Here is a 57,671-nt window from a genome sequence, read left to right as displayed (position 1 = left end):
AGGCGGCCTCTACGTGGGCGTCTTTTAAAATTTGTAAAACCTGCGGAGTCCCGTCGGGTACCGGGCCATCGTCAAAAGTGATGGCTATTATTTTATCGGTTGTTTTTGCAGCGCAATACATCGGCATAAAAAAACCGGAGTTTACAAAATAACAACCATAGGCAACAATAAGCGAGTACGCAAATATAATTGCCCCATAGGCCAGCCAGCTTACCCCATATATCTTATCGGCCCAAATGGTAAAACCCAACAGGATAATGAACGCGATATTGGTGTTTCTGAATGTTAGCACGCTGATAGCAACATTAACGAATGACAGGTGTTTTGGTAATGGTTATAAACCAATATTTTTTTAACTGGGGTAATAGGTTCTGTTCCCGGAATAGTGTTTGTTTTGATGATTTGGGTAGCGTACCATAACGCAAAAGCAGCTGATGTGGGGTACTCGCCGCATAGGTGTTTATACCTGGTAACATTGCAATAGTTAAATAGCGAATCCTCCAGGTAATCGTATACCGCGTCATTTTTGGCATCACCGTTATTGCCTGCTACTACCAGGCTAATATCGTACATGCTTAGGTTTTGTGCAGATAGAAATGTTTCAATTTGTTGTTCAACAGCTGCATGGCTGCCCGGTTTATAAAATGTGGTGACGGCATCCAGCTTAGCCACGTCATTTCCGGATGCTTCATTGGTCAGCAAAAAAAATGCCGAGCCTTCGCCTGCAATGGTGCCTTTTGAATTGGCATTATACAGATCAATGTTGGCGACCGGGCTTTGCTTGTATAAGCCAAACCGGCTTAGTATGCCGTGGCTGATGTCGGTAATCTCGTCGATGCCGCCTACCAGTACGTTTTTGGCTTCGCCCTCCAGCAGCAGCATCTGCGCATCAAGCAATGAGCATTCAAACGACGAGCCGCCGCTTACAAACGTGTTGTTGTAGTTATTGCAGTGCAGCAGCAAGGCTACCTGTGCGCCAATAGTATTATGGGTTGATTGGATGAACGATGTCGGGGTAAGCAATTCCTCGCCGCGCTCCACCATTTTACTTAAAAAAACACCGGTATCGTCCAGGCAGCCATAGGCGGTGCCGGCAATAATAGCGTCGGGGTTGGTTACGCCGGCATCCTGCAAACAGGCCATGGCCGATGCCACGCCCATTTTAATAACCCTGCTCATGCGCCGGATGAGTTTAGGGTCGATGATGTCTTTATAATCGGGCGTAATGCAGGCAAGGCGGTTACCTTCATGAACTACTACCTCATCCAGGAACGGAACGTTTCCGAATGTTTTTTGGGGCGATATGTTTCCTGTTGAACGTATATACATATCAGGCCTGCAATTTTGAAAATATTAATGACGAACAGTTACCCCCAAAACCAAAGGAGTTGGAAAGCACGTGGTTTAAATCTGCCTGTTGTGTAAAACTTGTTTCGGGTGTGAACGGATGATCGGCAATCTGGGTTTCAAATCGCAGGTTGGGGTAAATAAATCCTTGTTGCGCAGACAGCGCCGAAAACACAGCTTCGATACCCGCGCTTGCGCCCAGCGTATGCCCGGTGAATGATTTGGTCGAGCTCATTTTAGGGAAGTACGGATCAAACAATCGTTTAATCGCTGTCCCTTCGGAGTTATCATTGTTTTGGGTACCGGTACCGTGCAGGTTAACGTAGCCGATATCCTCCGGCTTTAACCCTGCCATTTTTAAAGCGCCCTCCATCGCCATAAAAGAGCCAGTGCCATCGGGCGATGAAGCGGTTTGATGGTAGGCGTCGTTGGCGTTACAGTAACCGCTCAAAGTACAATAAGGCGCTTTTTGCATCCCTGCCGCAACCCGTTCAGATACCAGGGTAATATACCCGGCACCCTCGCCAAGGTTTAAGCCACGGCGGTTGGCATCAAAGGGCTGGCAATACTGGTTGTCCAATATCATGAGCGTATTAAAGCCATTTAGCGTAAAGCGGGTAAGCGCATCAGTGCCGCCGGCTATAACTACATCAAGTATGTTGTTTTTAATAAGCCTTGCACCATACATAATGGCATTGGCCGATGATGAGCATGCCGTGCTGATAGTACTTATATAATTTTTTATGCCCAATTCATCGGCTACCAATTCGGTTACCTTGCCGCACTCGTGGTTAACTACATTGCGCAATTTACCTTTTGCAGGGTTGGACATAAATTGCACAAAAAAATCTTCGGTTTTATCCATTCCACCAACGGTGTTGGCCGATATTAAACCCGTGCGTAATGAGGCGAAATTTTGGATGCCCGCATCTTTTTTTGCTTCCCTGGCAGCGATGAGGCTTAGCATGGCTGTGCGGCTTATCCCTGGCCCAAAGCCTGATAATTGGGCCAATTCATCATTGCTCAATTTAACTTCGGCAACCGGGAAGGTGTCTTGATGAACGGTTTGCAGGTATTTAATTTTATCAATACCCGCGCGGTTGTTTTCAAGCGCGTTCAGGCATTCGGCGGTATTGTTGCCAATACCCGAAATTACACCTACACCAGCTACAAAAACAGTTTTGCTCATTACTATGTCATTTGCCGACTATTTAGCCGACAGGTAAATGTTATTTAAGTTTTCGGCACTAAACGGCGCCGATGTTGGGCTTGTATCCTTTTCTACCAGGTATAAAACTGCTTTGTAATCTTCCTGCAGCGCATCAACCCAGCCGCAAATGCAGGCCTGCAATATATTATTATTTAATAAATATGCCACGTACTGCTGTATAAACGCAGCATCAAAAGCCTCAAAAATAAAAAAAGCGTTTTCGCCCTTAAACTTGTTTTTAATGCTGATTTCGCCAATAACAATATTGGGTAAAGTATACACAAACAATGCCGGGCTGGCAATGGTTTTGGCCTGGTCGTAATATTTGATGTCGGCATCCAGGCTGGAATTGGAGTTTGCTAAAACGATACCAACTTCCTGCTCTTTATATTTTTCACTGATGCCGCTATCCTTCAACAATACTTCCGATGCCAGCAAACCCAATTTGGACAGGTTGTCCATTTTATAAAACTTAGGATATTTTACCTCTAAAAACTGGTAGGCTGAAAGTACAAATGCGCCAACATCTGCCCCCTTGTTTTCAAACACAGGTTTGCCAGTGCTGTAAACAACATTATTGCTGATGATGCAGTTGGATGTAATATGTAGTGTATCTGTCAATCCTTTTCTTTTTAATGCTTTTAGCTTTCTGCCTTAGGCTTTCAGCTCTTTCTCAGTACAATTGCCGCGTTGCAGCCCCCAAAACCCGATGCTGTTTTAAGGCATGCGGTTAGCGGTGTTTGTTGTAAAGCTTTAGCCACGTTGAGTGGCTGGGTAACCCCCAACTCATTAAATCCCCTGGTGGGAATAATGGTGTTGTGCTTTAAGGAATGGGCTGCTATTATCGCCTCGATAAGCCCCGAAGCGCCAAGCGTATGCCCGTAATATCCTTTTAAGCTATTCACAGGAATATCCTGCATGCCGGCCAGGTTTATGGCTTTGGCCTCCATCTCATCGTTATAAATGGTAGCCGTGCCATGGGCCGATATAAAACCGATGGCTTCCGGTTCAACCCCTGCGCTTTTTAACGCTGAGTTAATGGCGTCAAAAAGTTCTTCGCCGGTTTTTGACGGTCCCGAAATATGGTTGGCATCGTTACTAACCGAGCCGCCCGCCAGTTGAATGTTTCCTTTTTTTTGTTGATTTGATGATAGGATAACCGTAGCCGCGCCCTCGCCTAAATTAATACCATCTCGATTTAAATCAAAGGGCTTGCAAGGTTGAGAGCTAATAGCCTGAAACGATTGGAAACCCGATAGCACAAACCTGGTGATCACATCGCCGCCAACCACAACTGCATTATCATACTGTCCGGCCTGGATCAAACGCATCCCGGTGATCATGGCCATTAAGCCCGAGATACAGGCATGCGAAACTATCAGCGGCTTATTTACGAAACCAAACCTTTCGGCAACTAATTTGGCCGATGTTGGCAGCGCAATGCGATGGTTTAGGTCCAGGTTCCCGGCATCCGTTTCCAGCATGCTGATATTGCCCTTGGTGGTGGATATAATAAGCGCTGTTTTTTTATCTGTACTATCTACCCCGCTATCTTTTAAGGCGTCGGTGATGGATGCTATCAGCAATTGTTCAAATTTGGTGTATATACCCGGGTCTGTTAAAAACTCACGGTCATCGCTAAACAATGAAGCGTAAAAGGGAACCGCCGATTTATCGCCTGCCGGATGCTCTTTAATTCCTGAAATATTCCGGGTAAGCCCATCAAAATTTTCGGCAGAGGTATTGCCTATGGGCGACAGGATATTATCGGCTACGATAAAAACGGGCTTCATCACTTACAAACGCTTCCTCTCATTACTTGTTTTATTGCCAAAAGTTATAGTAGTTGTACCATTGCTCGGGATACTTTTTCACATGTTTTTCCATCTCGCCCACAAAATCGTTGGTCATTTGCTCCATCCCGGCTTCTTTGCCCAAATGTAAATATTCCTTAATTGTGCTGGCATAAAAATGATAATGAAACTTAGTTTCCTTCATGGCAAAAACGTAGGTCACCGGCACTTTAAACCGGGCGGCCATTATAAATGGTCCTATGGGAAACTTAGCATCCTGGCCCAGGAATTTTTTGGTGATGGTTTTATTACCCTCCAGGTACCGGTCGGCATGCATGCACACCAGCTCGTTATTCTGAAAAGCTTCGTTGATTTTGAAAATGTGCGAGATATCGTCTTTAATTACAATGATATTAACGCTCAGCTTGCCGGTAACCCGTTCCATAAAGGCTTTTATCTGCTGGTCTTCACCATCGTACATCACTATATTAATGCGGGTATTAATTTGCTTCAGCAAATCGCCGGCAATTTCCCAGCTGCCAATGTGCGCGCTTAAAAGCAGGCCGCCCTTGCCCATTGCCGCAATTTGGTTCAGGTTACTGCGGCCATCAAACTCAAAGGTGAATTTGTTGCGGATGCCCGACATGACCACTACCTTATCAATAATGCTTTGGCCAAAAATGAAATAGTTTTGGTAAACTTTAAACAGCGCTTTAACACGCCCGTAATCCAGGCGCTTATGGAAGTAGTAGTAAATACTTTTTGACGACTGGTACGAGAAAACTACATAGTAAAACGATACAAACCGTAACAAAAAATAAGCGGGACTAACCCCGCCATATTTTAAAATAGCCAGAAATACCGAATATCCCCAGGGTTTCCCTTTTGATTTTCCTTTCCAGGACGACATTTAAACAAGCTCCTTCGGCTGTACTTTAGTTGCTACGTAATCGTAAAAATCCTGGAAGGTAACAATGCCGGTAAAATCTTCGGGCTGCACCTTAAACGCGAAATTGGTTTCAATAACAACCACCAGGTCAATATAGTCAAGGCTATCTAAACCAAGTGTATCTTTTAAAACAGCATCGGGTGTAATGGTATCAACATCTACCTCAAATTCTTCAGACAGGAAGGAATTTATTTTTGCAATGATCTCTTCAGTTTGCATAATGGTTTAAATTAATTAGCTAACATTTTGGATGAATCAGGGCGACACCCAAGTGTTGTGTAATAGGTTGTAAAAGTTTTTAAATATGTTATTTATTTAGTGTACACGGATATGCCTGTTAAAGGGCATTTCAAAAATAAAATAATTGTTGGTGTTTATAAAGAACGATTTAGGTTGTTACATTCATTGTTACGTTGGCTTAACCGGCGGCCTTAAACTTATTCCTGCACTGTATGCACTCCCCTTCTCCGCCAATCCCTACATTTAGGAAAAAATAATAACGCTTAATTAATAAAATTAATTAAAGAATTTCACAAAAATACAAAATAATAAAAACATTTACCCATCTTTTGTGTATCGGAACAATAAAATATTTTAAATGCCGAATCCGTTGACCATCCACGCTATACATCGTAAATCCATAAATTTCATCAATTTTAAAGCGATTGCCCGGGCCTTCTTAAATATATCGCCCAAATCACAAACCAAATATTATTTTTGTAGATGACGAGCGAACCTGCAAAAAGGTTACGGCGTTTAAAAACAACTTAAACTTATAAAAACTGATTGATGGTTGCCGGTGTTGGGATAGATATGATAGAGATTGACCGCGTGGCCGTCAAGATGGAAAAGGGCAGCGGCTTTCGCGAGCTGGTGTTTTCGGAAAATGAAATAGCTTATTGCGAACATAAAGCCGATAAGTACCAGCACTATGCAGCACGCTTTGCCGCCAAAGAAGCCTTTTTTAAGGCATTGGGCACAGGCTGGTTAAACGGCACGGCTTTTAATGAAGTGGAGATTAGTAACAATGCCGATGGAAAACCCGAACTTACACTGATTGGCAAAACCGGCGAATTATTAAATGGTGAAGGCCCAATGAAAATTTCCGTATCATTAACCCATCTTAAAACCATCGCATCGGCTATTGTAATTATCGAAAAGTGACAGATCAACCCACATTTATATCGCAGGAACAAATAGTGACCATGCAGGAACAAAAACTGCAGGAATTGCTGGCCTATCTTAACATTCATTCGCCTTTTTATAAGGAGTTGTTTGATGCAAACAACATCAACATTGATGATATTAAAACGCTGGATGACCTTAAACTGATCCCTACAACGGTAAAAGAAGACCTGCAAAAGCGCAATGACGATTTTTTTTGTGTTAACCGCGGCCAGATCATCGAATACAGCTCAACATCGGGCACATTGGGCAGCCCGGTTACGGTTGCCCTTACCGAGAATGACCTTTTACGGCTAACCTATAACGAATATAGCTCCTTTACCTGTGCCGATGGCAGGCCCGATGACGTATACCAGTTGATGCTCACGCTCGACAGGCAGTTTATGGCCGGGCTGGCTTACTATTCAGGCATCCGCAAAATAGGGGCGGGCATTATTCGCCTGGGCCCCGGGGTGCCATCATTACAGTGGGAAACCATTTTGCGGTTGAAACCTACAGCTATTGTTGCCGTGCCATCGTTTATTTACAAGCTTATTCAATACGCGCAGGAGCATGGCATCGATATCAATTCAAGTTCGGTAAAAAAGGCGGTTTGCATTGGCGAGAATATCCGCAATACTGATTTTTCGCTCAATATTCTTGGCAAAAAAATTACCGATGCCTGGGATATCAAGCTATACTCTACCTATGCATCAACCGAAATGCAAACGGCGTTCACCGAATGCGGGTACGGTAAAGGTGGCCATCATCAGCCCGAATTACTGATAGTGGAGCTGCTTGATGAAAATAACCAGCAGGTAGCCCCCGGCGAACCCGGTGAAGTAACCATTACCACACTGGGCGTTGAAGGTATGCCGTTGCTGCGCTATAAAACCGGCGATATTTGCTTGTATGATGATAAACCGTGTGAATGTGGACGAACCACCTTACGTTTATCGCCGGTTATTGGCCGCAAAAAGCAGATGATTAAATTCAAGGGCACCACACTTTACCCGCCTTCGCTTTTTGATTTGCTGAATGGGATGGAAGAGATATTGGATTTTGTAGCCGAAGTTTACTCCAACGAGATTGGTATGGACGAAGTGCTGCTGCATATCCTGCCGGTAAACTATACCGACGAATGCGACCGGAAGATCCGCGCCAATTTACAGGCAAGGTTAAGGGTAAGCCCGCATGTTACCTATGTGCAATATGATGAGATCCAGAAAATGCAGTACAAGGAATCGGGCCGCAAACCGTTTAAATTTATCGATCGCCGGAAATAAAAGCGTCTTCGGGCAGTTCATCCGGCAACTCTTCTTCCGATGGCGATTTACCAAAGATCTTGTCCAGCAGGTTTAATATAGGCACAGTCATGAACGTGGTTATCAGCGCCATGATTACTAATATGGCAAATATCTCTTTGTTTAGCACACCAAGGTCGTAACCAATATTCAGTACAATCAACTCAACCAGGCCGCGGGTGTTCATTAAGGCCCCTATGGATAGGCTGTCTTTCCAGCTTTGGCCCACAAATTTGGCTGCCGATGCGCTGCCCACAAATTTGCCGGTAACGGCAACCAGTATGGTTACGGCGCACACGCCCCAGAGGTATGCATCATTTAGTAAGCCAATCTGCGTACGCAGCCCGGTAAAAACAAAAAACAAAGGCAGTAATAAAAACAAGGCTACATCTTTTATGCGCTCCACAAACACTCCCCGGAAGGTAATGTTATCGGGCATTACAATACCGGCCATAAATGCGCCAAACAGCGCGTGGATGCCTATACTTTCGGTGGCGTATGAGGAAATAATCAAGGTTAAAAAAAACAGGGCTACCGGCATACCCACGTAACCCGGCCTGATGTTGCGGCTGTAGATGTATTTTAAAAGCGGTTTTACGCCCTTCAGCATAATTATTACATAGGCTATGGCCATGAGGGCCGTATAAACAAAACTCATTACAGAGCCCGCCTTAACCACTGCTATTACAATCGTAAGCAAGCACCACGCGGTAATATCATCGGCAGCGGCGCAGGTAATTACCAAAGCGCCAAGGCGTGTTTTGTTAATGCCCCGTTCCTGGCAAATGCGTGCCAAAACCGGGAACGCAGTAATACTCATGGAAATACCCATAAACAAACCAAACGAAAAAAATGGCACCCCGGCAGGGGCCAGCGACCGATAGATAAAATAAGCCAGCCCGATGCCCAATGTAAACGGGATTATAATACTGGCATGGCTAATGACAATGGCATCCTTGCTTTTGCTTTTAATGGCCCGCAAATCAAGTTCCATGCCTATCACAAACATGAATATGATTAAACCAATCTGGCTTAAAAATTGTAACGATCCTAATGATTGGGCCGGGAAAATAGCATGCGAAAATGCCGGAAAAAACCGGCCTACAAGTGACGGGCCTAAAGCTATACCTGCAAAAATTTCGCCTATTACGCGTGGCTGACCCATTTTTTTGCACAGCCATCCTGCTATATTGCCCGCTATAATAATAACCGCTATCTGCGACAGTAACGTAGCCAGCGGCCCGGTTAAGTTTTTTATCAATCCATCGGCAAACTGATGTGCCGAACTTTTGCTGCTTGCCGCCAGTTTTATTATGTGGCGGCCTTTTTCAAGTTCGCTGCCGGCTGTTAATGCCAGGTAAATTAAAAAGGAAAACCCGCCAATAAGGAGGATATAAAAAAATATGTTCCTGAATTTCTTCATTTTTTAAATACGCCTTTAAATTTAAAAAAAACGGAGGCCTCATGCTGAATCAGGGCATCTACCTTTAACGTGCCATCATCGGCAGTGGTATACGTTACCTGCATATCGGCGGTGCTATTTGCCTGTGGGTTTAATATGGCCAAAAACTTCATATCGCCGGCTTTAAGCAGTTTTGTTTTGGTGCCAACGATGTTTTCCAGCACCTCTTTTACCATTTGCATCATACAAACCCCCGGCACAACCGGCTGGCCAGGAAAATGGCCTTCAAAAATCTGGTGGCCCGCGTTAAGGGTAATAGTAGTTTTTGACGTATTACCATCGGTTTGCGGCGGGGTAAACTGAAAAAAAGATTCCTGGAGCATACGTTTTTAGCTTAAAGCTGAAGGCCTAAAGCTCAAAGCTTTTTTGCTTTAAGCCCTGGGCTTTGTGCTTTTTATATTATCAATATTTTAACTCAAGCATACAGCTTTGGGCTTTCCGCCTTCGGCTTTCAGCTTATCGTTCTATTTTTTTTAAACCGATGGTAAATTTAAAATTTTTATGGTCGATACCTATAGTATCGGGAATGCCATTTTTGTAATTGGCCATGGTGGCAACGGCAACCGGTTTTATTTTGGATGATTTTTCCATCCGCAAAAGCGTGTCGCCGGCGATGTTGGTGATATAATAGTTGGCGCCTTTTTCCTGCGGAAGCACGTAATACAAATGAGTACTATCCTTAAGCATATAATGCTCACGGCTGCCCTCCTGCCTCATAAGTATCAAGTCAAAATCCTTTCTTAACGTTTTAATTACAGCGCCTCTATCCATTTGCGGAATGATGGAGTATACCTTAAAGCTGCCATCATTCAAAAACGCGAAATCGAAGAATTTTACGCCCATCTCGTTGGAAAACACAATGCGCGTGCTACTATCCGGCATTACCTTCATCAGCAGCAGGCCGCTTAAGTGATGGGTTGTTACATTGATTTCGGCATTATAAAGCACAACCGAAAATTGGGGGCGAAACCGGTAGATATGATCAAAATTACCTGTAGCCGGCTTCAGGTTTTTGTAAACCGAAGTACAGCCGGCCAGTGTAGCCAGGCAACTACTTAGCAGCAAAAAGCGCGTCAGGCAGGTTTGCATTGATCTCTTTATTTATAAAGTGAATGGTGGTATTATCGCCCGATGGCTCCTGCATATCAATATTGCTTACCGAGTTGTCTTTTTTATCAACCGAGATATTGATCGATTTAAAAAAATCTTTTATCCCTTTTGATAACGGTGATAGTTCTACCAGGTAGCTTCCCTTGTTTTCAAACACCTTTACTTTAAAATCGGGGTTGCTTAGGATAGATCCCTGCACACAATCGATAATAATCTTATTAATTTGCCGGAAGAGTTTGTTGGATTTGGTATTGATTTTATTTTCCTTCTGCTCATCCTTTACCAAAATATTGTCTTTGTTGATGATCATCAGGTATTTAGATGGTTGTGTATATTCCATCCGCACCATATTGTCCTTTTTAAACCAGAATTTTCCTTTGGATGTGATCTTTTCTGACAGCATGCTCAGGTTTTTCTCCTGCACAAAATCACTTTTAATGCTGGTTGTTTTTTGAGCGGTAGCCATAAACTGCTCTTTAAATTTCGAAAGATCGGCAAGCGGGGTGTAGCCGGCATGCTGCGCTTTGGCAGCGAAAACAGCGGCAAGCAGGGAGATTGTAAGTATTATTTTATGGCGTTTCACAGTTGGAATCGATTTATTTAGATAGACGTGGATCAGGTGAAAAGGTTTGATCAAAGGCATTCCTTTGTGTCATTGCGAGGAACGAAGCAATCGCGAACTATGTATGGCTGATCTGAACAGTCCGCGATTGCCACGCTATCGCTCGCAATGACATGTTGGATTCCAGACTTACGAAGTTTTTAAAACTTCGTAAGTCTTCGGTCAACTCCCTGTCATCCAGAGGAATGAAGGATCTGCCCGCCGTGCATACCGATAGAAAAGTTTGCGAATAGATGCTTCGTACCTCAGCATGACAGGATTATATATAGCTGTCTTAATTCTTGACTCTAACCTCTTGACTCTACTCCCTAAGCTGCTTGGTTGGCTGTAATATACTCGGCCATGGTACGTACTGATTGAAACACTTTGGGGCCGTCCTCGGCTTTTGAAAGTTTAATTTTATAGATAGTTTGCATTAAAACTATCAGTTCCAGGGCGTCTATCGAATCCAGCCCCAATCCATCGGCAAACAACGATTCATCGTCGCCGATATCGGCAGGTTTAAGGTCTTGCAGGTTTAACTGATCTATGATCTGTTCTTTCAGATCATTCATTAATTTGTCCATTTTTTATAACTATACAGATGAGTTAATTTGCTCACCTAACTTAATAATTCGTGCTAATTTTTTAATAGCCGTATCATGATTTTTAACATACGGGTTGTCTTGGTCCCACACATACCCGGCCAAAACAGAACAGATCTGGTTTTTAATCTCGGGAACAAAAGTGCCCGAAAAAAAGATGGTATCAAGCGTACCCTCGTACCAGGCATTTACATACGACCGGAAAACATCCACGCCCTGCATTACCTTTTCGGTATATTCGGTTTCCCAGTCAATGTCTTCGCCGTTAAGCTTGCGAATAACCAATTTGGCTGCATTTTGGCTTGATACCGTCGCCAGGGTAACGCCCGATGAGAAGATAGGATCTAAAAACTCGGTTACATTACCTGTAAGCACAAAGCCTTCGCCATGAAAAGTATCGGTGGTGCTGCTCCAGGCTTGCAATATTTTAGGGTCGAAAACAAATTCAACATCCTTAAACCTTTCGCTCAGGTACGGCTCGCTGGCAATAAGGCTGCGGAGTTTGGCTTCATCATCTGCCCCTTCGTATCCGGCAAAAAAGTCGGGATTACCAACAAAGCCCAATGAAGTAACACCGCTTGAAAAAGGGATTATCCAAACCCAAACCCCAGGCTTGTGCACTACAATGGTGATGCGGTTAGGCTCTTCAAACAAATCGCGTTTTACATCTTTTGTGTGTGCAAATAAAGCCTTGCGCTGCGGCATATTTGATGGTTTATCCAGGTTAAATAGTTTTGGAATAACCCGGCCGTAGCCGCTGCCATCAATAATAAAACGGGCCTCGATTTGTGTTTGGTTACCTTCAACATCTTCAACAGTTGTCACCGAATCAGATCCCTTAAATTTGATATCGGTAACCGTAGTTTCATAGTGTACCGGGATACCCATGGTTTCGCAGGTATCGGCCAGGGTTTTATCAAACTCAGCGCGGGGTACCTGCCATGTCCAGTTCCAGCCGTCAGTAAACTGATCTGAAAAGAAGTAATCGCAGACAACGCCGTTTTTTACAAACTTGGCGCCATACTTTTGCTGAAATCCTTTTGCTGCCACAGCTTCAACAAAACCGGCATCGGTTAATGCCTCCATACAACGGGGCAGCAGGCTCTCGCCAATTACAAAACGCGGAAATTTTTGCTTTTCGACAATTTTAACTTTAAACCCTGCTTTATTCACAATAGAAGCAGCCACCGTACCCGCCGGGCCGGCGCCAATAACCAACACATCAACTTTTTCTGTATTCATCAATTTAACTCTTTTGTGTCTTTTTAAGTTCTGAGTCTTGAGTTCTGAGTTCTGAGCCGGTTTGCCAAATTTATGACTTAGAACTCAAGACTCAGAACTCAATACTACTCCATCGAATATTTCTTCTTCCATTCTTCAAAAAACACCGGATTGGTTAATTGAAGCATAAAATTATCGCGCTGTAAAAATACCTGTACGGTTGAGCCTGTAACCACAACCTCGCCGGTTGCCGCGTTTAACAGGCGATAGTTAAAGTTTAACCGTGCTGCTTCGCTGGGCACGTACTCGGTTTCAATAATTACATTGTCGCCGTAACGCAAAACCTGTTTGTATTTGCAATCAATGCTTACAATAGGGGTTACGTATTGGTTATTATAAACTGTCAGGTAGTCAATACCGTATGCTTTCCCAAAAGCCTCCCTGCCATCTTCAAAATAGCGTACATAGTGCCCGTGCCACACAATGCCCAGCGAATCAACTTCGCTAAACTTCACACTTATCTCGGTGGCATGTATCAGTGTTTTTTGCAAATTCCTGTTTTTTTCACCGGCAAAAATTCACCGGCAATATTTCTAAAAAGACCAATTTGTGCCTTGCTAAGTCAATAGTCTTAAGTTCTAAGTCGAAAAAGAAAAAATTCAACTTTCGACTTAGAACTTTGGACTATATCGTTCACACCAATTTGTCTGGTCTATAATTTATTTCCAACTGTTATAGTCAGATTTTACATCTTTCATCACGTTTAAAAACGCTTTTGCCCAATAGTTTTTAAGGCCGAAACCGCCTGGCTTGCCTTCGTAATATTTGGTAAGCAACACTGTTTTTGTTTTCATATCAACAAAGGTTATCCAAACACCGGCTTTATCAAGGCCTTTGTTCATGCCGCTAACAAAAAATATATAGCCAATGCCTTCCTTGTTCTGGAAATCATAACCTTTTACAATAGCCGTGATTTTTGCCTCATCTAACAATTTAAAGTCGCTTGGGTTGTCTGTGTAAAGTTTATCAAACTTTGCTTTGGCGTTTGATGACTTAGCTACATCAAGCGCATAATCAACAGAGCTGTGGTGGATTGATTCGGCTACATCATATTTTTTTTGCTCGGTAACAAACAGGCGGTTCCATCCTACGGTATAGTCGTCTCTGAATTCCTCCGGCGTTATATCGTCTTTTTTTCCGATGCCCATTACCTTGGCTTCGGCCGTGCCAATAAACCTTGTTTGTGTAAAATCAAGGCCCAGCCAGGTAATTTTAGCACTGCCCGAAAAAATATCGGCTTTGGTACTTTGGGCTACAGCGGGTAAGCTGCTTACAACTGTTAGTAAAAAGGCTATCAGCCAGGTGTTTTTTGTAGGTTTCATTTTGTAGATTTAATTTATTTATTGTTGAATTATAAATACTTTCATCTGGCACTGCGCCAATGTTTCTTCCCCACGTTTTACTTTTCCCGATATCAGTGTTACATCAAATATTTGATTATCAATGATAATTTCCGTTTCTAAGATATCATTTATTTTAGGCAAAGAAAACACTTCGAGGTTTTTAATAGCGCCGATATAACCTATGGCGTCGGCTTTATCACTGTTTTGGGCCAAGTATCCGGCACGGGCGGCGGCGGTTTGCGCTATGTTTTCAACAAGTCCTCCCGCACTAAATTCGCCATCCTCAACCAGCACGTTATCTGCTTTTATACAAAATTGAGTGCGGCTGCTTTTCTCATCCGTCCAGGTCAAATGATCTATCATCACAAAAGGAAATTTTTGCGGGATAAGGTCGGGTGTATTGGCTGGTGGAGTAAACATATCTGCAGGTTTAATAGGTTTTAACGGTAGTTCAGGTAAAATTAGTAAAAGGTTTCGCGGGTTTGGATCTCCGGTACGGCCCAATTATTATACCAATTCCCCGGCGTTCACCTTGGTACTAACATATTCGTAAAAATCCTGGAAAGTTACTATGCCAACAAAATCTTCTGGCTGTACCTTAAAATTGAAATTGCTTTCAATTACAACAACCAGATCGATATAATCCAGGCTGTCCAGCTCAAGGGTGTCTTTCAGGATGGCTTCCGGCGATATTTTCGCCACGTCGATTTCAAATTCTTCTGCTAAAAAAGCATTGGTTTTTTCTATAATTTCTGAGAACTGCATAAGGGGTAGGTTAATCAATATTTTTTAATAATCAGTGACGAATTTGTTCCGCCAAAGCCAAAAGAGTTCGACAAAAATACGTCAAAATCTTTCTCGATGGTGGTAGTAGCGATGTTTAACTTAGCCGAATCCTCGTCGGGAGTTTCGAAGTTAATATTTGGTGCAATAAACGAGTTTTGCATCATCAGCATAGAGTATACAATCTCGCTTGCACCGGCCATCCAGCACTCATGGCCTGTCATGGATTTGGTTGAGCTTACCAGCGGCTTGCTCGATCCAAAAACCTCGTGAATAGCTTTAGCCTCGCTGGCATCACCCGCAGGGGTTGATGTAGCATGGGCGTTTATGTAATCAATATCGGCGGCATTCATGCCCGCATCCCTCAAGGCCATGGCCAATGAGCGTACCGGGCCGCCAACGGTAGGGTTGGATATGTGGCCGCCATTTGAGGAAAACCCGTAGCCAATAACCTCGCCCAAAATGGTTGCGCCGCGGCGTTGCGCCGATTCTAAACTTTCTAAAATTACGGTAGCCGCGCCGCCGCTTGGTACCAGGCCATCCCGGCTTTTATCAAAGGGGCGAGATGCTTTTGTTGGCGTACTTTCTAATGTGGAGAATGCCGAAAGCGCATCGAAACTGCCCATTGAAAAATGGTTAAGCTCCTGGGCGCCGCCACAGATAATACCTTCCTGTAAGCCGCTTTTGATAAGGTGATACCCTAAGCCAATAGCGTGTGAGCCGCTTGCGCAGGCCGCGCTAACAGTAAGATTGATGCCTTTTAATTTGAATATGGTAGCCAGGTTCATGCTCACGGTGGAGTTCATGGTTTGAAAAACCGCTCCTGAGCCTACCAGCATAGTGTCTTTTTTTACGCGGATGATATCGGTACAATCAATAACCGGCTTGGCCGAACTATCGTTGCCGTAAAGGATGCCAATTTCGTTCTGATCAAGGTAATCCATATCAATGCCAGCCTGGGCCAATGCCTCAATGGTGGCCATATAGGCATACTCGCCTTGTTCGGGCAGCATGATGCGTGAGCGCCTGTCGAGTTTTTCTTTCAGGTTAGGCCTGTCAACAAAGCCGGTTAAGCCCGAGCGGTAGCCAAACTCTTTACGCATAGAATCGAGCAAAATACCCGATTTGCCGTGGAAAAGCGAGTCTCTCACCTCATCCTGGGTTTTCCCAATGCACGAGTAAATCCCCATCCCTGTAATCACAACTCTATTCATAACGCAATACCGGCTTAGTCATTTAACAATTCCCTTAAAACTAAATAAAATTATTTAATCCCGAAATATTAATGTGTTTGTTTATGTGAACAAATGGTTAATTATGAATAAAGGCCGCCGTTAACAGAAATTACCTCGGCAGTAATGTATGATGCCTCGGGCGACGCCAAAAAGCCAACTACGCTGGCCACTTCTTCGGGGGTGCCAAAGCGTTTAATAGGTATCATGGATTTAAGCTCTTTTTCATCCAGGCCTTCGGTCATGTCGGTTTTAATAAAGCCGGGGGCAACTGCATTAACGGTGACCCCGCGGCGGGCAATTTCCTGCGCCAGGGCCTTGGTTGCCCCAATTACACCAGCCTTTGCAGCCGAGTAATTTACCTGGCCGGGCAAGCCTTTTAAGCCCGATAAAGATACCACGTTGATAATGCGGCCATATTTTTTAACCAGCATGCCGTTTAAAATAGCCTGGGTTACGTAAAAGAAACCTCCTAAACTGGTATTTAATACACTGTCCCACTGCTCGTCTTTCATCCACATCATCAGGGTATCATCCTTAATGCCGGCATTATTTACCAACACTTCAATATATTTTTCGGTATTAGCTTCAACCCAGCCGCCCAATACGGCGCGAATATCTTCCTTGCTGGCTACGTCAAATTTCATAACCTCGCCATCACCGCCGTTTTCTTTAATTGCGGCTAATGTGTTGTTGGCCTCGGTTTCATTGCTTTTATAATTAATAAGCACGTAGTAGCCCATAGTGGCCAGTTTATAGCAAATGGCCCGGCCTATGCCTCTTGATCCGCCTGTTACTAATGCACATTTCATTATCCAGATGTGTTAAATTGTTACGTAAAGAATATGCTTTGCAATTATAAAATGTGGGAGTTTCTCTTTTTAATCAGGTGTACGTGCTCGGCTTTTTCAAAGTATTGCTTTACGTTCACCATATCCTTATACTTTGGCTTATCCTCAATAAACTTAGGGAATATAGCCCGCAGGTCGGTATAAACGGTATGGGTTGTTGGCGAGAGTTTTTCGCTGCAATCCAGGTGATCGATTGCCTGTAAAATAGCCATCATTTGTATGGCCAGCACTTCAAAAGTATTATCGATAACGCGCTTGGTCATTAATGCCGCGTTGCAGCCCATGCTTACAATATCCTGGTTATCGTTATTATTAGGGATGCTGTGCAGGTACATTGGGTACGATAGGGTCTGGTTTTCGGCAGTGGTTGATGTAGCTGTAAACTGCATACCCTGCATCCCAAAGTTAAAGCCCAATACGCCCAGGTTAACAAAAGGCGGGAATTTGTGGTTCAGCTTCTCGTTCAGCAGGTAGTTTAACTGTCTTTCGGAAAGCATGCACAGTTTAGTAATAGCTATTTTCAGCTTATCCATAGCCAGAGAAACATAATCGCCATGGAAGTTGCCACCATGGAAAATGTTTTTGGCTTCGTGGTCAATAACCGGGTTATCATTTACCGAGTTCAGTTCGTCGGTAACTACACGCTCAACCTCAAAAATGGTATCGTAAACCGGGCCTAAAACCTGGGTTACGCAGCGCAGGGAATAGTATTCCTGAACCTTATCCAAAAATACTTCCTGGTTTAAGTTATCGGGATTATACAAGTGCTCCGAACGATCGCGGATCATTTTGCTGCCGGTAAGCACATCGCGCATAATAGCAGCCACTTCGTTTTGGCCGCGGTGGTGTTTTACCACGTTAAGCTCGTAAGAGTAATGATCATCAAAAGCCTGCACCACCTCGTTTATCATAGATGATAGTACGATTGACCATTCCAACAGTTTTTTGGCCTGGATGATGTTTACCATACCAATACCCGTCATGGCCGATGTGCCATTGATAATGGCTAAACCTTCGCGAATTTTTATAGATAGCGGCTCGATGCCCAACTCTTTAAACAATTCAGCTGTATCGTGTTGTTCGCCTTTATAGCCCGATTCCCCTTCACCTATTAAAACCAGTGCCAGGTGGGCCAGTTGCACCAAATCGCCGGATGCGCCTACGCCACCATGTTCAAATACATTGGGGGCAACATCTTTATTAATCAATTCGGTAAGCAGCTCGGGCAAATCGGTGTGTACGCCCGAACGGGCCTGCATAAAGCTGTTGAGGCGGGCAATCATTAGGGCCTTAACCAGCAGGGGTTGCATTAAATTACCGCCACCCGAAGCATGGCTGCGGATGAGGTTATATTGTAGCTGCAGCAGGTTTTCTTCGCTTACCTTATATTGGGCCATTGGGCCGAAGCCGGTGTTGATGCCGTATATGAGCTTGTTGGACGAGAAACCCTGCAAAAACTGGTAATTAACCTCAACATTCTTAACAACCGATGCATCCAAGCCAACTTCCTCACCATCAAACAGAATCTTAGAAAAATCATCGGCAGTAAGGTACCGCCCCCCGATATGTATCATGAACTAAAATTATTTTATTATTAAAAAGAGAAATTCATTAAAAATTCACACAAAAAACGTCCGAAAATAGGATAATTATTTCAAATATGATACTATTTGGCGTCTTTATTCCCGGTTTACCACAAGCAAATAATGCAGGGATAAGTTATTGAGTCGCCCGTTTAAAATACGCAGACGCATAACCATTAAAAAAAGTTACAGGAATATTGATTTGGAATATTCAGGCACGAAAAGTAACTGCCGAAATGAGCGTAAAACCTCCCCGGATACCTGTTACCGGTTTAAAACATAAAACATTTCAAACATTTTAAGGTTTAAAAAACGAACCCTGGGTTTAAGGGTTGATGCAAATAGTTGGAATTTAAACATTTATTATTATACTGATAGTGCAGCAAAGGAATAGAAGTAGCCGGTTTTATATATTAGTAAATATTTTATTATTGCCTGTATTTGTAGCTATCCAAAGCTACGCTTACGGGCAGGAGGTGGTACCTCATGATACCCTTAAAACAGATTCGGCAAAACACCACGCCGATTCGGTAAAGTTTCAGAAAAAAGCCAACGATGTTTCAAAACAGTATGATTTTGGCAACCTGGTAACAGATATTCTTCACCCCAAAAAGAAACCCGATTCTGTTTTCAAAAAACCCTCTGGCATAACCGTTATCCCCAATATTGCATCTAACCCCAGTATCGGGTTTCAACTGGGCATTAAGGCCGTAGCTGGCCGCAAATTGGGTAACGATCCCAATACATTACTATCGGTTGCTGCAACTTCGGTATCCTATACCACAAAGGGCATCCTTTATTTTTATATCAACCATAATGTTTACACGCCAGGCAACAAGTGGAATTTTCAGGGTAATATAGTAGCAGCCAAAAGTGTTACACCCGATTTTGGTTTAGGAATAGGTTTGCCGGATCCCGGCGGCAGCGCGGCCGACCAGGCGCTTGTTAACGCCAGCCGCAAAGGCCGGGCGTATCATTCCATATATTTAAACCTGAGGGAAAAGGTGTATAAGGAAGTAGAAAAAAACCTGTTTGTGGGTGCAGGGGTCTCGTTTGATATCCGTACCAAAATTCAGGATAAGGCAGATACCACCAACCATTTAACCCCCTATAATATTTACAGCGACGAGCACGGTTTTAAGCGGGATAGCTACAGAGCCGATGGTTTGCTTTTTAACGTACAATACACCACCCGCGATAACCAGAACCGCGCCTATAAGGGAATTTATGCGGATGCTGGTTTCCGGGTTAACCAAACCTGGATGGGCAGTACCAAAAGCGCGGTACAGTTTACTACCGATTTCAGGAAGTATTTCAGTTTATCATCAGAAAACCCGGAGCACGTTATTGCCTTTTGGAACTGGGGATCGTACCTGGTTACGGGCGATATTCCGTACCTGGAACTGCCGGGCACAGCTAAAGATGGCAGTTTCCGCAGTGGCAGGGGCTATACCACCGGTTATTTTAAGGGTACCAGGTTTAACTACAGCGAAGTTGAGTACCGTTTCCCTATCCTCAAAAATAAATTTATCAGCGGGGTAGCTTTTTTTAGCGAACAAACCGCAAATGACGAAGCCGGTACTAAACTGTTCCAAAAATTTCAGCCCGGTGGCGGTGGCGGGTTACGGGTGCTGTTTAACAAAGCTACCCGCACCAATTTATGCCTTGATTATGCTTTTGGCAAATTTGGTTCAAAGGGTTTCTTTTTGGGATTGAATGAAGCTTTTTAAAAGAGTATGGCGTTTGATTAAAATGGGGTGTTTTGTCGCGCAAAGACGCTAAGAAGCAAAGAAAAAGGTCGTTATTACTTCGTGCCTACACATTCGCTTGAACGCTGGCTACGACTCACCCGGCCGACGCTGCGCTGGGCCACCCTCTCTCCGGCTGCGCCGCAAAGAGGGTGGAGGAAATAAAAAAAATATTTTTCTTCGCCCCTCTATGCGGCGCAGTCGGAGAGAGGGGCAGACGGGCGAAGCCTCGTCGGGGTGAGTCGTTGCCGCCATGAAATTGCTTTTCCCGTTTTTCCGTCTTTGTGCGAAATGGCTATTTTTTAATTTGAATTAAAAACATTAACTGCAGGTAGTGTACCACCCCGTACCAGGGTGTATCCCATACCGGTACACACACTTTGTTGGTTATACGTAGTACCTAAAAATATATAAAGCCCGGTTTTATTATGCTGCCTTCTTTACCAAAAAACGTTTCCTGAGCCACTCGCGAACGGGCTCGTCATACAATTTAAGGCAGGCATAAGCAATGGCAATACTGCTAACCAACACCAGCGACCCAATGCAGAGGCTGTAACCCATGGGTACTTTGTTATCAACCACCCAGGCGGTATACCAATAAATTAGCGGATAGTGGGTGATATAGATGGGATATGATATATCGCCAAAGAACTTACACACTTTGTTTGCTGTTTTGCCGGTTAGCTCGCCGCCTGCCCCAATGGCCACAATCAGCGGGAACATAATAATAATAACAAAGGCTTCATACAAACCGTTCATCCAAAGATGCTCGGGGCCGCCAATCCTGGGGATGGCCAATACCACAAAAACAAGGATGCTGCATACCGCGAAAGCTCCTTTAATATGAATCAGCTTTCCTAAACGCGAAAGCAACACCCCCGCAAAAAACGGATATAGCAACCGCGTAAAACCTATGCTCAGCTGTTGTTTATTAATGCTCCAACCACCTATAACATCCCCTTGCGGCTTTGTTATTTGGAAATTAATTACCAGGTAGTTGATAAGCAAGCCGGCAAATATGGCCACAAACATGGCCAGCACTGTTTTTGAAAACCTGCGGACAATAACCGCGTACAGAATATTGGCTATATATTCAAAAAACAGCGACCAGGCAGGGCCATCCAGGGGGTGCATTTCCTGCCAGCCACGTATATCCATAGATATAGGTATCGGGATAAGTGTACAGCCAATCACCATAACCAGTAGCATTTTCCAAACCGGCGTAGCGCTTATCAGCGGGAACATGGTAGGCGATGCCTGCAAATAAAAAAATATTGCCCCAATAATACTACCCATAATAACCATGGGCTGTAAACGGATAAGCCTGCGTTTGTAAAACTCCCATTGGCCCATTTTTCCCCAGCGATCATCATAAGCATAGGCCACCACAAAACCCGAAAGCAGGAAAAAGAAATCGACAGCCAGGTAGCCGTGATTAATGATCTGGGCGAAGCGGCTGCCGCCGTTATTAGCCTCCAAAACGTGGAAGGCCACCACCAGCAGGGCGGCTACGCCACGCAGTCCGTCTAAAATTTTATAATGGCTTTTGGATTCAAGGTACGCAGGAGTTTGGGTCATTGGTTTAAATTGGCTAAAGGTTTTGTTGTGTGAGCTATAAAAATGCCTTATTTTATTGAAAAAACAAGAAATGAAATATAATAATCGGTTTTATTACATAACTAAGGCCGTTTACGTTGTACTACCCTAAACTGCCGGCCTTATTTTACCCGGCCGTCAGCCAACATTTATTACTTTATTTGCATTTTACAAAATGCCGGTATTGGTAAGCACAAAAAATGAACAATCTGAAAAAGGAACTATATGACTTGTGTGTAGCCCACGTTCGCAGGAGTATGGATGCCGCCGAACTGGCAATCAGCGAAGCGCAAAAATCATCAAACGACGATACCAAAAGCAGCGCCGGCGATAAATACGAAACCGGGCGCGAAATGGCGCAGCAGGAAACCAACCGCAACCTGGCCCAGCTTAACGAAGCCAATAAATTACTGGTCGCCTTAAACCGTATAGGTACTACAGGCAAGTCGGCAACTGCCGAGGCGGGCAGCGTGATCATTACCAATAACGGCAATTTTTACCTGGCTATAAGCGCCGGGGCTTTATCGCTTCATGGCAAAAACTATTTCGCGGTATCGCCGGGCTCGCCCGTGGGCATAAAGCTTACAGGTACAAAAGCAGGCGATAGCTTTACGCTGAATGGCAAAACGTATGTAATTGAATCTGTATACTGATTTAAGTCTTAAGTCAGAAGCACAAAGTTGGGAGTCGAAAGTGGGGCTAAGACTATCCGTCAATTTATCATTGACACGACATTGGCTTAACCGCTGACTGCGTCGTATCAATGTAACCGGGCGTTTATGCCATCTGTATTAAACCCAATAACTAATAAGCAATGTTGAATCCGGAACTTTGTAAGCTATCCCGGTAAGGCACTATCGGATGCCTATCTAATATCTCTGCCCCACGCTTTGAGAAAAATATATAAAACAAAATAATCTACCGCTGTTTCGTATATTAAATATACATACAGGTTATTTCCAGGATATTGAAAATTATTTGGCTCGAATTTGCCACATCTAATCAGTGCGGTCCTTTTTTAATAATAAACGATATTACTTTTATAAACTATGCCATATAAATAAGGGTGCTTTTGGTAACCAGCCAAAGCAAATTATATTTTAATAGTTAAAAAGGCTTGTTTTTAACCTAAAATCAATAAAAATCAACTTTTTTTTAAAATAAAACCATCCATTCATAAAATCATGCAGTAATCATCAAATATCTATTACTATATTTGATGTTAACAAAACTGGGCAAATAAAACAACCTTGCCTTTTATAAATTAAAGATTGATGAACATATTTGTAGGAAGCCTTCCTTTTCAATTAGAGGAAGCCGATTTAAAAGAGCTTTTTGAAGCGTACGGTGAAGTAAGCACTGTAAAGATTATTATTGACCGTGAATCTGGCAGAAGCAAGGGTTTCGGATTTGTTGAAATGCCTGATGACGAAGCTGCACAATTAGCTATCACTGGTTTAAACGGATCAGATGTAAAAGGAAGATCGATTGCTGTTAGCCAGGCCGAAGACAAAAAACCACGTGACAACCGTGGTGGCGGTGGTTATGGCGGCAACCGTGGCGGCGGTGGCGGCTATGGCGGCGGCGGCAACCGTGGCGGTGGCGGCGGTGGTTATTCAAAAGATAGCCGTGGCGGCGGCGGTGGCAGCCGTTGGTAAATTATAAATAAACAAAGTGCCGGGTATTGGTACCCGGCACTTTGCTGTTAATAATACATCTACTTACTATTACTTTTTTGGGATTGGTTTAGCGGGTTTTTACCTGCTGTGATAGTACTATATCAAAAAACCAGGCTTATGTTATTTTTCCGGCGATGATGCCTGCGGTAGTTTAACCTCAAATGTGGCGCCCTGTCCCGGAACCGAAAATATATTAAACGTTCCATTAAGGCTTTCAACCAGGTGCTTTACAAGCGCCAGGCCAAACCCATATCCATTTTCGCCACCGGTACCATTGGTTGATGTGGCGTTGCCCCGCAATATGGTGGCTATTCCATCGGCATCCAGCCCAACGCCGGTGTCGGTTACTTTTATCTGTAGTACGTTTTCGTTTCTTTTTTCAATCAAATCCAGGTCAACAGTAACTAAGCCATTATTCGGGGTGAATTTGATGGCGTTCGAGATCAGGTTGCCGGTTATCTGTAGTAATTTATTTTTTGAAAATGGAATGGTTTCTGATGCCGACGACGTATTTACCGTGAACGTTATATGCTTGTTCATAGCCTGTGGCACATAAAGTTTTTCCAGCTTGTCTTTAAATACCACCTGGTTAAACTCATTTCCCTTCAATTCGGGTACTTTCTTATCTTTTTTATCCGCGCTTAAAATTTCATCTGCAAGCTCCAGTATCGAACGGCCGCTTTTATGGATCAGGTTCATAAACTCCAGTATCTCATCCATCTGGTTTTCATCGCCCTGTTCACGTATCAGTTGCGCCAGGCCAATAATGCCACTTAAAGGTCCGCGAATATCGTGCGCTACTTTTTTCTGTGTTTGTTTAGCTTCAGATAAATTGTTCCGCAGGTCATCAATTACTTTAATGTATTTAAGCCTGTTCACAATTTCGCCGGCAATGATCTTCAACAACTCCACCTTTTCGGGGTTAAGTGTTTTTGATGAGTGCGCGTCAACTACGCATAAAGCACCTATGTTATGGTTATCTACATTAAGGGGGATACCATAATAATAGCGCAGATGTGGCCCGCCGGTAACGTATGGCCTGTCTTTAAACCGCTCGTCGGCACTCAGGTCGGCAACTTCCATATTGTCATCACTCATTAACAGGTACTGACAAACAGATTCCTCGCGCGGCATTTGCTCCAGGTCCATGTTATGGGTAGATATGGTCCATTGGGTATAAGAATCGATAAGGTTAACCAACGACATTTCGGTGCCGGCAACTTTTGCAGCAAGCTTGGTTAAATCTTTAAAACTATCGGCATGGGCGCCATAGTCCAAATCAAATTCCGACAGGGTCATTACCCTGTCCATTTCATTTTCGGGGATTGGGGGAGTAAACATACAATCAATTAGTTACGGCCTTATACGTGAGTTTACGATCAATAGTTTATAAGAATTTTGCACAACAGCGGTACAAAACACCTGTATTGTAAAACATTGGTTGCTGTTGCTGCATTTTACTAAAAATACGTAATTTAACATTTCCAAAAGCCTACTATTTATGGAAAGTAAAAAATCTTGTACCGGGCCGGATGATGGCCTGGATGTGAAGGATAGTTCACGCAGAAATTTCCTGAAGCAATCAACCCTGCTAACCGCTGTGGCCCTTACTCCAGGAACAGCCATGAAGGCCGCCGCCGGCCATGTAGATGAGCAGATTGCCTCCGTTTTTGAAAAAATGCCGTTAAAAATGCAGGTAAACGGAAAACAGCAAAACCTATCCGTTGAGCCACGATCAACCCTGCTGGATATTTTACGCGAACAACTCGACCTGACCGGCACCAAAAAGGGCTGCGATCATGGCCAATGCGGAGCCTGTACCGTTCATGTTGACGGGCACCGCGTGAACTCCTGCCTTACACTGGGCATTATGATGAATGGTAAAAAAATTACCACTATTGAGGGGCTTGCCAAAGGCGATAAGCTACACCCCATGCAGGAGGCCTTTATAAAACATGATGGTTTTCAGTGCGGATATTGCACTCCTGGGCAAATCATGTCGGCGGTGGCCTGTATCCGTGAAGGGCACGCCAACTCCGAACGCGAGATCAGGGAATATATGAGCGGTAATATTTGCCGCTGCGGCGCTTACCCCAATATAGTAAATGCTATACAGGAAGTAAAAGATGGGGGGATGGCCGTATGAAACAGTTTCAATATGTAAAGCCCACCACATTACAGGCAACATTGGATGTAATTGGCAAACCCGGCTCAAAAATTATTGCTGGCGGTACCAATCTGGTCGACCTCATGAAACGAGGCGTAATAGCGCCTGATAAACTAGTTGATATCAATCAGTTGCCGTTAAGGAACATAGGCGAAACTATGGGAAACGTCATGACGCTATCTATAAGTGCTTTAGCATTGAATAGTGAAGTAGCCGAAAATGAACGGATAAAGAAACTATTCCCTTTGTTGTCAATGGCACTTAATGCCGGCGCTTCGCCACAGTTGCGTAATATGGCAACGGTTGGTGGTAATATGATGCAACGTACGCGTTGTGGCTATTTTTATGATACCACAATGCCTTGTAATAAGCGCCTGCCCGGAAGCGGCTGTGGGGCAATGGAAGGCGTTAACCGGATGCATGCCATTTTTGGCGCGAGCGATCAATGCATAGCCGTGCACCCCAGCGATATGTGCGTGGCCCTTGCGGCCTTGGATGCCACGGTTAAAGTGGCTAGCCGTAAAGGCATTCGTTATATTTCGTTCACCGATTTTCATCGCCTGCCGGGTAAGACGCCACATTTAGATAATAATCTGGCCTTTGACGAATTGATAGTAGACATTAATATTCCGATTAACAACTTTGCCAAAAACAGCTACTATTTAAAAATTCGCGACAGGCAATCATATGCCTTCGCACTGGTTTCGGTGGCGGCGGCCCTTGAAATAGATAACGGGCTGATAAAAAATGCCCGGCTGGCCATGGGCGGCGTTGCCCACAAACCCTGGCGGCTTTTTGATGCCGAAAAATCGCTTGTTGGCAAACCTGCAACGGAAGAAAACTTTGCACATGCAGCACAACTGGCTATGCAGGGGGCTATAGGCCATGGCGGTAATTCATTTAAATTAAAATTGGCGCCGGCCACCATTACCGAGGCTTTAAAACATGCAGCAGGCTTAGTTTAACATCACCATGAAAACAGCGATAGACAAAACGATGCCCTCATCGTCAGAAGGCATGAGCCGCGTAGACGGGCGGTTAAAAGTAACCGGCGCAGCAAAATACTCGGCCGAATACACACCTGCAGGCCTAACCTACGGCGTTTTGGTTGGCAGTACCATAACCAAAGGCCGCATTATAGCTATAGATACCAAAGCGGCTTTGAAAGCCCCGGGGGTATTAGCGGTACTCACCCATTTAAACGCACCCAAAGTGCCAGGCGACCAGCCTGAAAAGGATAAAAAGGCAGCGGCTAAAGGCGCGTTTAAGGTTTTTTATGACGATAAAATATATTACAACGGGCAGCCTGTTGCCATAGTAATAGCCGATACTTTTGAGCGTGCGCTATTTGCGGCATCACTGATAAAGGTAGAATACAAGGCCGAAAAGCATATCACCAGTTTGTCCGATAATATGGACAAAGGTTTCCCTCCACATGGCGATGGTACTTATAAACGAGGTGCCGAAAACGCCTGGAAAACAGCCCCATTTAAACTGGAGCAGGAATATATTGTGCCTACGGTAACGCACAACCCAATGGAGCTGCATGCCATTATTGCCCGTTGGGACGCGGATGACAAATTGAGCGTTTGGGATAAAACCCAGGGTGTAAAAGATACCCAGCAGGATTTGGCCAACCTGTTTAAACTCCCAAAAGAAAATGTGCAGGTACACTCGGAGTTTGTTGGCGGCGCATTTGGCAGCGCTTTGCGTACCTGGCCGCATGAGGTAGCCGCTATTATTGCAGCCAAAGTTGTAAAAAGGCCGGTAAAGGTGGTTTTAAGCCGTGCCGATATGTTTACATCGGTAGGTTACCGCCCGTTTACCTGGCAAAAAATTGGCATTGGCGCCACTGCCGATGGCAAGCTTACCGGTATTACCCATGAAGCAGCCGGGCAAACTTCATCGTACGAAAATTTTACCGAAGGGCCAACCCGGGTAAGCCAGGATTTGTACGCCTGCCCTAATGTAAACACCAAATACCATATTGTGGCATTGGATATTGCTACCCCTACCTGGATGCGCGGCCCAGGCGAGGCAACGGGCGCATTCGCGCTGGAATCGGCCTTGGATGAGCTATCCTATCAATTAAAAATAGACCCTGTTGAACTACGGATCCGTAACTATGCCGAAAAGGACCCGGGTAGCGGCAAGCCATTCTCGAGTAAGTTTTTGAAAGATGCATACGAGCTGGGGGCCGATCACATAGGATGGAAAAACCGTAAACAGGAACCCGGCACGGTAAAAGAGCATGGCTGGTATGTTGGCTACGGCATGGGGGGCGGCATGTTTGGCGCCTATCGGGATAGGGCAACAATAAAAGCTACAATGAAGGCCGATGGAACCTTATTGCTACAAAGCGCGGTAAGCGATATTGGCCCCGGTACCGGTACGGCCATGGTGCTCATAGCAGCAGAGCAAATGAACATGCCGGCAGAAAAAATAAGGTTTGAATTGGGCGATTCTTCATTACCCAATGCCCCAACGCAGGGAGGTTCTGCTACTACAGCAAGCGTTGGCTCGGCGGTATATAAGGCCTGTGCCGATTTGAAGGAGAAGTTTCAAAAGCTGATTGGCAACGGCGGAGCCGATAATCCCGATTATGTAAAAATATTAAAAGAGCATAACCTGGCTTCGCTGGACGTTACTACGGAGACTGACGGCGGAAACGGAATGCATACGTATGCCATGAACTCCTGGTCGGTACATTTTGTAAAAGTTTTGGTGAACGCTGCAACCGGTGTTGTTAAAATTGACAAGGTTGCCTGCGTATCCGATTGCGGCCGCATTATTAGCCCTAAAACGGCGCGTAGCCAGGTAATAGGCGGTGCTATTGGAGGGATTGGGATGGCTTTGATGGAGGAGTCGGTTATTGATCACCGGTATGGCCGGTATATCAACAATAACTTTGCCGATTATCACGTACCGGTAAATGCCGATATCCCGCAGATAGATGCCCTGTTTGTAAACAAGCCCGACCCCATCATTAACCCGATGGGCGCCAAAGGCATGGCCGAAATAGCCCTCATTGGCATGGCCGCCGCCGTAGCGAACGCGGTATACAATGCAAGCGGAAAGCGGGTACGGGAGCTGCCGATAACACCGGACAAGGTGATGGGGTAGTGAGTCCGACTTAACATGCTATAGAGTTAAGGAAGCAAGGACGATTAAATATCGAACACTGAACGTCCAATATCGAATGATGAAAGAAAAACTTCGGTGTTGGGCATTCAAAATTCAGTGTTCGATATTATTTTTGATTCTGTTGGATATTAACTTAATGACCTGGAATCTTTCCCGAACCTTAATAGCCAATTTCTGCTCTATAGGGATATCTGAAAACGAGTTAGTTGGCAACACAAATCAATTAGCCAACGTAATTGCTATTGAAAATAACTCAAAACTCAACCCATGAAAAAATTAGCCGTATTAACGTTACTAATCGCTTTTGGCTCATTCACCTTTGCACAAAGCAAAAAGGTGGTTTGCTGTGCCAACCCTTCATCAACCCAGCGTTTTGCCATGCTGGCCTCAAACCCAATGTTCCGGATGGCACATTTAAAACCGCTGCCTGTTCGTTTCCAAAGCAGCATCGGGACAAACATCACCTATAAAACACCCGATGGCAAAACAGCTACCGCTTATTTGTTGAAAGCTAAAAAGCCCACCAATAACTATATCCTGGTGATCCATGAATGGTGGGGGCTGAATGATTACGTAAAACGCGAATCGGAGAAAATTTATAACGACCTGGGCAACGTAAACATTATCGACCTTGACCTGTACGATGGTAAAGTAGCTACCGACCCTAAAGATGCCGGCAAATTAATACAGGCCCTTGTTGAAGACAGGGCCAAAGCCATCATCAATGGAGCCATAGCTTATACCGGCCCCCGTGCACATATCGCAACTATCGGCTGGTGCTTTGGTGGCGGCTGGAGCCTGCAAACAGGCTTGCTTGCCGGCAAACAACTGGTTGGCAGCGTTATGTACTATGGCATGCCCGAGCAGGATGTAACCCGCCTTAAAACATTGCACGGCGATGTATTGGGCAACTTTGCCAACAAAGATCAATGGATTAACCCCAAAGTGGTGGGCAAGTTTAACGACGATATGAAAGCCGCTGGCAAAAAACTGTACCTGCACCAATATGATGCCGATCACGGCTTTGCCAACCCCAGCAACCCGGCCTATAACAGCGATGCTACCAGGGATGCCTATGCCAATACCTTGGCGTTTTTTAAAGCAAGGTTAAAATAAACAAAAATGCTAAAGTTGCGTTATTGGGAGGCAAGTTAATCCTTGCCTCATTTTTTCGTAACATTGCATAAATTTTTAACTGCTTGACCACCTCTACCAAGAAAATAGTTTCCTACCTACTTAAAGCCGGTATAGTAATAGTAGCTGCGTTGTTTATTTACAGGCAGTTTTCTAAAAAAAACAATGACCTGAAGGAGTTTGAGCTATTGATTTCAAACATTAGTGCCACCAGGGTGATCGTAACCATGTCTGTAGTGGTGTTATTGATGTTTGTTAACTGGTTCCTGGAAGCCTTAAAGTGGCGCTATGTGAGCAAAACACTAATCAATATTACCTTTTGGGAGGCTGTTGAAGCCGTTTTTTGCGGCCTTACCTGGGCCGTTACCACGCCAAACCGCATTGGCGAGTATGGTGGCCGCGTTATGTTTTTGCCAAACCGCAAACGTATCCCCGGTATTTTTGCCATGGCGGTGGGCTCTTTTAGCCAGGCGCTTATAACCAATGTGCTGGGCATTGTCTCGATAGCATGGTTTATTGCAAGCTTTATTCATGAAAAAATTTGGGGCTATGCCGGGGTGGCGGTTGTTTTAGGCATCCTTGTAGTAGTGCAGCTCATCATTTACTTTCATATCAAATGGGTAGTTAATGTGCTCGACAGAATTTCATTTATCAGGAAATTCCATCGATTTTTTGAGGTTTTGGGCCGGTATAAAACACATGAGCTGATCAGGATCATGGGCTTTAGTTTGTTAAGGTATATTACTTTCACTACGCAGTATTACCTTATTTTTCAAATGGTGGTGCCGCAAATGCAGGTTGGGCCCATGCTGCTGGTGCTGATGTTGTTTTTCTTTGTAACATCCGCCTTACCATCGCTTGATCTTTTTGATATCGGCGTACGCGGGTTTACAGCCGCCCATCTTTTTGTGTATATAACCGATCAAAAGCTGGCCGTTATATCGTGTGTTTCATCAATATGGCTTATTAATTTATTTATTCCTGCTATTTTAGGTTCTTTATTTGTTTTTAAACTCAAATTCTTTGATCGCAACGCTTAGTATAATCTCGTTATTGTTTACAGCCTTTTACCTGCTGTTTGTAGTTTACATCATAAAAGGGTGGTTCAACATAAAAACTACAACGGCGGTAAACAAAACATCTTTTAATACCAGGGTAACTATACTTATAGCGGCCCGCAACGAAGCCGAAAGTATCCATTTAACCATCGGCGACATACTGGCCCAGGATTACCCCAAACATTTGCTTGAGGTTATTATTGTCGACGATCACTCTACAGACAACACCGCTGCTATTATCGGGAGTTTTGCAGACCAGGGCATTACCCTGCTAAAGCTCAATGAAAACGAGCCATTAAATTCCTATAAAAAAAAGGCCATAACCGAGGCAATCCAATTATCAACCGGCGAACTAATGGTAGCCACAGATGCCGATTGCCGGATGGGCAGCAAATGGATATCAACCATTGTAACTTACTACGAAACCGAAAATCCGGTGCTGATCTCGTCGCCGGTGACATTTTTCCAGGAGAAATCGGTATTTGAGCTGATGCAGACATTGGAGTTTTCGTTTTTAATAGGCATTGGGGCTGCGTTTATTGGTAATGGCAGGGCATCAACCTGTAACGGCGCCAACATGGCCTATCGTAAAGATGTATTTAACGAAGTCGGGGGCTTTAAAGGCATTGATCAGCTGGCATCGGGCGATGATGAATTGCTATTGCAAAAGGTGGCGGTACGCTACCCCGGGCGCATTGGTTTTATCAAGCAAACAGATGCCATTGTGTACACCCACGCAAAGCCTAATTTAAAGGAGTTTATGCAGCAACGTAAGCGATGGGCATCAAAATTTACCATGTATAAGGATAAAAAGATCGTTATTATCGCGCTTATCTTCTGGCTTTTTAATATCTCTATACTGCTGAATTTTTTCCTGGGGTTGTTTTTTGCCGATATTTTTAAGCTTTTTTTGGCGCAGTTTTTACTGAAATATTTTTTTGAAGCTATTTACCTGATACCTGTTACCTCATTTTTTAAGCGCAGCTACCTGGTTAGCCTGCTTATAATTACCATACCGGTACACGTTGTTTACCTGGCCTATATGGGCTTAATAGGCAGCAATAAAAAGTACCAATGGAAAGGCCGCGAGGTTAGGTAGCCCCGGTGATTTTTAATGTCAATGTAATTTGTAGCCCGGCCGATTGCTTATTGTGCCTATTTAAGCGATATTTAGCCAAACACAACTATTAACTATTGGTCCAGCTTACCCCCTCCAAACGTACCTGGAACGCATTTAAGCGTAATAAAATTGCCATGGCCGGGCTTGTTTTCATAGCGATAACCTTATTGGTGGCCATATTGGGGTATTTGATAATGCCCGATAACACCCCGCAAGCCAATAACATGACTATACAGCTGAGCATTAAAAAGCCCGGCGCAAAATTCATGATGCTGCTTATACGCAAAGGCGAGCAAGTAGATACGATGGGGTTTTTTAACAGGATGCTTTTTGGGCAGCCGTCATTTTACAGGGAAGTACCAATTACAGGGTATTACTTTAAACAGGATTCCATTCATGTAAGCGAATATATTGGTAATGAGGATAAACCCGACCAAAAAGCCTATAATATTTTTGAAGTGGTAACAGGTATTAAACCACGATATCATTTTAACAAGGTATTGTTAAACCCAACGCTCACCTGCGAAAAAACCGCGGAGATATATAAAAACTTTAGCGATAAAATTAAAAGCGAACAGGTAATCACCAAAACCTTTTGGCTGGGCACCGATGTTTACGGCCGCGATTTATTGAGCCGCCTGTTACTGGGCACCCGCATTTCATTGGCAGTTGGCTTGATGTCGGTGATAATCAGTATGTTTTTAGGAGTAACCATTGGATCGGTAGCCGGCTATTTTGGCGGATGGATTGACGCCGCTTTAAGCTGGGTAATGAACATATTATGGTCGTTACCGGCATTGTTGCTGGTTATTGCCATATCGTTTGCATTGGGCAAAGGGCTTTGGCAAATATTTATTGCGGTGGGCTTATCCATGTGGGTTGAAGTAGCCCGCCTGGTACGCGGCCAGGTAATGAGCCTGAAGCAGGTTGAATATGTAGAAGCTGCCCGCGCCCTTGGCTTCAACAACAGGCGCATTATTACCAAACATATTTTGCCTAATATAACCGGGCCTATTTTGGTGCTGGCATCGTCAAATTTCGCATCGGCTATTTTGTTAGAGGCAGGGCTTAGCTTCCTGGGCTTTGGTGCACAGCCGCCAATGCCTACCTGGGGTGGCATGATTAAGGAACATTATGGCTATATCGTAATGGATTCGGCTTTCCTGGCCATTACGCCGGGGCTGGCAATTATGCTGCTTGTGTATGCTTTTAACCTGGTTACCGTTGGTTTACGCGATGCATTCGATATAAAATCACAAAGTACGCGCATTTGAAAATATTTTTTTTACTTTAGTCAGGCGACTAAAAACAAATGCAATACAAAGACGACAGTTCTGGCGAAGACGAATTAATAAGGCTGTTGCTGAAACGGCAATCTGAGTTGAATTCCTTATTGGAGATCACCAGGGCTATTAATAAGAATACTTCTACCCCAATCCTGATACAAATGCTGGAGGTTATTCTGCAAAATTACCTGCAGGTTGGCAAGCTTCGTTTCCTTATAGAAAAGGAAAATAAGTTTGTATGCATCTCTAAATATGGCGGCGAAACAGAATCGGCCATGGCTTTGGGCAGGGCTTGTGATAAATTAAGCAAAGTTAAATCGCCGGTCGCTATATCCGATCACCAGGATATTATCTTGCGCAAGTACAATTATTTTATTCCGATATATCATAAAAGCAAGGCCCTGGCCTATGCGCTTATCGGCGATTTTGATACATCGGGCGAGATGCTAAGCAACGATCTTAACTTCATCCAAACCCTGATGAACGTGATCATAGTAGCGCTGGAGAATAAAAAACTATTTAAAGAGCGTTTGCAATCAGAACGTTTTCAGCGCGAAATGGAGCTTGCCGTTGAAGTGCAGAATATGCTGATACCGCTCAGGATCCATAAGGATGATGCCGTTGAAGTTGGCGCTAAGTACCTGCCCCATCAAAACATCGGCGGCGATTATTTTGATTTTATCCGTCTTAACGAGCATGAGTTTTTATGGTGTATTGCCGATGTATCCGGCAAAGGAATATCGGCGGCATTGTTAATGGCAAACTTTCAGGCCAGCCTGCACGCCTGGGCAGCGGTGGAAGATGACCTGACCAACATTATTGACCGCCTTAATAAAATAGTGCTCAACAATACCAAGGGCGAGCGGTTTATTACCCTGTTCCTGGCACGTTACAATCAAAAGAAACGGAAACTCAATTATATAAACTGCGGCCATAATCCTACTATTCTGTATGCCGATGGCGAGGCTATCCCTTTAAAGCTGGGCACTACAATGATTGGCGTTTTTGAAGAACTGCCTTTTTTAAACGAAGGAGAGGTTGATATTGAACCAGGCAGCCTTATTGTAAATTATACCGATGGTTTAATGGATTTTGAATCAACCAGCAGCAAGGTTTGGAATGAAGAAAAATTGCTTTCGTTTGTAAAAGCCCATGGCAATTTACCGCCCGATAATTTTAACGATCTTTTGTTAGATCACCTAAGCCTCGGGCATAAAAGTAAACCTATAGACGATATTACCCTGCTTACGCTGAAGATATTTTAGAGACGCAAATTTCACGAATTGAAGCGAATTTAACCACACGAATAGGCGCGAATTGAATCGAATTTCACGAATTCCGATCTAATGGTGTTAATGAATTTTTCTTCGGTCTTGATACTTGATACTAACTACTCGATACTAAAAACTCTATCTTTGCCATAACATGTTAACAGCAAGGTACCAGTATGAATTGATTGAGGCGGGATGTGATGAGGCTGGCCGTGGTTGCCTTGCCGGGCCTGTGTTTGCAGCAGCTGTTATTCTGCCCCATGATTTTGATCACGATTTACTGAACGACTCCAAGCAGGTATCCGAGGATATAAGATACCGGTTACGCGCAGAGATTGAAGAACGGGCAATAGCCTACGCCGTGGCATCGGTTGATAATTTCGAGATCGATGAAATCAACATCCTCAATGCGTCTTTTCTGGCAATGCACCGCGCTATCGAAAAATTGCATATACCGCCGCAGTTTTTAATTATCGATGGTAACCGGTTTAATAAGTATAAAAACACACCGCACGCCTGTATTATACAGGGTGATGGTAAATACTTCAGCATCGCGGCGGCATCAATATTGGCCAAAACCTACCGGGATGATTACATGTTAAAAATTGCGGCCGAACATCCTGAATACGATTGGCACACCAACAAAGGCTATCCAACCATAAAACATCGCGAAACCGTTATGAAAATTGGGTTTACGCCATATCATCGTAAAACTTTCAGGGTGAGCGACCCGCAGCTGAGTATTTTTTAAGATACTTTGGGCATATGTTTTGATAACCCCTTTCTGGTTGGTATTTTTGTGACAAACCCATCAATCATTTGAAGATCCTTATTTTAACCCATCGTGTCCCATTTCCGCAAAATGGCGGATATGCCATTGTGGTGTGCAATACCATAAAAGGATTAATTGTGTTGGGGCATGAAGTGTCGTTGGTGGCATTAAACGCGCAAAAGTATAACAGCAGTTATTATGAAAAAGACGAGCTGGAAGATAAAATAAATTATACCTCGTTTAAGATCAACATCAACGTATCTGTGGTTGATGCCGCCGTTAACCTGTTCCGCAAAAAATCAAACAATGTTGATAGGTATTACGATGCCGAGTTTGAAAAACTGCTTATTCGGGAGTTAAAGCAAACGGCTTATGACATTATCCAGTTTGAAGGTTTGTTTGTTACGCCCTACCTGGCATCTATCCGCAAGGTATCAAAAGCCAAACTTATTTACCGGTCGCATAACATTGAGCACCAGGTTTACGAAAGGCTTGCGCATCAAAAAAGCGACCTGCTGAAAAGGTGGTACCTGCGCATGGTTGCCCGGCGCATTAAAGATTACGAATTACAACAGCTTAACAAGTTTGATGCAATTGCTGTATTTACCGCTGAGGATAAAAAAACCATCCTGTCATATGGCACCACCATTCCGGTGGAGATTTTCCCTGTGGGAATTGACCTTACCAGGTATCGGCCCGATTTTAGTAAAACAGAGTTCCCAAGCTTGTTTTTTCTTGGTTCGCTGGATTGGCTGCCCAACCGCGAAGGGATAGAATGGTTTATTGATAATTTTCATAAAGATCTGACGGAGGGTGATTTGCGTGTTAAATTTTACGTGGCCGGGCATAACATTCCCGAGCGTTTTGATGACTACGAGGTAATGGGTAAAATATTTATCCAGGGCGAAGTTGACGATGCTTTTGAGTTTGTAAACAGTAAAGCCATCATGATTGTTCCGCTGCTGTCAAGCGGTGGTATGCGGGTAAAAATTGTGGAGGGAATGGCCATGCAAAAATGTATCATATCTACAGCCCTGGGGGCCGAAGGTATAAACTTTACCAACGGCGCCAATATCATGATAGCCAATGACCAGGACGAGTTTTACCATGCTATTGAACGTTGCATATCCGATGAAGAGTTTTGCAAAAGTGTAGGCCTGAACGCACGTAAGCTGGTTGAGCAGCAGCATGACGTGAATAAGGTAGCTAAGGATTTGGTCAAGTTTTATAAAACGTTAGGAGCCCCTCCCAAACCCTCCCCGAAAGGGAGGGCTTCAGAAAAGTTTCCTCAGCCAGGGGAGATTTAGAGGGGGCAAATTCTCTTCAAAATAATTACCTTTGCCGCTGATTGAACTGACCGCATGAAGAATACTGCTTTAACCGAAGTACATTTAAAAACAGGCGCCAAAATGGTGCCATTTGCCGGCTACAATATGCCCGTGCAATACGTAGGGATTAACGCCGAACATGAAACCGTGCGCAAGGCGGTAGGCGTGTTTGATGTAAGCCACATGGGCGAGTTTATTTTGAAGGGCGATAACGCGCTTGACCTTATCCAACGGGTTACAAGTAACGATGCTGCTAAATTATATGATGGCAAAGTGCAATACTCCTGCCTGCCAAACGAAGACGGCGGCATTGTTGACGATTTGCTGGTTTACCGTATTGACGAAAAGACTTACATGCTGGTAGTCAACGCGTCAAATATTGATAAAGACTGGGACTGGATCTCGAAATATAATACCAATGGCGTTGATATGAAAAACATATCCGACCGTACTTCGCTATTGGCTATCCAGGGCCCTAAAGCGGCCGAAGCCTTGCAAAGCCTTACCGATATTGACCTGGTATCAATGGAATACTACACCTTTAAAAAGGGAACTTTTGCCGGAGTTGATAACGTGCTTATTTCGGCTACAGGCTACACCGGGGCTGGTGGTTTCGAGATTTATTTTGAAAACCAGTATGCAGAGCAGATTTGGGATGCAATTTTTAAAGCCGGCGAGCCATTCGGCATAAAGCCAATTGGTTTGGGCGCCCGCGATACCTTACGTTTAGAAATGGGTTTTTGCCTGTACGGTAATGATATTGACGATACCACATCGCCATTAGAGGCCGGCCTTGGCTGGGTAACCAAATTCAATAAAGAATTTACCAACGCCGAAGCTTTGCAACAGCAAAAGCAAGCCGGTGTAAGCAAAAAACTGGTTGGTTTTGAAATGATAGATCGCGGTATCCCGCGGCATGATTACCCCATTGTTGATGCCGATGGCAATAACATAGGAAAAGTAACATCGGGCACACAATCCTACTCGCTGCAAAAAGCAATAGGCCTTGGCTATGTAAAAACCGAATTTGCCAAAGAAGGCACCGAGATTTACATCAGCATAAGGGATAACAAGGTAAAAGCGAAGGTTGTAAAGCCGCCTTTTTATAAAGCTTAAGCCCCCTAACCCCCTGAAGGGGGAACCAGAGTTTGAAACTCTAATTTATAATTGAAACACATGTCTGAAAATACCGATAACCAAACTCCCCCTTTAGGGGGTAGGGCGGCACACGTTTGCCTTACGCCTGCTTTGTTACCACTTTTTAATGTGGAGGAATACATTGTAGTGGTTATTGATATTTTCAGGGCAACATCATCTATATGTTATGGTATTGAAAACGGTGCTGCGGCTATTATCCCGGTATCACAGGTTGAGGAGTGTTCCGCGTATAGAGAGAAAGGGCTGGATTACCTTTTGGCAGCAGAGCGCGACGGGAAAATAGTTGATGGCTTCGATTTTGGGAATTCACCTTTTTCTTACACTGCCGAAAAAGTGGCCGGTAAAACGGTAGTACTTACTACTACCAACGGCACGCACGCGTTGCATTTATCGCGTGCAGCTAAAAAAATCGTCATCGGCTCGTTTCTTAACCTGACAGCATTAAGCACCTGGCTAAAAACCCAGGATCAAAGCGTGCTCCTGGTATGCGCCGGCTGGAAAAATAACTTTAATCTGGAGGATACCCTTTTTGCCGGGGCTGTCATCGACCAATTAAAAACTGACGGGTATGTTTTAGACGACGCCGCCCTTGCTTCCAACGATTTGTACCAGTTAGGCAAGCACGACATCAACAATTACCTCAAAAAGACATCCCACGGCGAGCGGCTTAAAAAATTAGGTATCCAAAAGGATATCGACTTTTGTTTACAGGTAGATATTACAACGGCCATCCCGGTTTTGGATGGGGAGCGGCTGGTGAAGCTGCAGCAATAAAAATAGGAGAGTATTAGCGTACTTTTATTCGGCATCCTTTTCCTGTTTTCTTTTTCTTGCCCATCTTCTGAACCACCAAAGCCCTATAAGCGCTATAACTAAAACCGGCCACAGTGTTATTATGGTAAAAAACAAACCTTGTACAATATCCCAGCTTTGGGTTATTGCCTGCTTAAACCGGTAGCTAAAACTGCTTTCGCTATTTGTTCGTTCGCCTTGTTTATTATAAAAAGTGATATCGAGCGAGCTGAAAGCAACCTGGCGGGTCATATAATTTAGCTGCCCCTGAGTCGATTCAATATCCGTACGGATTTCGGCTATCTTGTCTTCTATCTCTAACAGGTCGCTTGTTTTTGTAGCCCTTCTTAGCAAGTCCAGGTACCTGCTTTCTAATACCTGTTTATTTTTTAACCGGGTTGCAATGTCAATAAAATCCGAAGTAACATCTTTCCTGCGGATGTTTTTAGTATCGATGCTATCACCGCTGGCCTGCAACGCATCCAGGAACCTGTCGAAATTTTTGGCCGGCACGCGGATTTTTAAATCAAACTCTTTTTGGCTGTTGTCGCCGCCGTTGGTTTCTGTTTCTTCGGCTACATAACCGCCAAGGCTTTGTAATGAATTTACTATTTTTTGCTTTGCAGCGTTAAGGTTGCCGGTATGGAAACGGATCTCGCCTTCCTTAATGATCTTTTTTGAAGTATCTATCGTTTCTTTTTGAGGTGATACGGTTTTATCTGCGGTTGATTTAGCTGAAGAATTTGCGCTGCCTATGTTCTTTTCTTCTGCCACAGGCGGCAGAGCCAGTATCGCGTCTGTAAGCTGCATTTTTGATGGCTCACTTTTCTTTTCGCAGGCGCAAAGTGCAAACAATAAAGTAAATGAAATGATATAAGTTTTCATAATAAGGAAGTTTAGTTTTGAGATTTAACGACACTTTCCTTATTAAAGTATTTAAAATTCGAATTTTAACAAATTTAATTCTGTTAAATAGTAAAAATAAATATATAATTTGGCAGCCGCTATTTCAGCTTCTCGTTATTCTTATGCCGGTCGGCGTCACGGATGCTTTTCTTTTCCATATTCTTCTCCAGTGCATCCGTGAGGTCGATACCGGTTTGGTTAGCCAGGCATATCAGCACAAAAAGCACATCCGCCATTTCATCTGCCAGGCTAACCTCTGTATCCGATTTTTTAAATGATTGTTCGCCATACTGCCTCGCCATAATGCGGGCCACTTCGCCCACTTCCTCCATCAAAATAGCCGTATTGGTAAGCTCATTAAAATACCTGATACCCATGGTATTTATCCACTTATCTACAAGATGCTGTGCTTCTTTAATTTCCATACACGAATTACACAAATTTTATCGAATTACACCAATCAAGTTCATTTAACCGAATGGATCAAATTATTACACGTTGATAGGTAAGCGACGGTGTGCCAAAATTTATAACAATTCCCAGCTTTAAACCTGAGGCTTTGAGGTAGTTTAATGTTTGCTTGATGTGAGGATCGCCTATATTGCTTGCTGCTTTTATTTCAAGTATAATACTGTCAAAAACAATAAAGTCGGCTACAAAGAAATGTTTAAGCTTCTGCCCTTTGTATACAATTGTATATGGAGTTTCCCTTGAAAACAAAATGCCGATTTTTTCAAACTCAAATTCCAAAGCATCTTTATAAACAGCCTCCTTAAATCCATGACCCAATATCTTATGAACTTCAAAACAAGCGCCCATTATTTTATAGGATTCTTCTTTGAACAATATATCAGTCATAAAAATGAGATGGACGCGAATTTACTATTATACACGAATTTCACGAATGGAATCTAATTTTCACTAACCCAGCGATGAATAAATTCGTGAAATTCGCCTAAATCTGTGAAAATTCGTGTTTATTCCATTCGTGAAATTAGATAAAATTAGAAAAACTGGTGTGCAATTAGTGTGTATCCTTATCCCTTGTATCCATCACAATGGTTACCGGGCCATCATTCAATAAGCTAATCTTCATATCGGCCCCAAAAATTCCGGTGGCTATTTTTTTACCTGTGATATTTTCGAGCGTTTTTATCATTTGCTTATACATCGGTATTGCCTTATCAGGTTTTGCCGCCCGGATAAATGATGGCCGGTTTCCTTTTTTTGTTTGGGCAAATAAGGTGAATTGCGATATCAGCAATATGTCGCCATTAATATCGGCAAGGGCTTTGTTCATCAGGCCTTTTTCATCGCCAAAAACGCGCATGCCTGCAATTTTATTGGCCAGCCAGTTTAAGTCCTCTTCAGTATCAGCATCCTCAATACCCAGCAACACCAGGAAGCCGGCGCCAATTTGCCCGGTTATTTCACCCTCAACTTTGCAACTTGCTTCGGTAACCCGTTGTAATACTGCTCTCATATGCACACGAATGTCACGAATGTTTGCGAATTTCACTAATTCAAATGAATTAATTTATCCGCGCTCATCAAATTAGTGTCTATTCAACTCAGCTCGAAAGATTCGTTTATATAATACTTTATCTATCGGATTTGTGTCAATTCGACCCAATTCGTGAAATTCGTGTGCAGAAAAATCCTTAAGTTCGCAACCGCTATTATTTTTTTACTGATAGGTTCACAATGACTACTAAAAGAGGCTTTACAACTACCCTATTACATGCCGACCGCCTGGGCAAGCCAGAGCATGGGTCGTTACATAAACCAATCCACACTTCGGTTACTTACGGGCACGAGGATGTACAGGATTTGGTTGATATTTTTCAGAACAAAAAGAAAGGTTACGCTTACTCGCGCCAGGGAAACCCTACGGTTACCGCATTGGAGTATAAAGTAACCCAAATGGAAAAGGGTTTATCTTCTATCGCGTTCTCTACCGGTATGGCGGCTATTTCGGCCACCGTTATGGCATTGATAAAACATACAGATCATATAGTAGCCAGTTCGTTTTTATTTGGCAACAGCCGCAGTATTTTTCAAACGTATATCGACTTAGGTTTGGATATTACCTTTGTTGATGCTACAGATGTTGAAAACGTACGCGCCGAAATAAAAGAAAATACCAAGCTTGTTTTTGTTGAAACCATTGCCAACCCCGCCACGCAAATTGCAGATTTGGAGGGCATTGGCACACTTTGCAGCGAAAAGGGAATTTTATACGTGGTGGATAACACCATGACGTCGCCTTACCTGTTTAATCCAATTGATGTAAAGGCAGGCCTGGTCATCAACTCGTTAACCAAATACATTGGCGGCCACGGCAATGCTTTAGGCGGTAGTGTTACCGATACCGGCTTGTTTGACTGGAGTATATACCCCAATATTTTCCCGGGCTTTAAAACCCAGGTAAAACCCGAAGCTTTGGGTATGACGCAGATTCGTAAAAAAGGACTTCGCGATGCAGGTGGCACTTTATCGCCCGAGGCTGCGCACTCTTTATCTGTAGGATCAGAAACACTGGCCTTGCGTTTGGAGCGGGCTTGTAATAACGCGCTGGCATTGGCTACTTATTTTGAAAGCCATCCAAAAATTAAAAAGGTATTTTATCCGGGACTGGAAAATCACCCGCAACATGAGCGTGCCGGTAAGTTATTTGCCAAATTTGGCGGGCTGATGAGCATCGAGCTGGACGACAGTATTGATTGCCTTGCATTTTTAAACAAACTACAACTGGTAGTAAAATCAAGCAACCTGGGCGATACCCGCACCCTGGCCATTCCCGTAGCCCAAACCATATTTTTTGAGCTTGGTGCCGAGCGCCGTGCCGAAATGGGCATCCCCGAAAGCATGATCCGCCTATCGGTAGGTATCGAAGATTTGGATGATTTAGTTGAGGATTTTAAGGCGGCTTTGGGGGAATAAGGCGTTTTGGAGCAAGGATTGAGACAAACGCCATCGAGCTTTTTCTTGATTTTTGCCTCTAGCTCTTGATTCTTCCCTAAGCCCTCGTATCATTCCCATGATAAATGCTCAAATAGCTTTCATAGCGCGATAGTTCAATATCGCCATCTTCCAAAGCTTCCAGCACAGCGCAGCCGGGTTCGTTAATATGACGGCAGTTGTTAAAGCGGCATTGGTTCATGCGCGAGCGCATCTCCGGAAAAAAGTGACTTAGTTCGTTTTTTTCTATATCGATAACACCTAATTCGCGGATGCCGGGGGTGTCAATAATAAAGCCGCCCTGGGGTAGTTCAAACATTTCGGCAAAGGTGGTGGTGTGCATGCCTTTGTCGCTCCACTCAGATACCATGTGGGTACGCAGGTCAAGGTTGGGTAACAGGGCATTAATCAGGCTTGATTTACCTACGCCGGAGTGGCCGGAAAACAGCGTTACCTTATCTTTTAAAAGTTCCTGTACTTTATCAATGTTGGTGCCTTCCAACGCCGATACTTCAAAGCAGGGGTAGCCAATTTTTTCGTAAATGGCTTTCAGGTCGGCCAGTATTTCCAGGCCTTCGTCGCTAAACAAATCTACTTTGTTCAATATCAATCGGGCAGGTATATCATAAGCCTCGGCAGTAACCAAAAAACGGTCGATAAATCCTAATGAGGTGCGTGGCGAAGCTAAAGTAACTACCAACAGCGCCTGGTCCAGGTTGGCAGCAATTATCTGGGCCTGCTTGCTCAGGTTAATTGCCTTGCGGATAATATAGTTTTTACGCTGGTGTAGTTTGGTAATTATGCCATTTTCCTGCTCAGGTTCCATTTCAAATTCCACAACATCGCCCACAGCCACGGGGTTGGTGGTAGTGATGCCCTGCATCCTGAATTTTCCTTTTATCCGGCAATCAATCCGTTGGCCATCGGGTGTTTGCACCTGGTACCAGCTTCCGGTTGATTTTATGAGTAGTCCCTGCATAGTAATATAGGTGTCAAAAGTAGCAAATACTACGCATACCATTGTTAAGCCGGCGGAAATCGGTTGTAAGATTCTATAAACCTTAAATACAACAACGTGTTTAAAACCTGGAATGTTCCAAATGTCAAAGGAGTAGGGGATGTGCGATTGTTTCCCTAGAAAAGAGGAGAAAGGGGTTAATCAGGCGTTCAGACGGTTTTGAAGCGAAAGCTCCGGCTCTCGAATCCCTGCTTTTTCGCCTGCTGTTGCGTTTTTTATTTTATGACAATTCGTAAGCCATTGATTTTTAACAACATGCAATTTTTGGCTGTTTCACCTGTTGCGCAACGCAACAGTTTCGGATCATATTTTTAATTAAAAGGTGCTATAGGCTTTCAAACACTCAGGGTTTAATGCATCGCTATTGCCAATAACCTAAGTCATTTTTAAAAAAGTAAAATAAAGCTTGCTTATTATAAAAATATCTATTTACTTTGTCGACATTATAAGTATGACAATTAACAACACCATTATTACAACAATTATTACCACCGGCATAAAACACGGAGGAAGATAATCGTATGGTGTAAAACATAAACAAAAGAAACCAAATGAAGCCTTCCTCCACAAACGAGGAAGGCTTTTTTATTATTTATATTGCTAAAACCAAACAATGAAAGTTTTAAAATTCGGTGGCACATCCGTAGGTTCCGCCGCAAGTATCCAAACGCTTTTAAACATATTAAAAGGCGAAGTAAAAAATGAAGTGAAGCCGGTTGTTGTATTATCGGCGATGGGCGGGGTAACCAACCTGCTGGCCTCGATGGCCGAAGATGCCGCCAATGGTAAAGAATTTACCGCCCAACTGGCCGAGCTGGAAAGGCGCCACTTTGAAGTAGTGAAAACCCTACTTGATGTGCAAAACCAAAACCCGGCCTTTACCCGGTTAAAAATTCACTTTAACCAGTTAGAGGAATTGCTGCAGGGTGTACTAACCTTACGCGAGCTTACCCCAAAAACCCGCGACCAGGTGCTAAGCTACGGCGAACGCTGCTCAACCATTATGGTGAGCAAAATTGCTGCCCAGCATTTTAAAGATGTATTATACGTTGATGCCGCCGATGTAATTAAAACCGATAGCGCTTTTGGCAATGCCAAAGTAAACAACGAGCTTACAGAATTGCTGATTAAAACACTGCACCAGGAAAATAAAGATAAAATATTGTTTGTTACCGGTTTTATTGCTGGTAACGATGCCGGCCAAACCACCACTTTAGGCCGCGGTGGCTCTGATTATACCGCTGCTATCTTCGGTGCGGCGTTAAACGCTAAAGAAATTCAGATATGGACGGATGTAAACGGTATGATGACCGCCGACCCGCGCATGGTTAAAAAAGCATTCTCATTAACAGAACTTACCTATACCGAAGCCATGGAACTTTCTTACTTCGGCGCCAAGGTGATCTATCCGCCAACCATGATCCCGGCTTTCCTGAAGAAGATCCCTATCGTTATCAAAAACACTTTTGAGCCGGAGTTTGAAGGCACGGTGATCCGCCATGATTGTAAAGCATCAAGCCTGCCTATTAAAGGGATCTCCTCTATCAACAATATCAGCATCCTTAATTTGGAGGGTAGCGGCATGGTAGGGAAATCAGGTTTTAGCGGCCGGTTATTCTCGCTATTGGCAAGGGAACAAATCAACATCATCTTAATTACCCAATCTTCCTCAGAACACAGCATCACCTTCGCGGTACAGCCACAGGATACCGAAAAGGCTAAACAGCTGATAGAGCAGGAGTTTGAACTGGAGCTATTAGCCAAAAAACTGGAACACCTGGTTATCGAAAAAAACCTGGCCATCCTTGCCGTAGTGGGCGAAAACATGAAGCAAACGCCGGGCATGTCGGGCAAGTTGTTCCATGCGTTGGGCCGTAACGGGGTTAATGTAAGGGCTATAGCCCAGGGTTCGTCGGAGTATAACATCTCGGTTATCATTTCGGCCCAGGATCTTTCAAAAGCCCTCAATGCAGTACATGATGCTTTCTTTGTACAGCTAACTAAAACGCTTCACGCTTTCTGTTTAGGTACCGGCAACATTGGTAAAACCTTGTTTGCCCAGCTAAATGCCCATACCGATTATCTGAAAGATAATAACGGCATCCAGGTAAAAGTTGCCGGCATCAGCAATACCCGTAAAATGACTTTTAACAGCGATGGTATTTCTTTAGATACCTGGCAAAATGATGTAGAGGCATCACCATACAGTGCCGATTTGAAAGAGTTTATTGCCAGGATGAAGGCCATGAACCTGCCAAACTGTGTGTTTATTGACAACACCGCAAGCCCTAAGCCAATTGAGTTTTATGAAGATGTGTTCAAGGCTAATATTTCGGTTATCACCTGTAATAAAATAGGGAACTCGGGTAGTTACGCGCAATACCGCACTTTTAAAGATACTGCCCGCCGCCATGGAGTCGATTTCTTTTACGAAACCAACGTAGGTGCAGGTCTGCCTATCATCAACACATTAAAAAACCTGATGAACAGCGGCGATAGGGTACAACGTATAGAAGCTATTTTATCGGGCACCATATCCTTTATCTTCAATAATTTTAAAGGCGATGCCAATTTCCATGATGTGGTGAAAGAGGCGCAGGAAAAAGGCTATACCGAACCCGATCCGCGCGACGATTTGAGCGGTAAAGATTTTATGCGCAAAATGCTCATCCTGGCCCGTGATGCAGGCTACGCAATGGAAGAGGCAGACGTTGATATTGAAAGCGTATTGCCAAAAGCCAGCCTTGAAGCAAAATCGGTAGATGATTTTTATGCCACCCTTAAAACAGAAGACGCCCACTTTGCAAAGCTAAAAGACCAGGCCGAAAAAGATGGCAAAGTATTGCGCTACATAGGCAAGCTGGAGGATGGTAAAGTAACCATCACCCTGCAAATGGTTGATGAAAACCACCCTTTCTACATGCTATCGGGCAGCGACAATATTATATCGTTTACTACCGATAGGTACAAAGAACGCCCACTGGTGGTAAAAGGCCCGGGTGCCGGTGCAGAAGTAACGGCGGCAGGTGTATTTGCTGATTTGATAAATTTGGGAGCGAATTAAAGCACATTCCCTTAAGCCCCCTAACCCCCTGAAGGGGGAACTATAGTTTGATGCCCCCCTGCCCCCTAAAGGGGGAGGAATAGTTTGATAAATATTATATGGAAGATAATAAGATACAAGATTTAAAATCACCCTCTTTGGCTCCCCCTTCAGGGGGCGGGGGGGGCGTTCACGTTTTTGCCCCGGCAACGGTTGCCAACGTAGTTTGCGGCTTTGATGTGCTGGGCTTTGCCGTTAACGAACCCGGCGACGAAGTGATTATGCGGATGACCAATAAACCGGGCATTACCATCAGCAAAATTACCGGCGATGACGGCAGGTTGCCAATGGATCCTGCTAAAAATACAGTGAGTGTGAGCGTTCAGCATTATTTGCAGAGTGTTGGCCGTACCGATGTTGGATTGGATATCGAACTGCATAAAAAAATGCCGATAGGTAGCGGGCTTGGTTCAAGCTCGGCCAGTACGGTGGCCGGTTTGTTTGCTATTAAAACCTTGTTAGGCGATAATAGCGATCCGGCAAAATTGTTGCCCTTTGCTATGAAGGGCGAGGAAATGGCCTGCGGTCATGGCCATGCAGACAATGTTGCCCCGGCATTGTTGGGCGGTTTTGTACTTATCCGCAGTTATGAACCTTTGGATGTAGTGCGTTTGCCGCACCCGGCTGGCTTGTGGTGCGCCATCGTGTTCCCTGATGTAGATGTGCCTACAAGGGAAGCCCGCCAGATAATCCGTAAAAACATCCAGATGAAAGATGCAGTAACTCAATGGGGTAATATAGCCGGGCTGGTGAGCGGTTTGTTTATGAACGATATTGACCTGATGGGCCGCAGCATGAAGGATGTGTTGGTTGAACCGGTACGTTCCATGCTGATACCTGATTTTTACAAAATGCGCGAAATGGCCATGGAGTTGGGTGCCGTGAGCTTTGGTATCTCCGGCTCTGGCCCTTCTGTTTTTGCATTCACAAAAGATGAGGATACGGCGCACCGTATAACCCAAAAATTGCAGCATCATTTAACCGGTTTAAAAATAGGCTCTAATGGCTATGTATCAACTATAAATGATGCCGGGCCAAGGGTGCTGGGATAAGTCAAAAGTAAAAATTCAAAAGTAAAAAACTTACCCGTCATTGCGAGGTACGAAGCAATCCCTAACTATACAAAGAAACTTGCATGGTTGATCTGCACATCGGGGATTGCTTCGTACCTCGCAATGACGAGGGCAAAAAAATAAATCCGAAATCGAACATCCGAATTCCAAAATCAAAATGAAACTCTACAGTACCAATAACATTCAATCAGAAGTATCTTTTAAAGATGCGGTTTTTAACAGCATGCCGCAGGATAAGGGTTTATATATGCCTATCAGCATCCCGCGTTTGAGCGACGATTTTATCAATAACCTTGACAAGCACACCCTGCCCGAAATTGCTTTTGAAGTGGCTAAAAATCTTTTAGGTGATTCTATGCCGGCAGATGACTTAAAGGCTTTGATTGATGATGCCATCAATTTTGATGCGCCTGTTGTAAAGCTGGATGATAATGTGCACGTGCTGGAACTTTTCCACGGGCCATCTTTGGCATTTAAAGATTTTGGTGCCCGTTTCATGAGCCGTGTAATGAGCTACTTTTTAGAAGAAGGTGAAAAACAATTGGATGTATTAGTCGCAACGAGCGGCGATACCGGCGGTGCCGTTGCCCTGGGCTTTTTAGGCGTTCCAAATACAAGGGTTACTATCCTTTATCCCAAGGGCAAAGTAAGCGGCGTACAGGAGCAGCAATTAACTACAAACGGGCAAAATATTCGCGCCCTTGAAGTTGATGGTACGTTTGATGATTGCCAGGCTTTGGTTAAACAAGCGTTTACCGATCCCGAACTGAACGAAAAATTCCGCCTGACATCGGCCAACTCTATTAACATCGCGCGTTTGGTGCCGCAAACCTTTTACTACTTTAACGCTTACGCGAAGTTGCTAAGGCAGGGTGTTAAAAAGGTAATCTTCTCGGTACCAAGTGGAAACTTTGGTAATATAGGCGCTGGTTTATTGGCCTGGAAAATGGGTTTACCTGTAGAGCAGTTTATTGCGGCGACCAACGCCAACGACACTGTCCCTGAGTTTTTAAAAACAGGCATTTATCAGCCAAAACCATCTGTAGCAACCTTATCAAACGCTATGGATGTGGGCAACCCAAGCAATTGGGTACGCATTGCCGATTTGTTTAAAACAGATATGGATGAGCTGAAGAAATTGGTGATTGGCTTCACTTACAACGATGATGAAACCGTAAAAGCCATCAATTGGGTATTTGATACTTATGGCTATGTAGTTTGCCCGCATACCGCTATAGCCTGGCAGGCACTCACCGATTACCAACACGATAATGCCAGCGCAGATACAGCCGGTGTGTTTTTATCGACAGCTCACCCTTGTAAATTTCCTGATGTTTTTAGCGATGAAATAACCGCTAAAATTGATGTGCCGGCACAGGTGAAAGAGTTGGAATCAAAAACAAAATTGGCGATATCTATCAGCAAGGATTTTGAAGATTTTAAAGGCTATTTGCTGAAAGCTAAGTAAAAAGCGCTTAGACTTCCGAAGTTTTAAAACGGCGAAGCCCTCAACGGGGCCAAACCAATATTATCGAGTTAAACTTCGGAAGTCTTGTTATTCATTCGTCAATTTTGCTATTCGTAGTTATATTTGATCTGTGAAAATTACTTCAATGCGCAACAAAAAAAACATCATTCTTTTTTGTTTAATTACGCTGTCGTTTGCGGCCTGTAAAAGTCATTCTAAATTTAACCGGGACGATTGGAACGATGGCGATGGCCTTACATTTAGCTACCGCGATGGCATGGTTGACGATTTGCTGCAAAACTACAAACTCAAAGGGTTGAAATACCAGGAAGTGATCCACCTGTTGCACCGCCCGCAGCAAAGCAATAAAAGCGAGATGATTTACGAAATTGAGGAGCTAAGGAAGCCGGGGAAACCGTTCTATGTTAAACAGCTTATCCTATCCCTTAAAGATTCTGTGGTAACCGATGCTAAAATTTACGAGCATACTGACAAGAAATGATCAACACCATCATATTTGACCTTGGCGCAGTTTTGATTGACTGGAACCCGCACTACGTTTACAAAACAATATTTGACGACGAGCAGGAAATGCACAATTTCCTGGCCAATGTTTGTACATCCGACTGGAACGAAGAACAGGATGCCGGCCGCTCGTTACAAGAGGGTACCGATTTGCTGGTAGCCCGGTTTCCGGAGCATGAGGCCAATATCAGGGCGTTTTATGGCCGGTGGATAGAGATGCTGGGTGAGCCTTTTCATGGAACTGTCGAACTGTTTAGACAGTTAAAGGCGAGTAATAAATACAAGATCTATGCGCTCACCAATTGGTCGGCAGAGACGTTTCCTTTTGCACAGGCCCGTTTTGATTTCTTGAACTGGTTTGATGGCGTAGTAGTATCTGGTACCGAAAAAATGCGTAAGCCGGCACCGGAATTTTACCAGATGTTGCTTGACCGGTACAATGTTAACCCTGCTGAGGCTTTATTTATTGACGATAACTATCGCAATGTGCTGGCTGCAGAGAAGATGGGTATCAAAACAATCCATTTTAAATCGGAGGAAGAGTTATCGGTGGAACTGACCGAACTGGACATATTATAAAAGCCTATCCCAGGAACCCGGCATACTCCTATTAAACTTATTTTTGGTTATTGTTACTCTTCGCCCTGGTGTTTTTCCTGCCATTGCCTGGTGAACGATTTTTCGGCAACTTCGGGCATTTCCCTTAAATGGCCCCAGGTGTTTTTAAAGAAAAAACGAAGGAAGATGTTTTTCATTTTGCCGCCAAAAAAATCTGTAAGGCTGCGTTTCAGCATCCCTTTTTTCCAGATGGCCCAGCCCCAACGCTCTTTGGCGGTTACCAGGCCCTCGTTAACCGCGTCGCGGCGGTTAAGCAGCAGCATTTTGTGAATATCTATCTTCACCGGGCAAACCTCGGTGCAACGGCCGCAAAGGCTTGATGCATAGCTCAGGTGTTTAAACTCCTCCATACCATCGGTATGCGGCGTTATAATAGCGCCAATAGGGCCGCTATAAGTAGTGTTATAAGTGTGGCCACCCACATTCTGGTAAACCGGGCATACGTTAAGGCAGGCGCCACAACGAATGCAATACAAACCTTGCCGTTGCTCTTTTTGGGCCAACAGGTTGGTGCGGCCGTTATCAAGCAGTACCACGTACATTTCTTCGGGCCCATCGGTTTCATTAGCCTGGCGCGGGCCGCTTAATATGGTATTGTAAACGGTAAGGTTTTGCCCGGTGCCGTGCGTTGACAGCATTGGCCAAAATAAATCAAGATCGGTTATAGAAGGGATAATTTTTTCTATACCCACCACCGCGATGTGAATTCTCGGGAAAGTGGTACACAAGCGGGCATTTCCTTCATTTTCGCTGATGGCTACGCTGCCCGTATCGGCCAGCAGGAAGTTGGCGCCGGTTATGCCAACATCGGCCTGCAGGTATTTGTCCCGTAGTAATTCCCGCGCTTTGAGGGTTAACTGTTCGGGCGTAGCATCCAATGGTGTTCCGAAATGCTGGTTAAACAGTTTGGCAATATCCTCCTTGCTCAGGTGCATTGCCGGGGTAACAATATGGTAAGGTGCTTGCCCTAATAGCTGTACAATGTATTCGCCAAGGTCGGTTTCTAATGATTCAATGTGGTTTTCCTTCAAAAATTCATTCAGGTGAATTTCTTCAGTTACCATCGATTTGGATTTTACAACCGTTTTGGCTTTTGCTTTTTGAATGATGTTCAGGATTTCGCGGTTGGCTTCTTCGGCATCATTGGCCCAGATAACTTTGCCACCCCTGCGCTGGAAATTGGCTTCAAACTCGGGCAAAAACTTGTCCAGGTTTTCCATCACCTTCCACTTGATCACATGACCTTTTTTCTTGGCGTTATCCAAATTTGCTATGCGCGATATGCCGCTTGCAGCCGCCGCGTTGTACTTATCAATACTGTTATTGATAATACGGCGGTGGTCTGCATCAAATACCTTCTCCTCTGATGCAACCAAAAATTCCTCGGCGGTGCTTCCCATATATGCGAATTTAGGGATTTTAGTGAGAAGTTGATTAGGTGAGGGGTTGGATTAGGTTGATTAAGTTGAAAAAATAAATTGATAAAACAAAAACCGCCATTGTTCCATTCCTGGCAATGACGGTTTTTGTTTTTATGTAGCTTCAGATTAAGATTAACTATTTCAACTCAATCAACCCAATCTAACTCAATCAACTATTTAGCCCCATCAACAACCGGTTTTTTATCACGATTGGCTAAGTCCCAACCGGTGTAAAATACCAATTGCGCGCGTTTGGCCAGTAAAGGGAAGTTAATTTTGCTTACTTCATCGCCTGGCTGGTGGTAATCGGCATGTACGCCGTTGAAGTAGAATATGATGGGCACCCCATGTTTTGCAAAATTATAATGATCGCTGCGGTAGTAAAAGCGGTTAGGGTCGTTAGGATCATCATATTTATAATCCAGTTTCAAATGGGTATAAGTATTGTTGGCTTTTTCGCCAATATCATGTAGATCCTTGCTCAACATAGCCGAGCCAATAGAGTATACATAATTTGCCGAATCGGGTTTGCCGATGTACTCCTCGCCTACACGGCCAATCATATCAATATTTAAATCGGTGATGGTATTGGCCAACGGATAAATAGGATGATCGGTATAATATTCAGAACCCAGCAAGCCTTTTTCTTCGCCAACGTTACCTAAAAACAGAATGCTGCGGCGCGGGCCGTGGCCTTGTTTTTTTGCTTTCGAAAAGGCCCGTGCAATTTCAAGCATACCGGTAGTGCCCGAACCATCGTCATCAGCGCCGTTATTTATCTTGTCTTTAGCATTTGGATCGGTTTCTAACCCAATATGGTCATAATGAGCAGAGAATACCAGCACCTCATTTTTTAAATCGGTGCCTGGCATAAAGCCCACAACGTCAACAGCTTTAACATCGGTACGGTCATTTGAAAAATTGGCTGTAAAATCGGCTTTTGTGGTTACAATAGGTGTAGTAGCGGCGGCGGCTTTTAAATCGCCGTAGGTTTTTCCGGTTGATTTTACCAGCTCATCGGCTATCGCAGTAGTTACATGAAAAACAGGCACTCCTGCATTGGCTTTAGCTGCATCTTCTTTGATAGTTAAACGCGGGCTTGCAATACTCCTGCCGAATCGTTTAAGTAAAGCAGTTAAATCGCCGTTGGCGGCCAAAATAATTGCAGGTTTTTTGCTTTGCAGGTTGGCAAATACTTTTAAACGCGCGGTGGTCATGCGTACGGCCACATTTGGTGTTTTACCTTCTTCGGGTTTATCCTCGTTTATCCACAATACAACCTTGCCCGCAAGATCAGTCGATCCGATTTCGCTTTCGGTGCCGAAGCCTACAAATACGACTTCGCTGCCGCTTACGTTTTTATCAGGAACAGTGCCGTTAGGTATAAAATCCTGCCCTAAAACAAATGGTTTGCCATTAACAGTAAAGGCCGATACTTTTAACGCGCTTTGCACAAGTGGCACGTTAAAGAAATACGATCCGTTTACCGGTGCCTTTAGCCCTAATTTTTTAAATTCGCCGGCAATGTAGTTTGCGGCTTTCTCGGCACCCGGCTTGCCCGTTTCCCGGCCTTCAAATTCGTCAGATGCCAGGATACTCAGGTGGCGTTTGGCATCCTTGGCCGTAATCAGCTTTCCATACTTCATGGCAGTAGGGTTTTGCTGCGCACAGGCATTAACTGCTATCGCAGCAGAAAATGCCAGTAATGTTACTTTTTTCATGTATGATAATTAATTAAGTCAGTTTTTCTTTTAGTATCAAGTAGCGAGTATCAAGTATCAAGACTGCTGCTGCTTCTTTAGTATCAAGTAGCAAGTATCGAGTATCAAGACTCCTGCTGCTTATTTAGTGTCAAGTAGCGAGTATCAAGTATCAAAAACGCTGTCGGTGTTTGATTTATCGGCGTAAAAGGTTTTCTACCTTTCGCCTTTTACCTTTACCCTTTCACCTAATTTACCGTTTCGCTTAAAATTAGCAGGAAATTTTCCCTACCCTGGTAGCGTGGCGGCCGCCTTCAAATTCGGTGGTAAAAAATGCTTCAACAATTTTTTTGGCTTCATCGATGCTGATGAAGCGGGCGGGGATACATACAATATTGGCATTATTGTGACTACGGGCCAGTACAGCAAGTTCTTCGTTCCAGCAGATGGCGGCGCGGATGCCCTGGTGTTTGTTGGCTGTAATGGCTACGCCGTTGGCGCTGCCGCAAACCAGGATCCCCAAATCGCATTCGCCACTTTCAACTGCCGATGCTACGGGATGGGCAAAGTCGGGGTAATCAACCGAAGAGCTTGAATATGTTCCGAAATCTTTTAGCTGATCAGCCGGAATACCGGCGGATAAAGCTTGTTTATAATCAAAGCCGGCATGATCGGCGCCAATAGCAATTTTAGGCCCTTTTTTCATCGTTAATAATTTTTTTTGCAAAGGTGCAATAAATGCGCAAATTTCAAATGTGCGGATATGCAGATTATTTGAGGGGTGTGAGGATTGTTACAAAGCTGTAGATGTGCAGTAGATGTGCAAATTTCAAATGTGCAGATATGCAGATTTTTTTGGGTTCTTTACAAGGCGGTTGAGCATATACCGTTCCACCGGAACGCATGGAGCGCCCGGAACGCCTTGGAACACATTGGCATTGATAGTCAATGCTTTAGGTATTGTCAAAATACAACATGGAACACTTTGCTGCTGATAGTCAGGAGCTTAACAAAGTGGTCAGTGTTTCCATTTGCCGGGGTTTTTAGTACAAAACGCCTTTAAAAAGGCTATACCACCTTATCCTTGCAGCGTTCTATTACTTCTATATAGTAGTTTTCGTAAAGGGGGAGTATAGTTGCAAGGTCGAATTGTTTGGCACGGGCAAGGGCGTTATTTTTAAAGGTTTCCAGGCGGGCTTCATCTTCCAGGATGTATATGGCCCGTTCGGCCATCCCATCTACATCGCCTACGTTGTTCAAAAAGCCGGTTTCGCCGTCAATATTTAACTCGGGCAAACCACCGGCGTTACTGCTTATCACCGGTACTTTACAGGCCATTGCCTCCAGCGCTGCCAAACCAAAACTCTCGGATTGTGACGGCATCAGGAACAAATCGGCTACCGAAAGGATCTCCTCTATGGCATCCTGTTTGCCCAAAAAGCGTACATTGTCTGTAACGCCAAGGTCGCGGCACAGCTGCTCGCAGCCAGAGCGTTCGGGGCCGTCGCCCACCATAAGCAATTTTGAGGGAATGGTTTTAACTACCTGGGCAAATATTTTCACTACATCTTCGGTGCGCTTTACTTTGCGGAAGTTGGAGGTATGCACCAGTATCTTTTCACCCGAAGGGGCTATGGCTTTTTTGAAGTGGTCTTTTGCTTTAAGGCTGAAACGGTTTAAATCGATAAAGTTTGGGATCACCTTAATATCGTTCTCTATCTCGAAAAACTGATAGGTATCCTCTCTCAGGTTTTGCGATACGGCAGTTACCCCGTCAGACTTGTTTATCGAGAAGGTAACCACCGGTTTAAATGTGCGGTCTTTGCCAACCAACGTAATATCGGTACCATGCAGTGTTGTAACAACCGGGATATAAATGCCATAAGTAGCCAGGATTTGTTTGGCCATAAATGCTGCCGAAGCATGCGGGATAGCGTAGTGTACATGCAGTATATCCAGTTGTTCGTGGCGTACCACATCAACCAAACGGCTGGCCAGCGCCAGTTCATACGGCGGAAAATCAAACAGTGGGTAATTGCTTACCGATACCTCGTGGTAAAACAGGTTTTCGGAAAAAAGGTCTAACCGTGCGGGCTGGTTATAGGTAACAAAATGTACCTGGTGACCGCGATCTGCAAGGGCTTTACCAAGTTCAGTAGCAACAACCCCGCTTCCGCCAAAGGTTGGGTAACAAACAATTCCGATCTTCATTGATGTGGGATAATTCTCCGCAAGTTTAACAGCAATTTATGGCAAATGTGTTAACACTGTGTAAAATGATTCGAATTCGGGATATTGAATTTGGCAGGTTATTGCAACCGTGCTATCTAATCAGCATCGCTTTTTCCGTTGCTGATTTTTGTTCCGAAACCGGCACATCAATCAATCATTTGCACAGCTGAAACGGCGAAGCCCTCAACGAAGTTAATCCTCATATCTGCACATTTACTTGGTATACCTGTTAATAATATCCACAATCACTTTGTTTTTTTGTAATTGGGGCAGGTAATCAAATAAAATATAGTGCTTTTCCGGGTCGCTGGTCAGGGCCATTTCCAGGTGGTTTAGCGCTTCGTTGTATTCGCCTTTGGCAAATAGGTAGGCAACCATCCTGTAGTACAGCTCTGCAGCTTCGGGGTTGTTTTTTATGGCTTGTGATATAATCTCGATAGCGCCAACCAAACGTTGCTGCTCATATAATATAGATGAATAATCAAGCCAGGCATCAATATCCAGCGGGTTTAGCTCAACCACTTTTTCGTAAGCTTGTTCGGCTTCGGTCATGTGTCCCAGTTTGTACTCGGCATCGGCAATGGCAAACCAGTAGTCGGCATTGGCAATATCCAAATCAAGCGCTTTTTTGTAAAAGTGCAGGGCTTCAAAATAGCGCTCCTCAAAATCAAGCGTAACCCCGATACCAAACCAGGCATCGGCCAGTTTAGGGTCCATTTTTACCGATTTTTTATAAAATGCACGGGCATCATCCATCTGCTCCAGCTTTTCGTAGCATTCGCCTATGGCGCAATAAGTATCGGCATTAGGCTGCTCATACTCAAAGGTATGGCGGTATACTTCAATAGCTTCGGCATATTTTTCCAGGTTAACCAGGGCGTTACCCTTGTTAAAGTAGGCCGATGCAAAGCTATCTTTAATCAGGATGGCATAGTCATACGCATCAATGGCTTTTTCAAACAAGCTCAATTTAGTATAAGCGTTGCCCAGGTTATACCATGCGGCATAGCTATACGGCTCGTTATCAATATACTGCTGATAAAACTGTACGCTTTCCTGCTGGTTGTCCATTACATCATAGCAAAAAGCCAGTTCATAAAGGGCATCCTGGTTTTCCATATTTTGCTTAAGGCAAAGCTTAAGGTAGCTTATGGCGGTATCATAATCGCCCATGTTTTGGTAAACGTAGGCTATATGCAGCAGTATTTCGTCGGTTTCTTCGGCCAGGCCAAGGGCTTTTTCGTAATTTTCCAGGGCCTCGCTAAAGCGCTCCATACTCTCATACAGGTTACCGCGAATAATGTAAATGTCGGCATCCGAGGCCTCCAGCATAGCGGCTTTTTCAAGCGCGGCAAAAGCTTCGGGCACCTTATTGCCTACTACCAGCAACTGGGCCTGTTTAATTAAAAATACCGCTGCAAATGGGTGCTGGTTACGCGCATACTCTGCTACCTGTAACGCCCTGGCCGGATCATTCTTTTCGATGTAATAGTCGATAATGTTCTCAAACGCCTGGGCATCAAAAAAGTACTGGTCCTGATTTCGAATCATTTCCTCGTACCGTTCTACCGAAAATTTGGGATCTTCAGTAAAACCAAATTCAAATTCTTCTTCCATTCAATTTTGTTTGCAGAACATCCGCTTTAGGTTAACAATTGCAATTGTCTTGTAAAGACTTATTGAAGTCAAAATACAAATAAGTAAGCAACCAATTTGCAAATAAGTTTTCAACATTCGCACATTGTTAACAAACGTTAATTACAATGCATTGATAA

General features: G+C 44.1%; 55 protein-coding genes (1 of these 55 only partly in view). 23 read left to right on the top strand and 32 right to left on the bottom strand.

Going from position 1 to position 57,671, the window contains the following annotated elements; genetic code table 11:
* The 7 genes in view from AC1DXF_RS16790 to AC1DXF_RS16760 are tightly spaced (at most 41 nt apart) and all read right to left on the bottom strand, a layout consistent with a single transcriptional unit that may run on beyond the window.
* Positions 1-292, bottom strand: partial view of a polysaccharide deacetylase family protein gene (locus AC1DXF_RS16790; RefSeq protein WP_477449878.1) — the start only. 482 nt of this gene lie to the left of the window's left edge; 292 of the gene's 774 nt are visible here — the first part of the coding sequence; the start codon lies at positions 290-292; its stop codon lies beyond the left edge, outside the window.
* Positions 286-1,329 (bottom strand): beta-ketoacyl synthase N-terminal-like domain-containing protein, encoded by a 1,044-nt coding sequence (locus AC1DXF_RS16785; protein ID WP_477449877.1) that lies wholly within the window; start codon positions 1,327-1,329, stop codon positions 286-288. Before AC1DXF_RS16785 ends, AC1DXF_RS16790 begins: the two co-directional genes overlap by 7 nt.
* 1 nt (position 1,330) lies before the next feature.
* Positions 1,331-2,536, bottom strand: a complete 1,206-nt coding sequence (locus tag AC1DXF_RS16780) for a beta-ketoacyl-[acyl-carrier-protein] synthase family protein (protein WP_477449876.1) — start codon at positions 2,534-2,536, stop codon at positions 1,331-1,333.
* Positions 2,537-2,554: 18 nt separating this feature from the next.
* Positions 2,555-3,178 (bottom strand): beta-ketoacyl synthase N-terminal-like domain-containing protein, encoded by a 624-nt coding sequence (locus AC1DXF_RS16775; RefSeq protein ID WP_477449875.1) that lies wholly within the window; start codon positions 3,176-3,178, stop codon positions 2,555-2,557.
* 41 nt (positions 3,179-3,219) lie between these two features.
* The gene (locus AC1DXF_RS16770; protein WP_477449874.1) at positions 3,220-4,350 is read right to left on the bottom strand and encodes a beta-ketoacyl synthase N-terminal-like domain-containing protein; all 1,131 of its coding nucleotides are present in this window, start codon (positions 4,348-4,350) and stop codon (positions 3,220-3,222) included.
* 31 nt (positions 4,351-4,381) lie between these two features.
* The gene (locus AC1DXF_RS16765; protein ID WP_477449873.1) at positions 4,382-5,260 is read right to left on the bottom strand and encodes an LpxL/LpxP family acyltransferase; all 879 of its coding nucleotides are present in this window, start codon (positions 5,258-5,260) and stop codon (positions 4,382-4,384) included.
* Entirely contained in the window at positions 5,261-5,518 is a 258-nt protein-coding gene (locus AC1DXF_RS16760) for an acyl carrier protein (protein WP_147053885.1), read from the bottom strand.
* Between the two features lie 570 nt (positions 5,519-6,088).
* On the opposite strand from AC1DXF_RS16760, the gene acpS reads away from it, so the two are divergent.
* Together acpS and flxY are read left to right on the top strand one after the other, a co-directional pair.
* On the top strand, positions 6,089-6,463 hold the full coding sequence (gene acpS, locus AC1DXF_RS16755; RefSeq protein ID WP_477449872.1) for a holo-ACP synthase: 375 nt from the start codon (positions 6,089-6,091) through the stop codon (positions 6,461-6,463).
* Positions 6,460-7,749, top strand: a complete 1,290-nt coding sequence (flxY, locus tag AC1DXF_RS16750; RefSeq protein WP_477449871.1) for a flexirubin biosynthesis putative acyl-CoA ligase FlxY — start codon at positions 6,460-6,462, stop codon at positions 7,747-7,749. The genes acpS and flxY overlap by 4 nt, the downstream gene beginning before the upstream one ends.
* On the opposite strand, the gene AC1DXF_RS16745 is transcribed toward flxY, so the two are convergent.
* From AC1DXF_RS16745 to flxA, 13 genes are all read right to left on the bottom strand, one after another.
* Entirely contained in the window at positions 7,730-9,190 is a 1,461-nt protein-coding gene (locus tag AC1DXF_RS16745; RefSeq protein ID WP_477449870.1) for a cation:proton antiporter domain-containing protein, read from the bottom strand. The genes flxY and AC1DXF_RS16745 overlap by 20 nt on opposite strands.
* The gene (locus AC1DXF_RS16740) at positions 9,187-9,552 is read right to left on the bottom strand and encodes an ApeI family dehydratase (protein WP_477449869.1); all 366 of its coding nucleotides are present in this window, start codon (positions 9,550-9,552) and stop codon (positions 9,187-9,189) included. The genes AC1DXF_RS16745 and AC1DXF_RS16740 overlap by 4 nt, the downstream gene beginning before the upstream one ends.
* Before the next feature lie 133 nt (positions 9,553-9,685).
* A complete protein-coding gene (gene lolB2, locus AC1DXF_RS16735; protein ID WP_477449868.1) occupies positions 9,686-10,318 on the bottom strand; it encodes a flexirubin biosynthesis protein LolB2 in 633 nt (210 codons plus the stop codon).
* Positions 10,281-10,922, bottom strand: a complete 642-nt coding sequence (gene lolA2, locus AC1DXF_RS16730) for a flexirubin biosynthesis/transport protein LolA2 (RefSeq protein WP_477449867.1) — start codon at positions 10,920-10,922, stop codon at positions 10,281-10,283. Before lolA2 ends, lolB2 begins: the two co-directional genes overlap by 38 nt.
* Positions 10,923-11,269: 347 nt before the next feature.
* The gene (locus AC1DXF_RS16725; RefSeq protein WP_477449866.1) at positions 11,270-11,527 is read right to left on the bottom strand and encodes a phosphopantetheine-binding protein; all 258 of its coding nucleotides are present in this window, start codon (positions 11,525-11,527) and stop codon (positions 11,270-11,272) included.
* Between the two features lie 9 nt (positions 11,528-11,536).
* Entirely contained in the window at positions 11,537-12,787 is a 1,251-nt protein-coding gene (locus AC1DXF_RS16720) for an NAD(P)/FAD-dependent oxidoreductase (RefSeq protein ID WP_477449865.1), read from the bottom strand.
* 104 nt (positions 12,788-12,891) lie between these two features.
* Complete coding sequence (locus AC1DXF_RS16715; protein WP_477449864.1) at positions 12,892-13,317, bottom strand: acyl-CoA thioesterase; 426 nt, start codon at positions 13,315-13,317, stop codon at positions 12,892-12,894.
* A gap of 168 nt (positions 13,318-13,485) precedes the next feature.
* Entirely contained in the window at positions 13,486-14,148 is a 663-nt protein-coding gene (locus tag AC1DXF_RS16710) for a hypothetical protein (RefSeq protein ID WP_477449863.1), read from the bottom strand.
* An 18-nt stretch (positions 14,149-14,166) separates the two neighbouring features.
* Positions 14,167-14,589: a hotdog family protein gene (locus AC1DXF_RS16705; protein ID WP_477449862.1), complete on the bottom strand. Its 423-nt coding sequence runs from the start codon at positions 14,587-14,589 to the stop codon at positions 14,167-14,169.
* Positions 14,590-14,676: 87 nt separating this feature from the next.
* Positions 14,677-14,934 (bottom strand): phosphopantetheine-binding protein, encoded by a 258-nt coding sequence (locus AC1DXF_RS16700; RefSeq protein WP_477449861.1) that lies wholly within the window; start codon positions 14,932-14,934, stop codon positions 14,677-14,679.
* A 14-nt stretch (positions 14,935-14,948) separates the two neighbouring features.
* The gene (locus AC1DXF_RS16695) at positions 14,949-16,166 is read right to left on the bottom strand and encodes a beta-ketoacyl-[acyl-carrier-protein] synthase family protein (RefSeq protein WP_477449860.1); all 1,218 of its coding nucleotides are present in this window, start codon (positions 16,164-16,166) and stop codon (positions 14,949-14,951) included.
* A gap of 101 nt (positions 16,167-16,267) precedes the next feature.
* Positions 16,268-16,996, bottom strand: coding sequence for a flexirubin biosynthesis SDR family reductase FlxB (gene flxB / locus AC1DXF_RS16690; protein ID WP_477449859.1), 729 nt, complete (start codon positions 16,994-16,996; stop codon positions 16,268-16,270).
* A gap of 44 nt (positions 16,997-17,040) precedes the next feature.
* The gene (gene flxA, locus AC1DXF_RS16685) at positions 17,041-18,609 is read right to left on the bottom strand and encodes a flexirubin biosynthesis tyrosine ammonia-lyase FlxA (RefSeq protein ID WP_477449858.1); all 1,569 of its coding nucleotides are present in this window, start codon (positions 18,607-18,609) and stop codon (positions 17,041-17,043) included.
* Between the two features lie 440 nt (positions 18,610-19,049).
* Between flxA and AC1DXF_RS16680 the strand changes: the two genes are divergently transcribed.
* Positions 19,050-20,348 (top strand): BamA/TamA family outer membrane protein, encoded by a 1,299-nt coding sequence (locus AC1DXF_RS16680; RefSeq protein ID WP_477449857.1) that lies wholly within the window; start codon positions 19,050-19,052, stop codon positions 20,346-20,348.
* Positions 20,349-20,792: 444 nt separating this feature from the next.
* On the opposite strand, the gene AC1DXF_RS16675 is transcribed toward AC1DXF_RS16680, so the two are convergent.
* Positions 20,793-21,944 (bottom strand): acyltransferase family protein, encoded by a 1,152-nt coding sequence (locus AC1DXF_RS16675; protein ID WP_477449856.1) that lies wholly within the window; start codon positions 21,942-21,944, stop codon positions 20,793-20,795.
* Positions 21,945-22,162: 218 nt separating this feature from the next.
* On the opposite strand from AC1DXF_RS16675, the gene AC1DXF_RS16670 reads away from it, so the two are divergent.
* On the top strand, positions 22,163-22,615 hold the full coding sequence (locus AC1DXF_RS16670; protein WP_477449855.1) for a 3-oxoacyl-ACP synthase: 453 nt from the start codon (positions 22,163-22,165) through the stop codon (positions 22,613-22,615).
* 621 nt (positions 22,616-23,236) lie between these two features.
* Positions 23,237-23,620 (top strand): RNA recognition motif domain-containing protein, encoded by a 384-nt coding sequence (locus AC1DXF_RS16665; protein ID WP_477449854.1) that lies wholly within the window; start codon positions 23,237-23,239, stop codon positions 23,618-23,620.
* 141 nt (positions 23,621-23,761) lie between these two features.
* On the opposite strand, the gene AC1DXF_RS16660 is transcribed toward AC1DXF_RS16665, so the two are convergent.
* On the bottom strand, positions 23,762-24,982 hold the full coding sequence (locus tag AC1DXF_RS16660; RefSeq protein ID WP_477449853.1) for a GAF domain-containing sensor histidine kinase: 1,221 nt from the start codon (positions 24,980-24,982) through the stop codon (positions 23,762-23,764).
* 160 nt (positions 24,983-25,142) lie between these two features.
* On the opposite strand from AC1DXF_RS16660, the gene AC1DXF_RS16655 reads away from it, so the two are divergent.
* The 12 genes from AC1DXF_RS16655 (at position 25,143) to AC1DXF_RS16600 (ending at position 38,853) form a co-directional block, all read left to right on the top strand.
* Positions 25,143-25,787 carry a (2Fe-2S)-binding protein gene (locus AC1DXF_RS16655; protein ID WP_477449852.1) on the top strand — a complete coding sequence of 215 codons (645 nt, stop codon included), beginning with the start codon at positions 25,143-25,145 and terminating at the stop codon, positions 25,785-25,787.
* Entirely contained in the window at positions 25,784-26,773 is a 990-nt protein-coding gene (locus AC1DXF_RS16650; RefSeq protein WP_477449851.1) for an FAD binding domain-containing protein, read from the top strand. The genes AC1DXF_RS16655 and AC1DXF_RS16650 overlap by 4 nt, the downstream gene beginning before the upstream one ends.
* Before the next feature lie 7 nt (positions 26,774-26,780).
* On the top strand, positions 26,781-28,931 hold the full coding sequence (locus tag AC1DXF_RS16645) for a xanthine dehydrogenase family protein molybdopterin-binding subunit (protein ID WP_477449850.1): 2,151 nt from the start codon (positions 26,781-26,783) through the stop codon (positions 28,929-28,931).
* 288 nt (positions 28,932-29,219) lie between these two features.
* The gene (locus AC1DXF_RS16640) at positions 29,220-30,068 is read left to right on the top strand and encodes a dienelactone hydrolase family protein (RefSeq protein WP_477449849.1); all 849 of its coding nucleotides are present in this window, start codon (positions 29,220-29,222) and stop codon (positions 30,066-30,068) included.
* Between the two features lie 83 nt (positions 30,069-30,151).
* Entirely contained in the window at positions 30,152-31,126 is a 975-nt protein-coding gene (locus tag AC1DXF_RS16635) for a hypothetical protein (protein ID WP_477449848.1), read from the top strand.
* Positions 31,110-32,243, top strand: a complete 1,134-nt coding sequence (locus AC1DXF_RS16630; RefSeq protein WP_477449847.1) for a glycosyltransferase family 2 protein — start codon at positions 31,110-31,112, stop codon at positions 32,241-32,243. Before AC1DXF_RS16635 ends, AC1DXF_RS16630 begins: the two co-directional genes overlap by 17 nt.
* Before the next feature lie 95 nt (positions 32,244-32,338).
* Positions 32,339-33,538, top strand: coding sequence for an ABC transporter permease (locus tag AC1DXF_RS16625; protein WP_477449846.1), 1,200 nt, complete (start codon positions 32,339-32,341; stop codon positions 33,536-33,538).
* Between the two features lie 38 nt (positions 33,539-33,576).
* Positions 33,577-34,815: a PP2C family protein-serine/threonine phosphatase gene (locus AC1DXF_RS16620; protein WP_477449845.1), complete on the top strand. Its 1,239-nt coding sequence runs from the start codon at positions 33,577-33,579 to the stop codon at positions 34,813-34,815.
* Between the two features lie 160 nt (positions 34,816-34,975).
* The gene (locus AC1DXF_RS16615) at positions 34,976-35,572 is read left to right on the top strand and encodes a ribonuclease HII (protein WP_477449844.1); all 597 of its coding nucleotides are present in this window, start codon (positions 34,976-34,978) and stop codon (positions 35,570-35,572) included.
* Positions 35,573-35,640: 68 nt separating this feature from the next.
* Complete coding sequence (locus AC1DXF_RS16610; RefSeq protein ID WP_477449843.1) at positions 35,641-36,900, top strand: glycosyltransferase family 4 protein; 1,260 nt, start codon at positions 35,641-35,643, stop codon at positions 36,898-36,900.
* 54 nt (positions 36,901-36,954) lie between these two features.
* Positions 36,955-38,037: a glycine cleavage system aminomethyltransferase GcvT gene (gene gcvT, locus AC1DXF_RS16605; protein ID WP_477449842.1), complete on the top strand. Its 1,083-nt coding sequence runs from the start codon at positions 36,955-36,957 to the stop codon at positions 38,035-38,037.
* A gap of 60 nt (positions 38,038-38,097) precedes the next feature.
* Complete coding sequence (locus tag AC1DXF_RS16600; protein WP_477449841.1) at positions 38,098-38,853, top strand: 2-phosphosulfolactate phosphatase; 756 nt, start codon at positions 38,098-38,100, stop codon at positions 38,851-38,853.
* 24 nt (positions 38,854-38,877) lie between these two features.
* On the opposite strand, the gene AC1DXF_RS16595 is transcribed toward AC1DXF_RS16600, so the two are convergent.
* The 4 genes from AC1DXF_RS16595 to dtd all read right to left on the bottom strand — a co-directional run bounded on the left by AC1DXF_RS16595 (position 38,878) and on the right by dtd (position 41,260).
* Positions 38,878-39,756, bottom strand: a complete 879-nt coding sequence (locus AC1DXF_RS16595) for a DUF4349 domain-containing protein (RefSeq protein WP_477449840.1) — start codon at positions 39,754-39,756, stop codon at positions 38,878-38,880.
* 119 nt (positions 39,757-39,875) lie between these two features.
* Entirely contained in the window at positions 39,876-40,202 is a 327-nt protein-coding gene (locus AC1DXF_RS16590; RefSeq protein ID WP_477449839.1) for a nucleotide pyrophosphohydrolase, read from the bottom strand.
* Between the two features lie 58 nt (positions 40,203-40,260).
* Positions 40,261-40,635, bottom strand: a complete 375-nt coding sequence (locus tag AC1DXF_RS16585; protein WP_477449838.1) for a GxxExxY protein — start codon at positions 40,633-40,635, stop codon at positions 40,261-40,263.
* Between the two features lie 166 nt (positions 40,636-40,801).
* The gene (gene dtd, locus AC1DXF_RS16580) at positions 40,802-41,260 is read right to left on the bottom strand and encodes a D-aminoacyl-tRNA deacylase (RefSeq protein ID WP_477449837.1); all 459 of its coding nucleotides are present in this window, start codon (positions 41,258-41,260) and stop codon (positions 40,802-40,804) included.
* A 221-nt stretch (positions 41,261-41,481) separates the two neighbouring features.
* Between dtd and AC1DXF_RS16575 the strand changes: the two genes are divergently transcribed.
* Entirely contained in the window at positions 41,482-42,720 is a 1,239-nt protein-coding gene (locus tag AC1DXF_RS16575) for a cystathionine gamma-synthase family protein (RefSeq protein WP_477449836.1), read from the top strand.
* A 76-nt stretch (positions 42,721-42,796) separates the two neighbouring features.
* Here the strand turns inward: AC1DXF_RS16575 and rsgA are convergent, their stop codons facing one another.
* A complete protein-coding gene (rsgA, locus tag AC1DXF_RS16570; RefSeq protein ID WP_477449835.1) occupies positions 42,797-43,717 on the bottom strand; it encodes a ribosome small subunit-dependent GTPase A in 921 nt (306 codons plus the stop codon).
* 652 nt (positions 43,718-44,369) lie between these two features.
* Here rsgA and thrA point away from each other — a divergent pair.
* From thrA to AC1DXF_RS16545, 5 genes are all read left to right on the top strand, one after another.
* Entirely contained in the window at positions 44,370-46,820 is a 2,451-nt protein-coding gene (gene thrA, locus AC1DXF_RS16565; RefSeq protein WP_477449834.1) for a bifunctional aspartate kinase/homoserine dehydrogenase I, read from the top strand.
* 98 nt (positions 46,821-46,918) lie between these two features.
* Positions 46,919-47,911: a homoserine kinase gene (locus tag AC1DXF_RS16560; protein WP_477449833.1), complete on the top strand. Its 993-nt coding sequence runs from the start codon at positions 46,919-46,921 to the stop codon at positions 47,909-47,911.
* 178 nt (positions 47,912-48,089) lie between these two features.
* Complete coding sequence (thrC, locus tag AC1DXF_RS16555) at positions 48,090-49,400, top strand: threonine synthase (RefSeq protein WP_477449832.1); 1,311 nt, start codon at positions 48,090-48,092, stop codon at positions 49,398-49,400.
* Between the two features lie 145 nt (positions 49,401-49,545).
* Positions 49,546-49,902: a hypothetical protein gene (locus tag AC1DXF_RS16550; protein WP_477449831.1), complete on the top strand. Its 357-nt coding sequence runs from the start codon at positions 49,546-49,548 to the stop codon at positions 49,900-49,902.
* The gene (locus AC1DXF_RS16545; RefSeq protein WP_477449830.1) at positions 49,899-50,504 is read left to right on the top strand and encodes an HAD family hydrolase; all 606 of its coding nucleotides are present in this window, start codon (positions 49,899-49,901) and stop codon (positions 50,502-50,504) included. The genes AC1DXF_RS16550 and AC1DXF_RS16545 overlap by 4 nt, the downstream gene beginning before the upstream one ends.
* 53 nt (positions 50,505-50,557) lie before the next feature.
* Here the strand turns inward: AC1DXF_RS16545 and AC1DXF_RS16540 are convergent, their stop codons facing one another.
* The 5 genes from AC1DXF_RS16540 to AC1DXF_RS16520 all read right to left on the bottom strand — a co-directional run bounded on the left by AC1DXF_RS16540 (position 50,558) and on the right by AC1DXF_RS16520 (position 57,513).
* A complete protein-coding gene (locus tag AC1DXF_RS16540) occupies positions 50,558-51,943 on the bottom strand; it encodes a LutB/LldF family L-lactate oxidation iron-sulfur protein (RefSeq protein ID WP_477449829.1) in 1,386 nt (461 codons plus the stop codon).
* A gap of 194 nt (positions 51,944-52,137) precedes the next feature.
* Entirely contained in the window at positions 52,138-53,685 is a 1,548-nt protein-coding gene (locus tag AC1DXF_RS16535; protein WP_477449828.1) for a M28 family peptidase, read from the bottom strand.
* Positions 53,686-53,935: 250 nt separating this feature from the next.
* A complete protein-coding gene (gene rpiB, locus AC1DXF_RS16530) occupies positions 53,936-54,370 on the bottom strand; it encodes a ribose 5-phosphate isomerase B (RefSeq protein ID WP_477449827.1) in 435 nt (144 codons plus the stop codon).
* Positions 54,371-54,732: 362 nt separating this feature from the next.
* Positions 54,733-55,875 (bottom strand): N-acetyl-alpha-D-glucosaminyl L-malate synthase BshA, encoded by a 1,143-nt coding sequence (gene bshA / locus AC1DXF_RS16525; RefSeq protein WP_477449826.1) that lies wholly within the window; start codon positions 55,873-55,875, stop codon positions 54,733-54,735.
* Positions 55,876-56,109: 234 nt separating this feature from the next.
* Positions 56,110-57,513, bottom strand: a complete 1,404-nt coding sequence (locus AC1DXF_RS16520) for a tetratricopeptide repeat protein (protein WP_090638257.1) — start codon at positions 57,511-57,513, stop codon at positions 56,110-56,112.
* Positions 57,514-57,671 lie beyond the last annotated feature (158 nt).

This window comes from Mucilaginibacter sp. P2_A5, from assembly GCF_056404995.1.
Note: the sequence above shows the minus strand (reverse complement) of the source record. Positions and strands in the feature narration are given on the sequence as shown.

Coding starts and splice junctions, on each gene's coding strand:
- AC1DXF_RS16785 (WP_477449877.1), bottom strand. CDS start 1,329: ATGTATATACGTTCAACAGGAAACATATCGCCCCAAAAAACATTCGGA.
- AC1DXF_RS16780 (WP_477449876.1), bottom strand. CDS start 2,536: ATGAGCAAAACTGTTTTTGTAGCTGGTGTAGGTGTAATTTCGGGTATT.
- AC1DXF_RS16770 (WP_477449874.1), bottom strand. CDS start 4,350: ATGAAGCCCGTTTTTATCGTAGCCGATAATATCCTGTCGCCCATAGGC.
- AC1DXF_RS16765 (WP_477449873.1), bottom strand. CDS start 5,260: ATGTCGTCCTGGAAAGGAAAATCAAAAGGGAAACCCTGGGGATATTCG.
- AC1DXF_RS16760 (WP_147053885.1), bottom strand. CDS start 5,518: ATGCAAACTGAAGAGATCATTGCAAAAATAAATTCCTTCCTGTCTGAA.
- acpS (WP_477449872.1), top strand. CDS start 6,089: ATGGTTGCCGGTGTTGGGATAGATATGATAGAGATTGACCGCGTGGCC.
- AC1DXF_RS16745 (WP_477449870.1), bottom strand. CDS start 9,190: ATGAAGAAATTCAGGAACATATTTTTTTATATCCTCCTTATTGGCGGG.
- AC1DXF_RS16740 (WP_477449869.1), bottom strand. CDS start 9,552: ATGCTCCAGGAATCTTTTTTTCAGTTTACCCCGCCGCAAACCGATGGT.
- lolB2 (WP_477449868.1), bottom strand. CDS start 10,318: ATGCAAACCTGCCTGACGCGCTTTTTGCTGCTAAGTAGTTGCCTGGCT.
- AC1DXF_RS16725 (WP_477449866.1), bottom strand. CDS start 11,527: ATGGACAAATTAATGAATGATCTGAAAGAACAGATCATAGATCAGTTA.
- AC1DXF_RS16720 (WP_477449865.1), bottom strand. CDS start 12,787: ATGAATACAGAAAAAGTTGATGTGTTGGTTATTGGCGCCGGCCCGGCG.
- AC1DXF_RS16710 (WP_477449863.1), bottom strand. CDS start 14,148: ATGAAACCTACAAAAAACACCTGGCTGATAGCCTTTTTACTAACAGTT.
- AC1DXF_RS16705 (WP_477449862.1), bottom strand. CDS start 14,589: ATGTTTACTCCACCAGCCAATACACCCGACCTTATCCCGCAAAAATTT.
- AC1DXF_RS16700 (WP_477449861.1), bottom strand. CDS start 14,934: ATGCAGTTCTCAGAAATTATAGAAAAAACCAATGCTTTTTTAGCAGAA.
- AC1DXF_RS16695 (WP_477449860.1), bottom strand. CDS start 16,166: ATGAATAGAGTTGTGATTACAGGGATGGGGATTTACTCGTGCATTGGG.
- flxB (WP_477449859.1), bottom strand. CDS start 16,996: ATGAAATGTGCATTAGTAACAGGCGGATCAAGAGGCATAGGCCGGGCC.
- flxA (WP_477449858.1), bottom strand. CDS start 18,609: ATGATACATATCGGGGGGCGGTACCTTACTGCCGATGATTTTTCTAAG.
- AC1DXF_RS16675 (WP_477449856.1), bottom strand. CDS start 21,944: ATGACCCAAACTCCTGCGTACCTTGAATCCAAAAGCCATTATAAAATT.
- AC1DXF_RS16670 (WP_477449855.1), top strand. CDS start 22,163: ATGAACAATCTGAAAAAGGAACTATATGACTTGTGTGTAGCCCACGTT.
- AC1DXF_RS16665 (WP_477449854.1), top strand. CDS start 23,237: ATGAACATATTTGTAGGAAGCCTTCCTTTTCAATTAGAGGAAGCCGAT.
- AC1DXF_RS16660 (WP_477449853.1), bottom strand. CDS start 24,982: ATGTTTACTCCCCCAATCCCCGAAAATGAAATGGACAGGGTAATGACC.
- AC1DXF_RS16655 (WP_477449852.1), top strand. CDS start 25,143: ATGGAAAGTAAAAAATCTTGTACCGGGCCGGATGATGGCCTGGATGTG.
- AC1DXF_RS16650 (WP_477449851.1), top strand. CDS start 25,784: ATGAAACAGTTTCAATATGTAAAGCCCACCACATTACAGGCAACATTG.
- AC1DXF_RS16645 (WP_477449850.1), top strand. CDS start 26,781: ATGAAAACAGCGATAGACAAAACGATGCCCTCATCGTCAGAAGGCATG.
- AC1DXF_RS16640 (WP_477449849.1), top strand. CDS start 29,220: ATGAAAAAATTAGCCGTATTAACGTTACTAATCGCTTTTGGCTCATTC.
- AC1DXF_RS16620 (WP_477449845.1), top strand. CDS start 33,577: ATGCAATACAAAGACGACAGTTCTGGCGAAGACGAATTAATAAGGCTG.
- AC1DXF_RS16615 (WP_477449844.1), top strand. CDS start 34,976: ATGTTAACAGCAAGGTACCAGTATGAATTGATTGAGGCGGGATGTGAT.
- gcvT (WP_477449842.1), top strand. CDS start 36,955: ATGAAGAATACTGCTTTAACCGAAGTACATTTAAAAACAGGCGCCAAA.
- AC1DXF_RS16600 (WP_477449841.1), top strand. CDS start 38,098: ATGTCTGAAAATACCGATAACCAAACTCCCCCTTTAGGGGGTAGGGCG.
- AC1DXF_RS16595 (WP_477449840.1), bottom strand. CDS start 39,756: ATGAAAACTTATATCATTTCATTTACTTTATTGTTTGCACTTTGCGCC.
- AC1DXF_RS16590 (WP_477449839.1), bottom strand. CDS start 40,202: ATGGAAATTAAAGAAGCACAGCATCTTGTAGATAAGTGGATAAATACC.
- AC1DXF_RS16585 (WP_477449838.1), bottom strand. CDS start 40,635: ATGACTGATATATTGTTCAAAGAAGAATCCTATAAAATAATGGGCGCT.
- dtd (WP_477449837.1), bottom strand. CDS start 41,260: ATGAGAGCAGTATTACAACGGGTTACCGAAGCAAGTTGCAAAGTTGAG.
- AC1DXF_RS16575 (WP_477449836.1), top strand. CDS start 41,482: ATGACTACTAAAAGAGGCTTTACAACTACCCTATTACATGCCGACCGC.
- rsgA (WP_477449835.1), bottom strand. CDS start 43,717: ATGCAGGGACTACTCATAAAATCAACCGGAAGCTGGTACCAGGTGCAA.
- thrA (WP_477449834.1), top strand. CDS start 44,370: ATGAAAGTTTTAAAATTCGGTGGCACATCCGTAGGTTCCGCCGCAAGT.
- AC1DXF_RS16560 (WP_477449833.1), top strand. CDS start 46,919: ATGGAAGATAATAAGATACAAGATTTAAAATCACCCTCTTTGGCTCCC.
- thrC (WP_477449832.1), top strand. CDS start 48,090: ATGAAACTCTACAGTACCAATAACATTCAATCAGAAGTATCTTTTAAA.
- AC1DXF_RS16550 (WP_477449831.1), top strand. CDS start 49,546: ATGCGCAACAAAAAAAACATCATTCTTTTTTGTTTAATTACGCTGTCG.
- AC1DXF_RS16545 (WP_477449830.1), top strand. CDS start 49,899: ATGATCAACACCATCATATTTGACCTTGGCGCAGTTTTGATTGACTGG.
- AC1DXF_RS16540 (WP_477449829.1), bottom strand. CDS start 51,943: ATGGGAAGCACCGCCGAGGAATTTTTGGTTGCATCAGAGGAGAAGGTA.
- AC1DXF_RS16535 (WP_477449828.1), bottom strand. CDS start 53,685: ATGAAAAAAGTAACATTACTGGCATTTTCTGCTGCGATAGCAGTTAAT.
- rpiB (WP_477449827.1), bottom strand. CDS start 54,370: ATGAAAAAAGGGCCTAAAATTGCTATTGGCGCCGATCATGCCGGCTTT.
- bshA (WP_477449826.1), bottom strand. CDS start 55,875: ATGAAGATCGGAATTGTTTGTTACCCAACCTTTGGCGGAAGCGGGGTT.
- AC1DXF_RS16520 (WP_090638257.1), bottom strand. CDS start 57,513: ATGGAAGAAGAATTTGAATTTGGTTTTACTGAAGATCCCAAATTTTCG.